A 56,370-nucleotide genomic window follows, 5' to 3' on the forward strand; every position below is an offset into this window, starting at 1 on the left:
CTATAGCTCAGCTGGGAGAGCGCTTGCATGGCATGCAAGAGGTCCGCGGTTCGATCCCGCGTAGCTCCACCACTTATATTGTGGAATCAAAAAAGCCGCTGCAGAAATGCAGCGGCTTTTTTGTGCATTCCGCATACCGACGTTTCGCCTATGGCCTTTTTCGCGTGCTCCACGCACAATTGAACCAAACCCAAACGAGACTTTATTTATGGAGCACTTCGACCATATCTTTCAGCGCGCCTGCGATCGCCACGGCGGAGAGGCGGCGCTGATGCAGCTGATTGCCACCCCCTTGCGCACGCCTGCCGAACTGGCGGCGATTCCCGACGACCGCTGGTTGTCTTCCTTCACCATGAGCCTGTTCCAGTCAGGATTCGTATGGCGCGTAATTCGCAATAAGTGGCCGGAGTTCGAGCGGGCCTTCTTTGGCTTCGATCCGGAAAAAATGCTGCTGCTGGACGAGTATCATCTGGAGCGGCTCAACAACGATGCGGGCATAGTGCGCCACCCCAAAAAGATAGCGACCGTACCGGTCAATGCCCGCATGGTACTGGAGCTGGGTCGGGAGCATGGTGGCTTTGGCGCCTTCGTGGCCCAGTGGCCGACCGATGATCTCACCGGACTCTGGTTGCAAATCAAGCAGCACGGGCAACTGCTGGGGGGCAATATCGCCGCCTATGGTCTGCGACGACTGGGCGTCGATACCTTCGTCTTTACCCATGATGTCAGTGCCTATCTGCGCCATCATCAGGTGATCAGCGCCGGTCTCGGCAGCAAAAAAGGCATGGCCCAGGCCCAGGCGGCCTTCAACGAATGGCGAGAGCAAAGCGGACTCGGTTTCAGTGAAATCAGCAAAACCATCGCCTGCTCCATCGGTTAATGAGCGAGGTGGGGGGTGAGAAACTCATGCACCTGACGGGCGATTAACGGCTGAGCCACCGCCGTGGGGTGTATGCCATCATCCATCATCATGCCGTTTTCACCGATAAGCGGAGACACAAAAAACGGCAACAGCGGGAGTTGATAAGCCTCGGCCAGCTTGCCGAAGATGGACTCGAACTGTTGCAGGTAACGGCGGCCGTAATTGGGCGGCAGTCGAATGTCGGTCAGCACCACCTTGGCCCCGGCCTGGTTTGCCAGTGTGATCAGCGCCTTCAGATTACGTTTAATCAAGGGCGGCGGCAGGCCGCGGAGACCGTCGTTACCGCCCAGCTCCAGCATCACCAGGCTCGGCTTGTGACGCTCAAGCAAGGGGGGCAGTCGTTGCAGCCCGCCCTGGGTGGTGTCGCCGCTGACGCTGGCGTTGATGACCTCAATCTGGCGACCTTCCCGCTGCCATTGTTCGGCCAGCAGGGTTGGCCAGGCCTGCTCGATGCTCATTCGATATCCGGCACTGAGGCTGTCACCCAGAATAAGGACGGTGTTAGCATGGGTAACGGATGACACCAACAGCAGTATCATCAGAAGGAAACGAGGCATGACAACTTCTCCGATTATTCGAGTGGCCGGGCTCAGCCACCAGGTGCGTTTGGGCGACGAATCACTCACCATCCTTGAGGGGATAGAGCTGGAAGTCAAGCCTGGCCAGAGCCTGGCGCTGGTGGGGGCGTCCGGCTCCGGCAAGTCGACCTTGCTCGGTCTGCTGGCGGGGCTGGATCGCGCCACCGAAGGCGACATCGACATCAGCGGTCAGTCGTTGTCGACGCTCGACGAAGAGCAGCGCGCCCGGTTGCGCGGTCGTCATATCGGCTTCGTGTTTCAGTCGTTTTTGCTGTTGCCCACCTTGACCGCACTGGAGAATGTCATGCTGCCCGCCGAGTTGCAGGGCCGTCGCGATGGCGAACAACGGGCCCGGCAGTTGCTGGAGCAGGTCGGACTGCAGGCGCGGATTCGTCATTTTCCCAGTCAGTTGTCCGGTGGCGAGCAGCAGCGGGTGGCCATTGCCCGGGCCTTCATGACCCAGCCGGATATTCTGCTGGCGGACGAGCCGACCGGTAATCTGGATCATCATACCGGCGGCCAGATCATCGAGCTGCTGTTCGAGCTGAATCGAAAACACGGCACCACCCTGGTGATGGTGACGCACGACGAGGCGCTGGCCAGCCGCTGCGAGCGACGTTTGCTGATGACCGCCGGTCGTCTGGAAGAGCAGCATGCGTAGCCTCGGACCGGGATTGATCTGGCGGGAAGCGGGCCGGGGGCCGTTGCGGCTGTTCATGCTGGCGCTGGCGTTGAGTGTGGCCAGCATGCTCAGCGTGACCCTGGTGGCGGATCGGCTGAATCAGGCGATCAAGGTGTCGGGCCGGGATTATATTGCCGCCGATCGCATTCTGTCCGGCAGTCGACCGGCTCCCGAGGCCTGGCTGCTTGAGGCGCAACAACTGGGGCTGGCCATCTCGCGCACCCAGGCGTTCCAGAGCGTGCTCTTTGCCGGCGAGGCGCTGCAGCTGGCCAGCGTGCGGGCGGTGGATGAGGCCTTTCCTTTTTACGGTGATTTGCAGCTGGCGCCGGCGGGGCAAGTTCAACCCGGCACCATCTGGCTGTCGTCCCGGTTGCTGGCGTTGTTGCAGGTGCAGGCGGGAGACCGTATCGAGCTGGGCAATCTCGAACTGCAGGTGGCCGGCGAGCTGGTCAGCGAGCCGGATCAGGGCTTTTCGCCCATGCTGCTGGCGCCGAGGGCGATGATCCATCGGGACGATGTGGCCGCCACCGGCATTCTGATGGCAGGCAGCCGGGTACGTTATCGCTATCTGTTTGCGGGGGCCGAGGCCGATCTGCAGCGCTATGCCGACTGGTTGCAACCCCGCTTGCTGCCGGGCCAGCGCTGGCGCGGGCCGGACAATGCAGACACGCCGGTGGCCCGTTCACTGGTGCGCGCCGAGCAGTTTTTTCGCCTGGCGTCACTCACCGGGGTGCTGCTCGGCATTCTGGCCATGGCCATTGCCATGGGCTATTTTTCGCGCCGCGAGCAGGACCGGATGGCGCTGCTGAAAACTCTGGGGGCGACTCGACGTCAGTTGTTCGGCTGGCTCAGCCGACTGCTGCTGACGCTGCTGGTGCTGGGCGCGGTGATGGGGGCGCTGATCGGTTACGGCCTGCACAAGCTGATTCTGTTGAGCCTGGGCGAGGCGTTGGCCGTGCCCTTGCCGCCGCCCTCGCTGACGCCGTTTGCGGTAGCGGCGGGGCTTGCCCTGCTCACCACCCTGATGTTGTCGGTGGTGCCGATGGCACGCCTGCTCAAGGTACCGCCGCTACGAGTACTGCGCAACGAGGCCGAGGCCCGCATTTCGCCCTGGTGGAGCGCCGGCATTCTGCTGACGGGCACCTTTGTGCTGAGCTGGGTGTTTGCCGGTGATGCCGGCCTGGCCATCGGGCTGCTGCTGGGGCTGGTCACCCTGATGGGGCTGCTGGGCGGATTGTGCTGGCTGTTGCTGGCGCTGGCCCGTCGTCGGCGCGGCAGCGTGGCCTTTCGACTGGCACTGAGCCGGTTGCAACGGGCGCGCATGACCACCCTGGTGCAGTTTGGCGGTGTGGCGCTGGCGCTGTTTCTGGGCACTCTGCTGTGGGTGGTGCGCGGTGAGCTGGTCGACGGTTTTCTGGCCCGGCTGCCACCGGATACGCCGAACCGCTTTCTGATCAACATTGCCACCCACGAGCGGGATCCGCTGCAACAGCGGCTGGATCGGGCCGGACTCGATCGCTCACAGTTCTATCCGATCGTGCGCGGGCGGTTAAGCGCCATCAATGAGCAGCCGGCGGTGGCCGATGTAGACAGTGGTCGCGGTGGTGGCCTGGGCCGGGAGCTGAACCTGACCTATGGCGAGCAATTGCCGGACGGTAACCGCATTCTGCAGGGCGACTGGTCGACCCTGGCCGACAGCGTGTCGGTTGAATCCGGGCTGGCCGAACGGCTGGGGCTGACACTGGGCGACCGTCTTACGCTGGATCTGGCCGGACAGCAGGTTTCGGCCGAGGTGCGTACCATTCGGGAGGTCGACTGGGACAGCATGAAGCCCAATTTCTACCTGATTTTCAGCCCCGATGTACTGGCGGATTACCCGGTGACCTGGCTGGCCAGCTTCTATCTGCCGCCGGCACAGCAGGCATTCGACGTCGAATTGATTCGGGCCTTTCCCACCGTTACCCTGCTGGACGTAGACGCCTTGCTGGAGCAACTGCGCACCGTGCTGGCGCAGGTGGGGCAGGCGTTGCTGGTGATCATGCTGCTGGTTACCGGTGCCAGCCTGCTGGTGCTGTTGGCGCAGATGGAAACCACCCTGGAGAGCCGGCGACGCGAGCTGGTGTTGCTGCGTACCCTGGGGGCCGGAGAGCGGCTGATCTCGGCGTCGTTACGCTGGGAATGGCTGGCGGCCGGTCTGGTTTCGGGGCTGGCGGCCGCGTTGGCGGTAGAGCTGTGTGTGGCTATCTTGCTGCCCTGGTGGCTGGGACTGCCATGGCAGCCGCATCCGCACATCTGGATCGGACTGCCGTTGCTGGGCGCCGGGCTCTTGCTGTTGACCGGACGAGCCGGTGGTGTGACTCGCGGCACCCTGATGGCGCGCCTGCGCCAGTGGGGCTAGGCGAGTTCAGCGGCTCTGGGGTGTATTCAGGGTTTCTTTCAGCGCCTTGTCGAGGGTCGGGTAGCGAAAATGGAATCCGGCCTGTTGCAGGCGAACCGGCATCACCCGCTGGCCGGTCAGCAGCAGATCGGCCATTTCGCCGAACAGCAATTTCATGGCCCAGGCGGGAATACGGGCAAAATGCGGCTTGCTCAGCACTCGAGCCAGAGTGCGGCTGAAATGCTCGTTGGTCATCGGCTCGGGGGCGGTGGCATTGAAGGGGCCGCTGCAGGCGTCGTGCTCCAGTAAAAACAGGATAAGATTGACTACATCCTCGATGTGAATCCACGACATATACTGCTTGCCGGAGCCGATGGGGCCGCCCATGCCAATGCGATAACCGGGCAGCATTTTCTTCAGGGCGCCGCCTTCGGCGCCCAGCACCACTCCCAGACGAATACGACAGACGCGGGTTTGCTCGCTTTCTGCCGCCTGTGCCAGTTGTTCCCACTGGGCGCAGACCTCATGACTGAACTCCTTGTGCGGGCGGGAGTCTTCATCCACCAGCGCATCGCCCTGGCGGCCATAAAAGCCGACCGCCGAGCCGCTGATCAGCACCTTGGGCGGCTGCTGGCCGGCCTTGAGTTTTTCCACCAGCTGTTGGGTAATTTGCCAACGGCTCTGGCAGATGCGCTCTTTCTGGGTCTGGGTCCAGCGCTTATCGGCGATGGGTTCACCGGCGAGGTTAATCACCGCATCAAACCGATCCAGGTTTTCGAGCTGCTCCAGCGAGGGCAGAGCCTCGATATCGTGTCCCAGGCGCTGATAAACCTTGTTCGGGGTACGACTCAGAACGGTCACCTGATGATGTGGCCGCAGGTGGCTCATCAGGCGTTGGCCGATAAAGCCGGTACCACCGGTAAGCAATATATTCATGATTCCTTCCTCCGTCTTGAGCCAGGTGTTCGCCCCATTGGACGATAATACATCATCAGAATAACAGAGACTTACGGATATAACGCGGGAGGATTGGGGGAGCGGGAAGGGAAAAAGACGGAAAAGAAGCCGGGGTTATCCACATAAACTGTGAGTAAGTCTGTAGATTACCCCGGGCAGTATCTCTAGTTTGTTGATATTACATCAAAAAACAGATCGAACAGGGATCCGGCAGGATCAGGACAGCGCCGCGATGGCCGCGTCGTAGGCTGGCTCGTCAGTCAGCTCGGCAACGCGCTCGCCGTAAACCACCTGACCTTGCTCATCAATGCACACCACGGCACGGGCAGACAGACCACGCAGGGCACCATCGCTCAGGGCCACGCCATAGGCATTGAGGAATTCGGTATGACGGAAAGCGGAAGCCACGTCTACATTTTCGATGCCTTCGGCGGCACAGAAACGGCCAAACGCGAACGGCAGATCCATGGAAACACACAGTACCTTGGTGTTGCTCAGGGCGGCGGCTTTTTCATTGAAGGTGCGCACGCTGGTGGCACACACGCCGGTATCTACGCTGGGGAAGATGTTGAGCAGCAATTTCTGGCCCTTGAAATCAGCCAGGCGGATATCGTTGAGGTCGGCACCGGTCAGGGTGAAATCGGGTGCGGCCTGGCCGGCCTTTGGAAACTGACCGGAAACGGCGACGGAATTACCCTGAAAAGTCACTGTAGACATGATTTATCTCCTTGTGTGAAAGGGGCTAAGTTACCAGTTTTCACCATAAGGAAAAGGTTTTTATTTTTGTGCGGCAAGCTTGTTGGTTAAGGTATAGCCAAAAAAACGCCGCACCTCATATGCCGTGAATGCACAACATATGAGGAGCGGACGGAGTTTGAGAAATGTCTGTCGTCATTCCCGCAGATGACCTACCCAGAGCGATGGCGAGCGGTTTCAGCCCTTGGCTTTGCTGGCCAGCTGGGCGGACTGAATGGCGGTGAGGGCGATGGTATAGACGATGTCGTCCACCAGGGCGCCGCGCGACAGATCGTTCACCGGCTTGCGCATGCCCTGCAGCATGGGGCCGATAGACACCAGCTGGGCCGAGCGCTGCACCGCCTTGTAGGTGGTGTTGCCGGTGTTCAGATCCGGAAAGATGAACACCGTCGCCTTGCCCGCCACCGGCGAGTTGGGCGCCTTGGACTTGGCCACGTTTTCCATGATGGCGGCGTCGTATTGCAGCGGGCCGTCAATCACCAGATCCGGGCGTTTCTCCTGGGCGAGGCGGGTGGCTTCACGCACCTTGTCCACATCGGCACCGGTGCCGGAGGTGCCGGTAGAGTAGGAGATCATCGCCACTCGCGGCTCTATGCCGAAGGCCAGCGCCGACTCGGCCGACTGAATGGCGATTTCCGCCAGTTGCTCGGCGCTGGGATCCGGGTTGATGGCGCAGTCGCCATACACCAGCACCTGATCCGGCAGCAGCATGAAGAATACCGACGACACCAGCGACGAGCCGGGCGCGGTCTTGATGATTTGCAGCGGCGGCCGTATGGTATTGGCGGTGGTATTGATGGCGCCGGATACCAGGCCGTCCACCTCGTCGCGTTCCAGCATCATGGTGCCCAGTACCACGTTGTCTTCCAGCTGCTCCCGGGCCACCACCTCGGTAATGCCCTTGGCCTTGCGCAGCTCGACCAGCCGCTCTACATAATGTTCGCGCACCACGGCCGGGTCGATAATGTCTACCCTCTCATCCAGCACCACCCCCTGCTGGGCGGCGACGCGCTGGATCTCTTCCGGATTGCCGAGCAGTACCGGGCGGGCGATACCCCGTTCGGCACAGATCACCGCCGCCTTGATGGTGCGCGGCTCTTCGCCTTCCGGCAGCACGATGCGCTTGGCGGCACGGCGCGCAAGCTCGGTCAGCTGATAGCGAAATGCCGGTGGGCTCAGGCGACGGCTGCGGGTTGACTTGGCACTCAAGGATTCAATCCAATGCTTGTCGATATGGCTGGCCATGTAATCCTGCACCCGTTCGATACGGCCCAGATCGTCCACCGGAATTTCCAGATTGAAATGCTGCAGGCTGACGGCGGTTTGCCAGGTGTTGGTATTGACCATCAGGACCGGCAGGCCGGATTCGATGGCGCGCTGACACAGATCCATGATCTGGGGCTCGGGATGATAGCCGCCATTGAGCAGCAGGGCGCCGATCTTGACCCCGTTCATCGCCGCCAGACATACCGAGACAATCACGTCCGAGCGATCGCCCGAGGCCACCAGCAAGCTGCCGGGCTTGAAGTGCTGCACCATGTTGTGCAGGGCACGGGCACAGAAGGTGACGCTCTGTAACCGGCGGCTGTGGAGTTTGCCTTCGTTGAGAATGGTGGCATTGAGGTGGCGTGCCAGATCCACCGCCCGCGGTGCCACCAGGCTGGTATTCCAGGGAATACAGCCCAGAATGCGCAACGGCGTCTTGCCGAACACCTGCAGTACTTCCAGGTTGGGAATGTACTGGGTATTGCTGTTGTTGGGATTGAACATCTCGGTGAGATCGGGGCGGGTATTGCCCTGCTCATCCATGGGGGCGCCCACCTTGTTGATGATGCAGCCGACGATGCGTTTGTTGAGCATGCCGCCGAAACTGGAGCAGGCCAGTTCGATGCGCTCTTTCAGTTGCTGGCTGGTGTCGTTGCCCGGCTGGGTGATAAACACCATGTCCGCATCCAGCGCCTTGGCCACATCGTAATTGATGCGATTGGCAAAGGGCTGTTTGTCGGTGGGGATCAGGCCTTCCACCACCACCACTTCGGCACCGCTGTCCGCGACGTGCTTTTCAACCCGGGCAACAATTTCTTCCAGCAGTACGTCCAGGTTGCCACGGGAGATCATGCTTTCGGCATAGGTCAGCGCAAAGGGCTCCGGCGGCGTGATGTTGGAGCCGTTGGCGATCACCGCCGTGGAGTGATCCTGAATCTTGCTGCGCTGGCGCGGCTGGGACACCGGCTTGAAAAAAGTGACGTTAACCCCGTTGCGCTCCATGGCGCGGACCATGCCGAGGCTGACCGAGGTGGCACCGACACCGCCGCTGACGGGAATGAGCATTATGGTTCTGGCCATGAGACCCTCTTATTGTTGAGCGGAACGTGAAGGAGCGGAAAGTGCCAGCGCGTCACGGGCAATCACCCATTCCTCGTTGGTCGGTATCACCCAGGCGGGGGTGCTTTGTGCGGTGGTAATGCATCCGGCGTTGCCGAAGCGGGCGGCCAGATTGGCTTCTGGGTCCAGCGTCACGCCCAGCAGGCCGAGCTTGGCCAGGGTCAGCTCCCGCACCATGGCGGAGTTTTCGCCGATGCCGCCGGTAAAGACGATGGCATCCAGACGACCATCCAGCGCGCAGCCATAGCCGGCAATATATTTGGCCAGCCGATAGCAGAAAATATCCAGCGCCCGTTTGGCGGCAGGCAACTGATGATAGTTGTCTTCGGCAAAGCGGCAGTCGCTGCTTTGCTCGGTCAGGCCCAGCAGACCGGACTCCTTGGTCAGCATGGTATTGATGCGGTCGGTGCTGTAGCCCAGGGTGTCGTGCAGGTGAAAGATGATGGCCGGATCGATATCACCGCTGCGGGTACCCATGACCAGGCCTTCGAGCGGGGTCAGCCCCATGGAGGTATCGACCGATTCGCCGTTCTTGATGGCACACACAGAAGCGCCGTTGCCCAGGTGGCAACTGATGATGTTCAGCTCGTTCATCGGCTTGTTGAGCCGGGCGGCGGTCTGCTGGGCAATGAAATAATGGCTGGTACCGTGCATGCCATAGCGTCGAATCGCGTGGTCGCGATACAGATGATAGGGAATGGCATAGAGGTAAGCCGACTCGGGCATCGACTGGTGGTAGGCGGTGTCGAACACCGCCACCTGGGGCAGTTCGGGAAAAGACTGGCGCGCCGAGGCAATGCCGACCAGGTGAGCCGGGTTGTGCAGCGGGGCCAGGCTGGCGCAGTCTTCGATACCCCGGATCACCGACTCGTCGATCAATACCGATTGGGTGAAGTGTTCTCCGCCGTGTACCACTCTGTGCCCGACGGCACACAAATGGGTCATCAGCTCCGGATTGGGCTTCAGCAGTTGCTCGACAATAAAGTCCAGCGCCTGTTGGTGGGCGCCACCGGCCCCCAGCGAGGCACTGCCTTTTTCACCGTTCAGGTTCCATTTGATACGGGTGTCGGGAAGGTAAAAGCATTCGGCCAGGCCGGACAGCTTTTCCTGGCCGTTTTCGGCGTTGAGGATGGCAAACTTGAGCGATGAACTGCCGCAGTTAAGCACGAGTACCAGCTTGCTAGTCATTGATAAACCTTGTCGTCAGGGCTACGAAAATGTGTTGTCCCAAATCGGTGATCGGACAATAAATGTCGGTTGAACTCAATCCTTAAAGCGTTGATTGCCCTTCCTGTCGGAAGCCGCATCTTCGCCATCCCTGACGGACCCGGTCATGCCGGATTAAATGAAGGCGGGATAATACCGCTCTCCTGTCGTAAAATAACAGAATCATAGTTCGATTTTTTGACCTGCGTCCATTAATGACCACTTACCTGTAAAGTGGCGTCCCGTCTGGAGGAACCATGGGCACTTTTACCTCGACCCTGCACCGCGGCAACGATTACCTCGGTGTCTGGCCACAAGAACGACAGCTGGCGGCCCTGTTTCCCGAATACCGGGTGATATCGGCGACTCGGCTGGGGCTTCGCGCCATGCCGGCCCTGATTGTCCTGAGCCTGCTGATCCAGTTTCAGCTTGGTCATCCCCAATACTGGCCCGGCGTGGTTGCTTCGGCGCTGTTTCTGGCCAGCCTGCCGGTACAGGGGCTGTACTGGCTGGGCAAGCGGGCCGACACCCGGCTGCCGCCGACGCTGGTGAACTGGTATCGGCAGCTGTATGCAAAAATTGCCGCCGCCGGTGTGCCCATTCAGGAGCCGGTGGCCCGGCCCCGTTATTTCGAGCTGGGCGAAACCCTCACCCTGGCATTCAAGCAGCTGGACAAGTCGTTTATCCGCGATCTCTGATGCCGCTCGTTACAGGTGCAAGATCAACCACAGGCTCAACAGTGACACCAGGGCGGCAAAGCCGTAACAGGCCACCTTGCCGGCCCGCCCCAAGCGCAGTTTGAGATCCTGGGTGCCGTGATGAAGGCGATGCATGGCATGCCACAGCGGCAATATGATGGAGCCGAGTATCAACAGGGCACCCACCCAGCTGCCGGCAAAGGCATGCACACGCTCGTAGTTCAGGTAGTCTGGGCTGAGCAGGCCCAGCGGCACCAGCACACCGAGCAACAGCACCGTAATCGGGGTCATCATGGCAAACCAGCTGCCACCGGCGCCGAACAGACTCCACCATATCGGCTCTTCCGAACGAGGTGGATGACGATCAATGGTTTTCATATGCCCTCCCAGAACACAAAACCCAGCAAACAGAACAGGCTGATGCCGAGGGTGATGGCCCACTGTGCCGCCGCCACCTGCATGGCCGGCAGCCGTTGGCCCCGCACCTTGACCGGCATGACCCGGGGCATCATCAAAAAGAAGGTAGCGGCATGAAACAGGCTGCCGGCCAGTGCCAGCAGGTTCAGCCCAATCACCAGTGGCTGGGCCATAAAGTCCAGCCAGCCGGCCCAGGCCGCAGGCCCGCGTGTCAGCGCCCACAGTCCGGCCAGCAGGCAGAGCGAGAAAAAGGTCAGCGGCAGCACGGTGGCTTCTCGCAGCATATAGCGTCGGTAGGGCGCTTTTTTCAGCCACCAGCCGGCGGTGACCGGTCGAATATAGGGTTTTCGTGCGCTCATCTGTCCCCCTTGACGTGTCGCAGGGCGGCCAGCAGATAGCTGGCGCCGGAGTCGATCTTGCTCTGGTTGACGGCGGCGGCCGGATCCACCTCTTTCGGGCAGACGTCGGAACAATAACCAACGAAGGTGCAGCCCCAGGCGCCGTCTTTGCCGTTAATCAGCGCCATGCGCTCTTCCTTGCCCTGATCCCGGCTGTCCAGATTGTAGCGCCGGGCCAGGGTAATGGCGGCGGGACCAAGAAACGCGGGGTTGAGCCCCACCTGGGGGCAGGCGGCATAACAGAGGCCGCAGTTGATGCACTGGGAAAAGCCATGATAGGCGTCCATCTGGGCCGGGGTCTGCCGGTTGGGGCCCTGCTCCACGGTTCTGTCATTGCCGATGATATAGGGTTTGACCGCCTCGATACGCTCGACGAAGGGCACCATGTCCACCACCAGATCCTTTTCAATCGGGTAGTTCTCCAGTGGCGCTATGTGCAGTTCGTCGTAGTCCCGCAGAAAGGTCTTGCAGCCAAGTTTGGGCTCGCCGTTGACCATGAAGCCGCAAGAGCCGCAAATGGCCATGCGGCAGGACCAGCGAAAGCTGAGGCTGGGATCGACCTGGTCCTTGATGCCGTTCAGTGCATCCAGCACCGAGGTGGTGTCGTTCCAGGGCACCTCGTAATGTTCGGGATGCGGGGCCTCGTCCTGCTCCGGGTTATAGCGCAGTATGGTGATGCGTTTCTTCTGGCTCATGGGTGTTGTTCTCCCTGTTCGCCGGCGGCGCCGTAGGCACGGTTGGCGGGGGCCGAGCGGGTAATGGTGACCGCGCTGTATCGAATCTCGGGGGCGGCGCCTTCACGGTAACAGGCCAGGCTGTGTTTGAGGTAGTTGGTGTCATCCCGCTGCCGGCAGCCTTCATCCAGCCGCTGGTGGGCCCCGCGAGACTCCCGGCGTTGAATGGCGCTGTGGGCCATGGCCTCGGCCACATCCAGGCTGTAGCCGAGTTCGATGGCACCGAGTACATCGGTATTGAACACCCGCCCGGTGTCGTGAATGCGAATGTGGCGATAGCGCTGTTTCAGCTCGGCAATCTTGTCGATGGTGGCCTGCATTAATTCTTCGCGCCGGTAGATGCCGCAGCCGGCTTCCATGGTCTGCCCCAGCTCGTCGCGCAGTTGGGCCCAGTTTTCCTCTCCGCGGCGGCTGCGGATTTGTTCGAGCCAGCCTTGAATGCGCTGCAGGCCGGGTTCCAGGACGGCGGCGTCCACTTCCGGACGTTCGCGGGCGATACGGGCGGCGCTTTCACCGGCCCGGCGGCCACACACCAGCAGCTCGGCCAGGGAGTTGGAGCCCAGCCGGTTGGCGCCGTGCAGGCCGCTGGAGGCACACTCGCCGATGGCGAACAGCCCGCCGATGCAGGTTTGCCCCTGCTTATCCACTTCTATGCCGCCCATGGTGTAATGAGCGGTAGGGCGAATGGGAATCGGCTCTTTCACCGGATCCACGTTGACGTAGGCCTTGGCCAGTTCGCAGATAAAGGGCAGTCGCTCCTTGATTTTCTGCTCACCCAGGTGGCGCAGGTCCAGATGCACCACTTCGCCCAGCGGGTGGCTGATGGTGTTGCCTTTTTGCAGCTCATGCCAGAACGCCTGCGATACCCGATCGCGCGGGCCCAGCTCCATGTATTTGTTGCGCGGCTCGCCGAGTGGTGTGGCCGGCCCCAGGCCGTAGTCCTGCAGATAACGCTCGCCGTGGCGGTTGAGCAGAATGCCGCCTTCGCCGCGGCATCCTTCGGTCATCAGAATGCCCGATCCGGGCAGGCCGGTGGGATGATACTGCACGAATTCCATGTCCCGCAGCGGCACACCGTGGCGATAGGCCATGGCCATGCCATCACCGGTGACGATGCCGCCGTTGGTGTTGTAGCGAAACACCCGGGCGGCGCCGCCGGTGGCCAGGATCACCGCCCTGGCGTGAATCTGTACCAGTTCGCCGTCGGCGATGTTCAGTGCCACCAGCCCCTGAACGCGACCGTTATCGACCAGCAAATCGAGCACGAAATATTCGTCGAAGCGTTGGATCTGCGGGTAGCGGGTCGAGGTCTGAAACAGGGTATGCAGCAGGTGAAAGCCGGTTTTGTCGGCGGCAAACCAGGTGCGTTCGGTTTTCATGCCGCCGAAGCGGCGCACATTGATGCCGCCGTCTTGCCGACGGCTCCAGGGGCAGCCCCATAGTTCCATCTGGATCATCTCGCGCGGGCACTCGGCGACAAAGCGCTCCACCACATCCTGCTCGCACAGCCAGTCACCGCCGGACACGGTATCGTTGAAATGCTGCTCCAGGCTGTCTTCATCCTTGATCACCGCAGCCGCACCGCCTTCGGCGGCCACCGTGTGGGAGCGCATCGGGTAGACCTTGGACAGCAACGCCACCTGCAGTGTGGGATCTGCCTCGGCGGCGGCAATGGCGGCACGCAGTCCGGCGCCACCGGCACCGATAACGGCGATATCCAGCGATAGGGTGTGCACGGTCATCTCCTGAGGTAAGCACTATGGGGCTTCACCTTAGCTTCTATTGGAGCCGATGGCGTTGATATGCATCATAAAGCGATAAACATTGGCGCTGTTTGAAGCCTTTTTTGTCAGGCGCGTTACGGCCATGCCGCAAGCTTGCAAAAATCGCCGGCATTGGCGAGTCTGAGTCCTCTGTCTGTTATTACTGGTGAGTCACATGAACTTCTTGTCCCAGGCCATTGCGGCGCAACCCGAGCCGGACTGGTCGCAACTGCATGCGTTACCCATTATGGAAAACGATGAACCCCTGGTACCGCTGGGGCTGGTTGCTTCGCCGCTGCGGGTTTATCCGGCCTATTTTCATCTGGGGGTACCGGACGCACTGAGCGACTGTTACGTGCGCCGGTCGGTGCTGTCGCGCCTGCAAAAGGCGGCCCGGTTGCTGCCGGCCGGCATCGAGCTGGTGGTACTGGACGGCTGGCGCCCGTTCACGGTGCAGCAATATCTGTTTGATACCTTGTCTACGGCCATGCGGCTGCATCATGCCGGTGACAGTGCTGCCGAACTGCTGGCGCGTATTCGGCATTTCGTGGCGCCGCCCAGCCGCGAGCCCGAGGCTCCCAGCCCGCACCTGACCGGCGGCTCGGTCGATGTCACCCTGTGTGACGGCGAGGGCAACTGGCTCGATATGGGCACCGAGTTCGACGATATCAGCCCCTGGTCTTACAGCGCCGCCTTCGAAGCCATCGGCAAGCCCTCTCCCCGAGAGGGCGACGTGATCGAAAACCGTCGTCTGCTGCACAGCGTGATGACCCACGCCGGTTTTACCAACCTGGCCAGTGAATGGTGGCATTTCGATTACGGCAATCAGTCCTGGGCCTGGCACAGCCAGGCCGACGCGGCGTTGTTTGGAGCCACATCATGGGAAGCGCTGGGGCAACGCTGGTTGCGGCAGGTGGCGAACTTTGTGCAATGAACACCAGAACCAGAACCAGAACCGAACATTCGTTGGGCCCCACCGGGCTCTTGAGGTGATCCTGTGACGGTCTACCAGCCGTAACCGGCCGTTTACGGCGCGATTTGTCTCGCTCATGTCGATGGCCGACTTCCGCTATTCAGTTTGTAACGGTGTGATAAATATCACGTTTACGAATATTTTATTCGCACGAATTAACGAACTTTTTTACGTATTTTTAAATAAAAATGCGTTTCAGGTGCTAAGGTTCGCGACCTGATTTTCTCGCTTGTCATGTTTTAACAACGGCTTACGTCCTGCCGGGCGCCTCGGCATCACAGGGGCGTGGTAATTCGAATGATATGTTATTCAGATGATCCAATAGTGTTGCCGTAAGGATTAATAATTCTAATGAAATGTGTGGCTTGTGTTAATGACGATAGCGGAGTATTTTTCTCCACACTTAACGGTTGAGCATTGTTTAATCGTTAATCAATAGCCCATAGAGGGAATGTTCTGCTGATGCAGGGTGGTTTAATCAGAACAAAGGACGTTATATGAGTGACCTGGTTAATGGCATAAATAGTTATATATGGAGCTTACCCCTGATTTATCTGTGTCTGGGGGTGGGCTTGTACTTCTCGCTGCGTACCCGCTTTTTGCAGATCCGTCATATCAAGGAAATGGTGCGGCTGATGTTCAAGGGTGAAGCCTCGCCCGCGGGTATCACTTCCTTCCAGGCGCTGACATTGTCACTGTCTGGCCGGGTAGGTACCGGTAATATCGCCGGTGTGGCGACCGCCATCACCTTCGGTGGCCCCGGCGCCGTGTTCTGGATGTGGATGGTGGCCTTTCTGGGTGCCGGTACCGCCTTCGTGGAATCGACCCTGGCACAGATCTACAAGGAAAAAGACGACAACGGCCTCTATCGCGGTGGCCCGGCCTACTACATAGAAAAAGGCCTGGGCATGAAGTGGTATGCCTGGATCTTTGCTATCGCGACCATTATCGGCTGCGGTCTGCTGTTGCCGGGTGTTCAGGCCAACAGCATCGCCTCCGGTATCGAGAATGCCTTCGGTATTTCCACCTCTGTGTCTGCCGCCGTGGTGGTGGTGCTGCTGGGGCTGATCATCTTCGGTGGCGTCAAGCGTATTGCCCACTTCACCCAGATAGTGGTGCCCTTCATGGCGCTGGGTTACATACTGGTGGCCTTCGTGATCATCATCATGCACATCGAGATGCTGCCTGACGTGGTCGGTCTTATCGTCGGCAGTGCCTTCGGTATGGAAGCCGGCTTCGGCGCCATTCTGGGTCTGGCCATCGAGTGGGGTGTGAAGCGCGGCATCTACTCCAACGAGGCCGGTCAGGGTACGGGTCCGCATCCTGCGGCGGCGGCCGAGGTGTCTCATCCGGCCAAGCAGGGTCTGGTGCAGGGCTTCTCCGTGTACGTGGATACGTTGTTCGTCTGTACCGCCACCGCCTTCATGATCATCATTACCGGTGCCTATAACGTCATGGGCAAAGCGGGTGAAGTCATCGTCGAGCAACTGCCCGGCGTGTCGGCCGGCCCGGGTTATACCCAGGCGGCGGTAGAGTCGGTTATGCCCGGCTTTGGTGGTACCTTCGTGGCGGTGGCGCTGTTCTTCTTCGCCTTCACCACCATTCTTGCCTACTACTACATTGCCGAAACCAACGTGGCCTACATCAACCGTCATATACATAGGCCCTGGATGATCTTCGTACTCAAGATCGCCCTGATGGCATCCGTGGTATACGGTGCGGTTAAAACGGCCGAGCTGGCCTGGGGTCTGGGCGATATCGGCGTAGGTATGATGGCCTGGTTGAACATCGTCGCCATTCTGCTGCTGCAAAAGCCGGCGCTGATCGCCCTGAAAGACTATGAGGCACAGAAAGCCCAGGGGCTGGATCCGACTTTCGATCCGATCAAACTGGGTATCAAGAACGCCGATATCTGGGTCAAGGACAAGAACAAGAAAGCCAAAACCGGCACCATTGCCGATGAGGTATTGAACGACGCCGAGGCAGAACGCGGTTAAGCGTACTGAATCGAATTGCTGAAAAGGCCGGGCGTATCGCCCGGCCTTTTTTATTCTGGTCCCGCGGCCCCGATGGGACTGGCTCCATGTTGACAGCCGGGTTGCACCTATACTCGATAATCGATAACGTTTTGATAACGGCAATAAAATTTGCCAATTCACCTGTTAAGGAGACGCCCGATGGACAGTTCAAATTCTCTGTGGCAAACCGGCTGGTACTGCGATGGCCAGTGGCACACCGGCGAGCGCCATTACGAGGTTTATAATCCTGCCAGCGGCGACTTGCTGGCGAAGGTAGCAAGGTGTGGCAGCGAAGAGACACAAACCGCCATTGCCGCCGCCGAACGGGCGTTTGACAGCTGGCGCCATACCCGGCCCAAGGAGCGGGGTGCCATATTGCGCCGCTGGTATGAACTGATGCTGGAACATCAGGATGAACTGGCCACGCTGATGGTGCTGGAGCAGGGCAAACCGCTGGCCGAAGCCAGGGGCGAGGTAGCCTATGCCGCCAGCTTTCTCGAATGGTTTGCCGAAGAGGCCAAGCGCGCCTACGGCGAGACCATTCCCAGCCCCAAGGCGGAAAACCGGCTCTGGGTGGTGAAGCAGCCGGTAGGGGTGGTGGCCGCCATCACCCCCTGGAATTTCCCCATCGCCATGCTGACCCGCAAGGTGGGTCCGGCCATCGCCGCCGGTTGTACCGCCGTGGTCAAGGCCTCGGAAGAAACGCCGCTGTGCGCCAATGCGCTGGCGGTGCTGGCCGAGCGGGCGGGCATGCCGCCGGGCGTGCTCAACCTGGTGTCCGGCGATGCTCCGGCCATCGGTGATGCCATGATGAGCAGTTCCGTGGTGCGCAAGCTGTCCTTTACCGGATCGACCCGGGTCGGCAAGTTGCTGATGAGCAAGGCCGCCGATACCGTGAAGAAGCTGTCGCTGGAGCTGGGCGGCAATGCGCCCTTCATCGTGTTCGATGATGCGGATCTGGATGCCGCCGTGGCCGGTGCCATGGCCTCCAAGTTTCGCAATACCGGACAGACCTGTGTCTGTGTCAACCGCTTCTTCGTGCAGGACGGCATTTACGATACCTTCGTGCAGAAACTGGCCGCCGCCGCCAGTGCCTTGAGCGTGGCCGACGGCCTGACGCCGGGTGCCCAGCAGGGGCCGCTGATCAACCAGGCGGCACTGGAAAAAGTGGAGTGTCATGTGAGTGATGCCATCGACAAGGGGGGACGGCTGATCTGTGGTGGCCAGCCACACGATCTGGGCGGCACCTTCTATCAGCCCACCGTGATTGCCGAGGCCGGTGAGGGAATGCAGCTGGCGCAGGAAGAAACCTTCGGCCCGGTGGCGGCCTGTTTCCGTTTTCACGACGAGGAAGAGGTCATTCGGCGGGCCAATGACACCCCCTTCGGCCTGGCCGCCTATTTCTATACCCGGGATTTGAACCGGGTGTTCCGGGTGTCGGAGGCGCTGGAGTCGGGTATGGTCGGGGTGAACGAAGGCATGATCTCCAACGAGGTTGCGCCCTTCGGCGGGGTCAAGGAGTCGGGGCTGGGTCGTGAAGGTGCCCGCATCGGGCTGGAAGAGTTTCTCGAAACCAAGTACGTCAATCTGGGCAATTTGACCGGCTGATCACCGGTTTTCGGGCAAAAAAAGGGCGCGGAACTCCGCGCCCTTTTTTGTTTTATCGCGACACTATTATACCAATCCCACTAAACAAGTGATCTATTTCATTTTCGTATATAAAGTCGAACAAAGGGCCCGCTCCGCCGACTCGCCGTAGACCCATCCCTGGGGGCTCAGCCGCGCCATCCGTGACGCGGATGGTCGGCTGAGCAAATCCCTTTGTCCTCCTGGATGCAGCAAAGTCGCCTGTTGGTGCTGCCTTCGGGCAACTCGGTGTTCAAAAAGAGGCAACAGAGAACGGCTCCCACGACCGTGAAATGCCATGGACGGCATTTCCGAGCCCCCACGGATGGGTTCATGGCGTGTCGTGGGAGGCGGCTGTGTTGCCTCTGATCTGAGGCCTTAATATGATCAGATCATTACTGGACTTGGTATTACTGGCTCAGCAGGGCTTCCATTGCCGCTTCGGCCTGCTCGCCACTCAGGGTGTCGAGGGCGGTCTTGGCCTTGGCGCTGGCTTGTGGCTCTGTGGTGGCAGCCGTTGGCGGTGTTGCCGCCTGTTTGGCGGTTTCCAGCGCCCTGATTTTGGCCTGAGCCGCTTTCAGTTGTGCCTGAGCGGCCTGCAATTCGTCTTGTGCCGACTTGGCCGCTCCCGATGTGGCATCGGGCGCTATTTTGGTCACGGCCGGCAAGGGAAGGGCGGGGGCTTTGGCGGCGGTAGCCAGCGAGATCGCCGGCGCTGTGCCATCATCCTGGCCCAGCCAGCTCTGCATGGCCTGGGGCCATACCGCGGCCTTGCCGGTATGAGACTCGGTAAACACCTTGGTCTGCTCGCCGTTATTGAGCAATGCCGCCATCTGGTTGGTTTGAGAGTTCCACACCAGGCTGGCGCGCTCCGACCCCTGTTGCGGATCATAGCGAGAAGCCAGATAAAACAGCGGGCCTTCCTGTTGCAGTTCGCTGGCGGTGCGCAGCAGCTTGACCGTGGTGTCGTAGTTGGGACCGAGCAGGCCGGTCATTCGGGTCTTGATCAGCGGTTGTTCCAACAGGTTGTTGCTGTTGGGATCCAGCCCGACCATGGGCTTGAGCAGGGCCCACATTAACTGGCCCTGGCCCATGGCCAGCAGGGGGGCAACACAACCGCTCAGCAGCAGGGTAAGTGCGGCCACTTTCAATAAGGGGTACAGACGCATCTGAGAATCCATTTTAGATAATAAAAACAAGGGTTTACCTAAACGAGTCCAGGCTTGGATCTGGCTGCAAGATAAGGTGCGCGCAAGGTATCACAAATCGGTGAAAAAGCAGCCAAGGACACGAAAATAATTCGGCTCATTTTGGCGCTGTTCTTGATGACAACAGCGGGACTCATCATCGCATCATCCCCCGGTTCACCACAGGGTTGCGCCTTCATGAGCCCCCGGCTTCGGGCTTGAATATGCGCGGACAGCGGGCATGATTTTGACGACACTTTCTGGCACTCTGGCCTTTTTTTAATGGAAACAAGCGATGAGCACAGTAGTAAGAATGGCCCTGTTGATGTTGAGCCTGATGCTGGCCGGCTGTACCGACTCGACGTCGCGAGAGATCCATCTGCTGAGCGGCGCCAGTCCCGCCGAACTGGCCCGCAATCATCTGGCCGGGGCCGTGCTGGAACAGCAGGGGTTTACCGTGACCGTAGAAGAAGCCCGGCTGGGGCAAATCTGGCAGCGGCTGTGGGCCGGAAAGGCCGACGCCAGTCTGTCGGTGTGGCTGCCGGAGGCATCGGCGCCCTTTGTGGAACGCTTTTTCGAGCGGCTGGACGATCTGGGACCCAGAGACGGCGTGCTGGCGAGTGAGGCTGAGCACTGGCCGGCCCAGGACAGGCCCCATATTCTGGTGCGGCGCAGCCTGGAGCAGGATGCCCCAGAAGCCTTTGCTACCCTGATGGTGCTGCGCTGGCAGTCGAAGGATCTGGAACAGATCATTGCCAACTGGCAGCAAGGCGGTGACTGGCAACAGGCGGCCAGCCGCTGGCTGGAAGCCCACCCCGTCGAGCCGAACCCTGCACCCTAGCCTTTATTCGCGCCCCAAGCCGAGCAGATGAGAGAGGACAGTCTTTTCCCCGGCCTTTATAATGGGGTCACATTTCGTAACAGGGACAGACCATAATGACGACGCTTGGAACGCCTCTTTCGGCGACGGCAACCCGCGTATTGATGTGCGGCGGCGGTGAGCTGGGTAAAGAAGTGGTAATTGAACTGCAGCGCCTGGGTGTGGAGGTGATCGTGGTGGATCGCTATGCCAACTCGCCGGCCATGCAGGTGGCGCATCGTTCCCATGTGATCTCCATGCTGGACGGTGCGGCACTGAGGGCGGTGATCGAGCAGGAGCAGCCGCACCTGATCGTGCCCGAGATCGAAGCCATTGCCACCGACACCCTGGCCGAGCTGGAGCAGGAAGGCTTTACCGTCATTCCTACCGCCCGCGCCACCCAGCTGACCATGAACCGCGAAGGCATTCGCCGTCTGGCCGCTGAAGAACTGGGCCTTGAGACCTCGCCCTACCGCTTTGCCGGTACTCTGGACGAGTTCAAGGCGGCGGTGGCCGAGATTGGTCTGCCCTGTGTGGTGAAGCCTGTCATGAGCTCATCCGGCAAGGGCCAGAGCACCCTGCGCCAGGAAAGTGACATTGAAGCCGCCTGGCAGTATGCCCAGGAAGGCGGCCGGGCCGGCGGTGGCCGGGTGATCGTCGAAGGCTTTGTCGACTTCGACTATGAAATCACCCTGCTGACCGTGCGCCATGCCAATGGCACCAGCTTCTGTGACCCCATCGGTCACCACCAGGAAGACGGCGATTACCGTACTTCCTGGCAGCCGCAGGCCATGAGTGCGGCTGCATTGGCCGCGTCACAACGGGTCGCCGAGCAGGTGACCGGTGCCCTCGGCGGTTACGGCGTGTTTGGTGTGGAGCTGTTTATTCGTGGTGATGAGGTGCTGTTCAGTGAAGTGTCGCCCCGGCCGCACGACACCGGCCTGGTGACCCTGATTTCGCAGAACCTGTCCGAGTTTGCCCTGCATGCCCGTGCCATTCTGGGCCTGCCCATTCCGCTGATTCGCCAGTATGGCCCCGCCGCCTCGGCGGTGATCCTGCCCGAAGGCCTGTCCTGCCAGACCCGCTTCGGTGGTTTGAACCAGGCGCTGGCCGAGCCGGATACCGAACTGCGTCTGTTCGGCAAGCCGGAGATTAACGGCCGCCGCCGCATGGGCGTGGCCCTGGCACTGGCAAACAGCATAGAGGCCGCCAAAACCAAGGCCAGCGAGTGTGCCGCCAAGGTCAGCGTCGAGTTTTAAGTCGATTTTTTACTGCCCCCCGGTATTCAGCATCAGGCGCCCGTTACGGGCGCTTTTTTATTGTGGTACAGGGAGTGGCGGCTGGGTGAGCCGATAGGGCCGTGATTTACCAGGTACTTGGTGTCTAGGGTTGGCTTTGCCGTGGGTTGCGAGTAATAAACTGAATCGCCTCAGGGCTGAGCTCCCATACTGGTTCGCCGTGGATGAGCGTTATTTTGAGCGGGATTTCATGCCACTGTTCCCGGTATAGAATATGGGCGGTGCCACTATGGCCACCCAACCAATTTCTAGACACTTCAACCTTATCCACACTCAACTCCTGAGGTTGCAGGTTAAACTCCGAGTCTAATGCCCTTTGCAGCGAGGCTTTCACTGAGTGTGCAATCTCGGTGGTGGGTTTGCCACAGGCCACCAGCAGCGCCATTGCCATGATCCCTGTTATCGCGGTCAGCAGACGTTTCATTATGTTTATGTTCTCCTCAAATATGGCAAAGCGGCGGATAAAAGCGCTCCCCGGGCAGAACGCGTTGGCTTGTTATTCGCCGGTATCTTGTTGCCGGGGCGCTTGCCCGTAGGGCTGGGGGCTCTGCTCAAGGTCATGGTTAGCCGTAGGGAAGGTGGCGTACAAAAATACCGCCAGCCATAAAAATGCCCCTATTCTCAACCAGTTCGAATAGCCTTTACGCAGCGTAAACCAGGCAAAAATAATCGGTAACATTACGATGCCGGCGCCGAGATAATGGCCCACTTTGCGTTGTTGTTGTTGTTGTTTTTGTTTTTGTTTTTGTTTTTGTTTTTGTGGCGTATCCGGTTCGGAAATAGAGGCGGCATAACGTGTTTCTATAAACGCCCGCAAACAGATCACTTGATCAACAATGGCCTGATGCGCCAATGGCTCAGGATTGTCTACTGCTATCCAGTGTTCAATCTCGGCCTTGGTACGCGCAAAATAAGCGACAAAGTCAGGGTAATGCTCATGGTCGGCAAACAGCGTATTAATATCCGTTTTATCTGCTGTCAGCTGCTGAACATCATGGCCATTCACTGCAACAAAGACCGCCACCGCAGCATTCAGATCGGTTTGCACCTGTTCCAGAAAACTCAGGAAGCCCGGCGATTGCAGCTTTTTGTTCTGGCTGTTTGTTTTATCGATATCGAGCCGGGTGTCGATGCCGATGAGGGGGCCGATGGCCGGCTTTTCATCCTGGGGGTTGTGTTCGGTGCTTGGCATATGAATCTCTGTATTAAGTGACCGCGTTGTACAGGGCTTATTTTTCAGCTGCAGCATAATAGCAAACGGATGGCATAACAGAGTCGTTTTGTTGCCGGTAAAGGGCGGAGGAGGGGGTAGTCTCTTGTTGGCTAATGGCACTCATCCTGCCAGCCTTACCCAATACTTGACTCTCGCCGTAGAGCGCTACATGGTGCGCTACATTAATAAAAAAGGCATTAACCCTTTCAGATTAATGCCTTTTAATTCAATGCTTTAACTGATTGTTATCAGTTCATGCCGTATTTCTTGAGCTTCTTGCGCAGGGTACCGCGGTTGATGCCCATCATGTTGGCGGCGCGAGTCTGGTTGCCGCGGGTGTACTGCATGATCACGTCCAGCATCGGGGCTTCGACTTCGGCGAGGACCAACTCATACAACTCGGTTACTTCCTGACCATTAAGCTGGGACAGGTAATTGCGCAGGGCCTGATCGACCGAGTTGCGCAGCGGGCGCTGAGTGGGCTGCTCGGAAGTCGGAGATTTAGTGGTAGTAACCAGTGCATCAGAAGTCGTAGTTTGTTCGAACATATTCAGTCGGCTCTTCTTTTGTTCGTTAAGCTATATTCGCGAAATACTGCTCCAACGAGTCGAGCTGGTGCCCGGCTTCGTCGAGAGCGTTGAAATCACTGCGAAAGTCACGGCCCGCATCACTGCCTTGCAGATACCACCCCACATGTTTTCGGGCAATCCTTACGCCCATTACCTCACCGTAAAACGCATGCAGTGCGGCAACATGTTCCCGAATCATCGCCCGCTCCTGGTCCTTGGGAAGCGGTGCGGGAGTGGTACCCTGTTCAAGGTAGTGGCGGATTTCTCTAAAAATCCACGGCCGCCCCTGTGCAGCCCGGCCAATCATGATGGCGTCGGCGCCGGTATAATCCAGTACAAAACGCGCCTTTTCCGGGCTGTCGATATCCCCGTTGGCGATCACGGGAATAGAGACGGCTTGTTTTACTGCTCTGATGGTGTCGTATTCCGCCTCACCCCTGTACATGCAGGCCCGCGTGCGGCCATGCACGGCCAGTGCCCGGATACCGCTGTCTTCGGCGATACGCGCAATGTGCACGCCGTTGCGGTTGTCCGGATCCCAGCCGGTACGAATTTTCAGGGTGACCGGAACCGTTACTGCACTTACCACGGCGCTGACAATCTCTTGCACCAGCGCCGGGAATTGCAGCAGGGCGGACCCCGCCATCTTCTTGTTTACCTTCTTTGCCGGGCAGCCCATGTTGATGTCGATAATCTGCGCGCCCTGGTCCACATTGAACCGGGCCGCCTCGGCCATCAACGCCGGATCTGCCCCTGCAATCTGGACGGATCGGATACCCGTTTCTCCTTCATGATCCATACGCCGAAGGGACTTTTCGGACTGCCACACCCTGGGGTTGGACGACATCATTTCCGACACCGCCATTCCGGCTCCCATGCGCAGGCACAAGGTACGGAAGGGTCTGTCGGTTACACCGGCCATCGGTGCCACCAGCAGGGGGGTAGACAATTTGTAAGGACCAATTTCCATGAGAATACGGCTATCTCGGCTCAGGGTCGCGTATCTTACGCATTTTTTGAGGGGCTGAAAAGGTCACAAATTGAGCGGCGCATAATTTTTTATAAGTCAAGATGCTGGTGCATTTTTTATGCAGTTTCAGGGCACTTCAAGCGGCGGTAATGGCGTTGTTTGTACCGGCCTGCTCTGGTATGGCGTTCGCTCCATGGGTGATTTTCAGCGGGTTTATCCGGGTATCGGCCAAATGTTCCCATTTGGTTCCACAACGCCGAGGTTTGTACGGCCATGAAAAAGGCTCCCGCAGGAGCCTTTTCGATCTGCATGGGGGCTTATTGCTTTACGCCACCGAGTCGGGCCCAGTCTTCGCGCAGCTCGGGGTTGTCCATGTCGAACCACTGATCGTACACACGGTTCAGACCTTCGGCCTGGCTTTCCAGAATACCGGACAGCGCCAGTTTGCCGCCGGGTTTGACCAGGCTGCTGATAAGCGGCGACAGCTCCTTGAGCGGGCCGGCCAGTATGTTGGCGACCACGATGTCGGCCTTGAGCCCCTCGGGCTGATCCTGGGGCAGATAAACACTCAGCCGATCGGCTACGCCGTTACGCTCGGCGTTGTCGTGGCTGGCCTGCAGCGCCTGGGGATCGATGTCGATGCCGATCACTTCCTTGGCGCCCAGCTTGAGCGCCGCCAGCGCCAGAATGCCGGAGCCGCAGCCAAAGTCGATCACGGTTTTATCGTTCAGATCCTGGCCGTCGAGCCACTCCAGACACAGCGCAGTGGTGGGGTGGGTGCCGGTGCCGAAGGCCAGACCCGGATCCAGCATCACGTTGACCGCGGTGGGGTCCGGCACGTCACGCCAGCTGGGGCAGATCCACAGCCGCTTACCGAAGCGCATGGGGTGAAAACTGTCCATCCACTCGCGCACCCAGTCCTTGTCTTCCAGCTGTTCGACCTTGCAGACCAGATCCTTGCGATAGAATTTCTTGAGAAACTCGATGATGGGCGCCGGATCGGTTTCGGCATCAAACAGGCCTACCACCACGGTGTCGTCCCACAGCAGGGTTTCGCCGGGCAGGGGTTCAAATACCGGCTTGTCTTCGGCATCCATATAGGTCACCGACAAAGCGCCGCGACCCAGCAGCATGTTGCTGACCTTGTCGGCGGTTTTTTCGGTAGCGTTAATGCGAATTTGTATCCAGGGCATGGCGAGGCTTCATCAAACGGTAAAGGGAGGATTCTAACATGAAACCGGCCGGTTTTAGCAGGCAAGCGATGCCTACAGAATAACGTCTTTTGTAGGCACTGTTGTAGGCGATGCTTCAGCTTCGCAATGTTGCGCAGCAACATCCTGCAATGCGGCGCAGCCACATCCCGGCTCCGGTATTACCTATATCACCGCATTATCATCACGATTCATCACACAGGGGGAGCCTGTACATCGGAACCTGCTCTGCAGGTTTTCGCGGCTGAAGCCGCGACTACATTCGTGCAGTATGCAGTATTGGCTGTTCATGTACCTAGCGGCCCGAAGGGCTCTTTCCAAACAAGGCGCGCACCTCGTCGGTGGGCGGCGCGGTCAACAGCGAGCCGAACACATAGGCCAGGCCCGACAGGGTCAGGCTGGGCACAATGGCGTGCAGGCCCATTAGCTTGATGCCAAAGCTGGTCAGCAGGCCGTAGCAGAGGGCGCCGGTCACCATGGAGGCCAGGGCGCCGGTGGCGTTGCCGCGCCACCAGTACAGGCCCAGCACCAGCGGCCAGAAAAAGATGGCCTGCAGGGCGCCAAAGGCCAGCAGGTTGAGCCAGATAATCATGTCCGGCGGGCTCAGCGCCGCCCACAGCACTATCAATCCCAGTACCAGGGTTACCAGCCGGCTGGCGCGCTTGATGGCGGTGGGCGAGGGCGGGGTGCGGCTCAGGTAGTTGAGGTACAGATCCTTCACCAGAGTGGCGGAAGCCTGAATCAACTGGGAGTCGATGGTCGACATGATGGCGGCCATGGGCCCGGCCAGAAACAGCCCGGCGACGATGGGCGGCAGCACCGTCAGCATCAGGGTCGGCATCACCTTGTCGGGCACCGTCAGCTCGGGCACCAGCACCCGGCCCAGGGCACCCGCAAAGTGCATGCCGAACATCAGCAGGGCACCGACCAGGGTACCGATGATAATGCCCTTGTGCATGGCGCCACTGTCCTTGTAGGCCAGGCAGCGGATGGCCGAATGGGGCAGGCCGATCACCCCGAAGCACACCAGTACCCAGAACGACAGCATGAAACTGATGCCGAGAAAGCCGTCCGGGCCGCGCGGCTCTACCAGGCCGGGATCGATCTCGGCCAGGGCGCCGAACATGGCACCGGCACCGCCGCCGGCATGGAGCACGCCGGCCAGCAGCACCAGGGTGCCCAGCAGCATCAGCACGCCCTGCACGGCATCGGTGATCACCACGGCTCTGAAGCCGCCAATCAGGGTGTAAAGCAGTACCGTGGTGGCGAAGATGACAAGGCCGCCCTGATAGGGCAGGCCGGTCACGGTTTCCAGCAGGCGGGCGCCACCGATAAACTGCACCACCATGGTGGCGACAAAGGCGGCCAGCAGGCCCAATGCCGCCAGTATCACCACCAGCGGGCTGCGATAGCGGGCATACAGCATATCGTTGATGGTGAGCGCATTGACCCGGCGGGCAATATGGGCGAACTGCTTGCCCAATACGCCCAAGGTCAGCCAGACGGTGGGCACCTGTATCATCGCCAGCAGCACCCAGCCCAGCCCCATGCGATAGGCGGCACCGGGGCCGCCGATAAAGGAAGAGGCCGAGGCATAGGTGGCCACCATGGTCATGGCCAGCACAAAGCCGCCCATGGAGCGGTTACCGAGAAAATAGTCCTGCACGAAGCTGCCCTGTTGCGGGCGACGGCTCAGCCAGAAACCGAGCCCGAGCATGATGCACAGATAAATCACCAGCGGGATCAACAACTCAAGATTCATGGCTGCTCTCCGGGACCTGCTTGCTACCTTGCTCGGGGCCGTCCAGCGCCACGGTCTTGAAGCTGTAACGCACCATCAGCACGCAAAGCACGACAAACAGCAAGGGATTGAACAGACAGCTCAACACAAACCACAGCGGCCAGCCGGCCAGCATGAACGAGAGAGGTACCGCGTAGGCGCTCAGCCACCAGCCACCCATATAGAACACCGCCAGCGCCACGCTCAAGGCGGCTTCCCGACGGGCGATGGAGACAATATTGGTCATCTTTGATTTCTCAGAAGAAGGGGGCCGGAGAATACCAGCGCGGGCTTGCCGGAATCAATGCGCATAGCCCGGTCTTGGGCGGCGGCAGGGAGGATACGTGATCCCTGCCGCCGAATGGCTGTGTCAGTTGCCGAAGTCGTCACCGGCGGCGGCCACAAAGGCCAGTTCGACCAGGTAGCGGGGGTTGGCCAGCTCGGCCTTGACGCAGGCGCGACTGGGTGCGGTGCCGGGTTCAAACCAGGCGTCCCATACCGCATTGAAAGCTGGCAGGTTGGCGAAGTCGGTGAGATAAATGCTCACCGACAGCAGGCGCGACTTGTCGCTGCCTATTCTGGCCAGGGCCTGCTCGGCCTGAGCGAAGATCTGGGCGGCCTGACCCTGAACGTCGGCATCGAGGTCGGCCTCGGGCACTTCGACGAAGTGGGCGATGCCGTTGAACACGGTAATGTCGGACCAGCGTTGGCAGGGGTTGATGCGATGGATTGTCATGGGGTTTCTCTTCAGGTGGGCTTTGAGCCGTTATTCTAACGGCAAAGGACGGTGAGGGAAAAATATGGATATTTGAAATCTCGAACAAAGGGTCTGCTTCTCCGACCCGCTCAAGCACCTCCTTGTGGCGCTCAGCACATGACATCCCTGTCATGTGATAGACGGTGAAGCAGATCCCTTTGCCCTCCTTGATGCTCCGGCGTTGCCTGTCGGCGCCGTCTGCGGGCAACTCGGACCTTGAGAAGAGGCGGCTGTGTTGCCGCTGAGATAACGGATTGATATCAAAAAAAACGGCGCCCGAAGGCGCCGTTTTCAATCAGCAGTAGCGGTGTCTTACAGACCCAGCTTCTTCTCGAGGTAATGAATATTGGTGCCGCCATTGCGGAAATTTTCATCACTCATGATTTCTTTATGCAGCGGTATGTTGGTCTTGATGCCGTCAATGACCAGCTCGTTCAGGGCGTGCGTCATGCGGGCGATCGCGATATCGCGGTTTTCGCCGTAGCAGATCAGCTTGCCGATCATGGAGTCGTAGTAAGGCGGAACCTTGTAACCGGCATAAATGTGCGAATCCCAGCGAACGCCCAGACCACCCGGAGAATGGAAGCGGGTAATTTCGCCCGGGCTGGGGATAAAGCTCTTCGGATCTTCGGCGTTGATCCGGCACTCGATGGCATGGCCACGTACAATGACCTGCTCCTGAGTGATGGACAACGGCTGACCGGCGGCAACGCGCAGCTGTTCCTTGATCAGATCCACGCCGGTGATCATCTCGGTCACCGGATGCTCAACCTGAATACGGGTGTTCATTTCGATGAAATAGAACTCGCCGTTTTCATACAGAAACTCGAAGGTACCGGCACCGCGGTAGCCGATATCGACACAGGCCTTGCAGCAACGATCGCCGATGAACTTGCGCATTTCGTTAGTAATGCCCGGAGCCGGCGCTTCTTCCACCACCTTCTGGTGGCGACGCTGCATGGAGCAGTCCCGCTCGGCCAGATGAATGGCGTTGCCCTGACCGTCGGCCAGAATCTGGATTTCGATGTGGCGCGGGTTTTCCAGGAATTTCTCCATGTACACCATGTCGTTGCCGAAAACGGAACCGGCTTCGGCCTTGGTCATGACGATGGATTTTTCCAGCTCGCTTTCGTTACGCACCACGCGCATGCCGCGACCACCGCCGCCGCCGGCGGCCTTGATGATCACCGGATAACCGATGCGCTTGGCAATGGCGGCGTTTTTCTTGGCGTCGTCACCAATGGGACCGTCGGAGCCGGGTACGCAGGGCACGCCGGCTTTTTTCATCGCCGAAATGGCGCTGACCTTGTCACCCATCAGGCGAATGGTGTCACCACGGGGGCCGATGAAGACGAAGCCGGACTTCTCGACCTGGTCGGCAAAGTCGGCATTCTCGGCCAGAAAGCCGTAACCCGGGTGAATGGCCACCGCATCGGTCACTTCGGCCGCGGCGATAATGGAGGGAATGTTCAGGTATGACTGATGGGACTGGTTGCCACCAATACAGATGGACTCGTCTGCCAGCAGTACATGCTTGAGCTCACGGTCGGCGGTGGAGTGCACCGCAACCGTTTTGATCCCGAGCTCTTTACAGGCGCGCAGGATCCGCAGGGCAATTTCACCGCGGTTGGCGATGACTACTTTATCCAGCATGGGAATTCCTTATTCGATGATGAACAGCGGCTCGTCGAACTCGACCGGCTGGCCGTTGTCGATCAGAATGGCCTTGATCACGCCGGACTTGTCGGCCTCGATCTGGTTCATCATCTTCATGGCTTCAACGATGCACAGGGTATCGCCGACGTTTACGGTCTGGCCTACTTCGGCAAAGTTCTTGGCGCCGGGGCTGGAGGCACGGTAGAAGGTACCAACCATGGGGGAACGCATCACATGACCACTAACGGCCGGCGCGGCGGCTTCAGCGGCCGGAGCCGGAGCAGCGGGGGCGGCAGCAACCGGTGCCGGAGCGGCCTGGAACTGCTGGAATTGGGGCTGCACGGCCTGGCCGGGGTTACCGTAACGGCTGATGCGAACGGACTCTTCACCTTCGGAAATTTCCAGCTCGGCGATGCCTGATTCTTCTACCAGTTCGATCAGTTTTTTGATTTTACGAATATCCATGAGCGTTCTCTTGTTATGTTAGTACTGTGCTGAGGGGTTAACGACGGGCCAGATGGCGTGCCGCCGCTTCCAGGGCAAATTCGTAACCATCGGCGCCGAAACCACAGATCACGCCGGTCGCCTTGTCGGCCAGATAGGAGTGATGGCGGAAAGGCTCACGGGCGTGCACATTGGACAGATGCACCTCGATAAAGGGGATATTCACCCCCAGCAGGGCATCTCGAATGGCTACGCTGGTGTGCGTGAAGGCGGCAGGATTGATAATGATAAAGTCCTGCTTGCCATAAGCCTGGTGGATGGCGTCGATCAGTTGATGCTCTGCATTTGATTGCAGGTGGCTGAGTTCGATATTGCGCTCGGCTGCCTGTTCGGTCAGGCGGGCGACAATGTCGTTCAGGCTGTTCTGACCATAGATGCCGGGTTCGCGCTGACCCAACAAATTTAGATTGGGGCCATTCAGCAACAGAATTCGGAATTTATCGGTCATTGTGCAGCAATCCTCGGCAATCTTGCGGTGTTCACATCGAGCAACAGGGAGCCTAGCCGTTTTTACCCATTTCTGGCAAATAAAATCGTACGGCTCGACCCAGACCGGTCAATTATAGTGATTTCGTGAAAATTGGCAGCAATTTACTGGTCTAATCACTGATTGCAGGTTAAATCCCGGTAACAGGCGGTGTATTTCAACACCGGAGGCGGTCGGGAACCGGTTGCCAAGGCGTCGGGCAGCCTGTTTCAACCCCGGGTGCGACGGCTTCGGCCCTTAACATGTCATTGCATTACTATGGCCGAACGCGGCCAGTTACCCCGTTTAGTGCCCCTATTGTTATTCCCGCGAAGTGAGAATCCATTACTCGGCCCGGGCGTTGTCCTCAAATAGAAACGCCGCCCGAAGGCGGCGTTTAATCAAGGCAGTCCGGATCAGGCGACGCGGCTGCGCTCTTCGATCAGACGGTCAACCACTGCCGGATCCGCCAGGGTCGAGGTATCGCCCAGGGTGCCGGTGTCGCCGGTGGCAATCTTGCGCAGTATACGGCGCATGATCTTGCCGGAACGGGTCTTGGGCAGGCCTTCGGCCCAGTGGATGATGTCCGGAGTGGCGATGGGACCGATTTCCTTGCGCACCCAGTCCTTCACCTCTTTGTGCAGTTCGGCGGTCGGCACTTCACCGTTGTTGAGGGTGACATAGGCATAGATGCCCTGGCCCTTGATGTCGTGCGGTACACCGACCACCGCCGCCTCGGCGATTTTCGGGTGCGCCACCAGTGCCGACTCGATCTCGGCGGTGCCCATGCGATGGCCGGATACGTTAAGCACATCGTCCACCCGTCCGGTGATCCAGTAATAGCCGTCTTCGTCACGACGGGCGCCGTCACCACTGAAGTAGGTACCGGGGAAGGTGGAGAAATAGGTCTGCTCGAAACGGTCGTGATCACCGAAGATGGTGCGCATCTGGCCGGGCCAGGAGTCGAGGATGACCAGGTTGCCGTCGGTGGCGCCACTCAGCACATTGCCTTCTCCGTCCACCAGCGCCGGCTGTACGCCGAAGAAGGGGCGAGTGGCGGAGCCGGGTTTGAGATCGGTGGCGCCGGGCAGCGGGGTGATCAAAATGCCGCCGGTCTCGGTCTGCCACCAGGTATCGACGATGGGGCAGCGCTCGTCACCAATGACCCGGTAATACCATTCCCAGGCTTCCGGATTGATGGGCTCGCCTACCGAGCCCAGCACGCGCAGGCTGGCGCGGCTGGTGCCTTCCACCGCCTCGTCACCCTTGGCCATGAAGGCACGAATGGCGGTCGGTGCCGTGTACAGAATGTTGACCTGATGCTTGTCCACAATCTGGGCCATGCGGTTGGTCTTGGGATAGTTGGGGATCCCTTCAAACATCAGGGTGGTGGCGCCGTTGGACAGCGGGCCGTAAAGCAGATAGCTGTGACCGGTGATCCAGCCTACGTCGGCGGTACACCAGTAAACATCACCGTCGTGATAGTCGAAGATGTATTTGAAGGTCATGGTCGCATACACCAGGTAACCGCCGGTGGTGTGCAGTACGCCCTTGGGGGTGCCGGTTGAGCCGGAGGTGTAGAGAATGAACAGCGGATCTTCGGCGTTCATTTCGGTGGGCGGGCAGTCGGCGCTGACCGTGGCCGTGGCTTCGTGCCACCAGATATCACGGTTTTCAAACCAGGCCACATCGCCACCGGTGCGACGATAGACGATAACCTTGCAGTCTTCGCTGACACCGGGTTTGGCCAGGGCGGCGTCCACGTTGGCCTTGAGCGCCACCTTGCGGCCGCCACGTAGACCTTCGTCGGCGGTGATGACGACTTTGGCATCGGAGTCGATGATGCGGCTGGCCAGGGCGTCCGGCGAGAAACCACCGAATACCACCGAATGCACGGCGCCAATGCGGGCACAGGCCAGCATGGCCACGGCGGCTTCCACTACCATCGGCATATAGAGGCTGACCACGTCGCCTTTTTTCACGCCCTGGGCTTTCAGTACGTTGGCAAAGCGGCATACCTGCTCGTGCAGCTCACGGTAGGTGACTTTTTTGTCGTCATCCGGGCTGTCGCCTTCCCAGATGATGGCGACCTCGTCCGCCTTGGTAGCCAGATGACGGTCGATACAATTGGCGGACAGGTTAAGAGTACCGTCTTCAAACCACTTGATGCTGATGTGGCCGGGATCGTAAGAGGTGTTCTTGACCCTGGTATAGGGTTTGATCCAGTCGACGCGCTTGCCCTGCTCACCCCAGAATTTATCCGGGGACTCGATGGATTCCTGATACATGCGCTGATAACCCGCATCGTCGATCAAGGCATTCTGGGCAAATTGTGCCGTGACTGGATGAACCTTTACTTCACTCATTATTCCGCTCCTTGGTGTAATCATCTTGGTGTAATACCAATCACCCCTGGTGTGATACTCGGTAACTCACGGGGCATAACCAATAACCATTGTGTAACAAGGTGACGCAGATGGTCGCCATGCTCAATTAGACTTTCGGCTAGCAGTATGACTATTACTAGCATAATTTGCCGGTGATGTTACCGGTTTGTATCGCAATATCATTGCGAATGGCGAGGTTTGTCCCTGTCCTGGTTACAGTAAAAATTCTTCGGCAAAATAGATGACGATCAGGTAACGCACCGACTTGCCGATAAACACCAGCAGGGTGAACGGCAGCAGCCGCACTTTCATGATGCCGGCAATAAAGGTCAGGGCATCGCCGCCCACCGGTGCCCAGGCCAGCAGCAGCGACCAGACGCCGAAACGCTGAAACCAGCGTTGGGCCCGCTCCAGTTGCTTGTCCTTGACGGGAAACCAGCGTTTGTGTCGGTAATGCAGCAGATTGATGCCCAGCCACCAGTTCACCACCGACCCCAGGGTGTTGCCCACGCTTGCCAGAGCCCACAGCAGCACGGCGGCATCGGGCTGGCGGGTCAGCACCGCCGCCAGCACCACCTCGGAATAAAAGGGCGCTATGGTGGCGGCAAGCAGGCTGCTGACAAAGACAATCAGGTAATCAAGCATGGCAATCAGTCGTAGAGTCGCTCGGGACGAGCGACACGGGCCAGCCCGACCAGGGTGCGAAAGATGGCTCGTTGATGACCGAGGTAGGACAGGTATTCCGGATGCCACTGCACCCCCAGCATATAGTGCTCGCCCTGGTGTTCGATGGCCTGCACGAAGCCGTCCAGATCCCGCGCCGCCACCGCCATCCCTTCGCCCAGCCGGTCTACTGCCTGATGATGCAGGCTGTTGATGCGCCAGCGCGGTTGGCGAATGATGTCATGCAGCCGGCCCTGACCACAGCCGATGGCGGTTTTGCGCGGCAAGGGGGTGCGGCGGTTGGAGGTACGGCGGCGCAGCGGTCGAATATCCGAGTGCAGTGAGCCGCCCAGCACCACGTTGATCAGCTGGGCGCCGCGACAGATGCCGAGCAGCGGCAATTGCGTGTCCAGCGCATGTTTGATTAGCTCGATTTCAAAGGCGTCCCGCTTCGGGTCGGCCGGTGCCTTGCCGGTATCTTCGCCATAGAGGGCGGCATCGATATCGTCGCCGCCGCCGATGATCAGCCCCTGCAGCTTGTCCCGCTTGTGGGGCCGAAAGGTGGACGGTGTCAGTCGCAATGCCCGGCCGCCGGCCAGGCGAATGGCCAACCGGGTCGCCCACCAGGCCCAGGGCAGCCGGCTGTCGGGGCCGGTCACGCCAATCAGCGGAGCCATGGTGTCACCTTGTTTGCCCAGGGATCGAGAAAGTCGGGCGTCAGGCTGTCGAGGTGGGCGGCATAATGCCGGCACACCTGTTCCAGCCGACGTTCATCGTTGGCCAGCATTTCCACCTGCAGCCAGCCGGACCAGGCGTGCGTGAGCGACCAGTGCGGATTGTCGATATCGGAGTTGGGCAGGCGGTAGTGCAGGGTCGGCCGCTTGTTGACCTTGTCGTCCTGCACCGCCTGTTGCACCAGGGCCTCGTCGTGCCAGGCCAGTATCGGCAGCAAGTCCAGCGAGCGATTGCGACTGGGGTTGGCGGCGAGATAGTCTTCACTGAATTGTGGTAGGTCGGGCCAGTAGTCGAGGTCGATCACCTTGCGGCTGTAGTCGTTGGCAAAGCCGCGAATATAGGGAGACAGCTTGCGGGCCGCGACGATGTCTTCGCGCTGCGCCAGCCAGTCATGCAGGCAGAGATAAGCCTTGAAGTAACGCAGCAGGGTGTTGGCGTCGGTATCGGGTAATTCGGGATTCAGGTGCAGGCCAAAGGCATAGTGCAGGGCGTGGCGGGTGCCCTTGGCGCCGTTGGTGCGCAGCCGTTCAAACAGCGGCGTTAATTGCTCGAGTCGGGACAGTGGCAGCGGTGGGCTGACCAGCTCCAGCGGCACCAGCTGAAATGCCAGCGTGCCCAGTAGTTCGGTGGCCGCCTGCTCCAGCTCACCCGGCGGCTGCTTGAGCTGAACCCGGGCCAGCCGCTTGAGGTAATCGAAGTCCAGCTCGGCGCGAAAGGTGCCGAGCGGGGTATCTATTTCAATTTCGTATTCAGACTGTTGGCGCAGCTGGCCATTCAATTGTTCGGCCACCAGAGCGGCCAGCCGGGGCAGGGGCAGTCCGTTGAGTTCCAGCTCCACGCCGAGACGCCGTTCCTGGCCTGAGGCCGTGTGTCTGTGTTCGGGCAAGCGGTAGGTCATGGGTAAGCTCCTGTCGGTTAAACTACCTCTTTATGTCAGCTCGGCTGTTGCCGCCACCAGTAAAGCGCAAAACCGGCCCAGCTCAGGGCCAACAGCAACCAGGGCAGCCAGGCCGAGACAGGAGACGCGGGTACCGGTTCCTGCTCTATGGTGTCGTCGTGGTCATGAGACTCTTGCTGGCGAAGCTGCTGCTTTTTGGCCTTGTCGGCGGCGCGAGCGCGGGCCTTGTGTTGCTTCTTGTATTCTTCAATGCCTTTTTGAATGCCCTGGGTGATCAGCCGGGTCTGCTCCTTGGTCTGTCCCGGCCGCTGCGTTGCCCTGGCGATGCGTTCGGCCTCTTCCTGGGTTTGGGGAGAGGGGGCGGTTTTCCGGTTTTTGCTGTAAGCCATTATTGGGCCACCATCACTGGGCCACCATTATTGTGCGACATTGTTGAGATAATGAATATCCATGCTGAACATGGCAAGCAGCAGGCTGGCGGCGGCGGCATAGAAGCCGAAAGAGTCCCGCTGCCGGCAGGAGCCGGCGAAGGGCGGCAGCCAGTCGATCAGCAACTGATTGGCCAGTTCCCGTTGTTGATCCAGCAGGGCGAGGCGGTCTGTTTCGTTGTCGGTGTCGGCACCGGCAATGGCGAGCGTGGCCATCATTTCCAGCTGGTTGCAGGCGTTGAGCGGGTCGTCGTCCTTCAGTCGAGTACCGTGCTGATGCAACAGTATGCTCATCAGCATCATGCCCTCGTCTTCCGGCTGGGCCAACGAGGCGGTATCGAGCAGCGAGTCCTCGGCAAACAGCTTTTGGTAGTGTTCACTCAGTTCGACTTGGGGCTCGGTCAGCTGCAACACCCGACCGGCCTGCCGGCGAAAGGTTTCGGCGGCATCACGCAGCGGGTCCAGCGTGGCCAGACTGTCGAGAAAGGCATGCATGTCATAACCCCCGAACTCGCGGATTTCCTCGTCGACCAGCGGGGCCGCAAACAGGGCGGTAAACCAGTGATAAAGCTCTGCTCTACGGTGCGAGGTCACCATGAAATCTTGCATATTTTCCTCAACGACAGGGTGGGGGCCGGTCGGCCTGTGCGCCTTGGTTCCGGCTAAAAACCTCTATTCTATCGGGTTTAACAGCCAGATCTACCCTGGTTGGCGGTGAATCGATGGGGATTAAAGTGTTGCTTAATCTTAAACTTTTTGTAAAATTTTCAACTTAAAGATAAATAAATGTTGTTAACTGAGGTATCGGGACTAGGCCGGACCCGGCCTAAAGGGTAAACTCGGGACTTCAGTGAACACCCCCATGTGAGTCAGGAGAGACGGATGTTAAAGCGTGACATGAATATCGCCGATTATGATCCTCAGCTGTGGCAGGCCATCTGTGATGAAACCCAGCGTCAGGAAGAGCATATCGAGCTGATTGCTTCCGAGAACTACACCAGCCCGCGCGTCATGCAGGCTCAGGGTTCCCAGCTGACCAACAAGTATGCCGAAGGCTATCCGGGCAAGCGTTTCTACGGCGGCTGTGAATATGTCGACATCGCCGAAGAACTGGCCATCGAGCGTGCCAAGCAGCTGTTTGGCGCCACCTATGCCAACGTGCAGCCGCACTCCGGCTCTCAGGCCAACAACGCCGTGTTCATGGCGCTGGTCAAGCCCGGCGATACCGTTATGGGCATGAACCTGGCGCACGGTGGTCACCTGACTCACGGCTCTCCGGCCAACTTCTCCGGCAAGATGTACAACATAGTCCCTTACGGCATCAACGAAGCCGGCACGATCGATTACGAAGAAATGGAGCGTCTGGCGGTCGAGCACAAGCCGAAGATGATCATCGGTGGTTTCTCTGCCTTCTCCGGCATCGTCGATTGGGCGCGCATGCGTGAAATCGCCGACAAGGTCGGTGCCTGGTTCCTGGTGGACATGGCCCACGTCGCCGGTCTGATTGCCGCCGGTCACTACCCGAGCCCCATCGCTCACGCCCACGTGGTAACCACCACGACCCACAAGACCCTGGCCGGTCCTCGTGGTGGTCTGGTGCTGTCTGCCGCCAACAACGAAGAGCTGGAGAAGAAACTGAACTCCGCTGTCTTCCCCGGTGGCCAGGGTGGCCCCTTGATGCACGTTATCGCCGCCAAGGCCGTGGCCTTCAAGGAAGCGATGGAGCCCGAGTTCCAGGAATATCAGGGGCGTGTGCTGAAGAACGCCCAGGCCATGGCCGATGCGTTTCAGCAGCGTGGCTACAAGGTGGTTTCCGGCGGTACCTACAACCATCTGTTCCTGCTCGACCTGATCGACAAGGGCATCACCGGTAAGGAAGCCGACGCCGCCCTGGGCCGCGCCTTCATCACCGTGAACAAGAACGCCGTGCCGAACGACCCGCGCTCTCCGTTCGTGACCTCCGGTATTCGTATCGGTACCCCGGCGGTAACCCGTCGTGGTTTCAACGAAGCCGATGTACGCGAACTGGCCGGCTGGATCTGTGATGTGCTGGACAACATCAACGACGAAGCGACTATCGCCCGCGTAAAAGAGCTGGTGCTGGACATCTGCCGTCGTCACCCGGTTTATGCGTAACACGCATCGGGATTAGGGACTAGGGATCGGGGACTGGTGTTCCCGGTCCCTTTTTTCATCCCCAATCCCCAATCCCCAATCCCCAATCCCCAATCCCCAATCCCTACATTAACGCTTACAACTGTGTTTCATTCTGGCAATCTGTAGCCTGCTTATTTACACTAACCGCCGAATTTAGCCCACGGAGGCGCCATGCACTGTCCCTTCTGTCATGCAACCGAAACCAAGGTCATCGATTCCCGTCTGGTCGGGGAAGGATTGCAGGTGCGCCGCCGGCGGGAATGCAACGCCTGCAAAGAGCGTTTCACCACCTTCGAGAGTGCCGAGCTGGTGATGCCGCGGGTGATCAAGACCACCGGCATTCGCGAACCCTTCAACGAAGACAAGCTGGAAGCGGGTATGCAACGGGCACTGGAAAAACGCCCGGTCAGCACCGAAGCCATCGAGCAGGCGGTCAGCCGCATCATGTCTCAGCTGCGCGCCACCGGTGAGCGGGAAATCAAATCCGAACACATCGGTAACCTGGTGATGGAAGAGCTGAAGCAGCTCGACAAGGTTGCCTATATCCGTTTCGCCTCCGTTTATCGTTGTTTTGAAGACTTGCGCCAATTCGGCGAAGAAATAGCCCGACTGGAGCAATGAGTGTTTAATTCCGACGATGCGCGCTGGATGGCCAGGGCGCTTGAGCTGGCCCGGCGAGGGCGCTTCACCACCAGTCCCAATCCCTCGGTAGGCTGCGTCATCGTACATAACGGCACCCTGGTGGGCGAAGGCTATCACCAGCAGGCCGGCGGCCCGCACGCCGAAGTCTTTGCCCTGCGTCAGGCCGGTAGCCAGGCCCGGGGCGCCACCGCCTATGTCACCCTCGAGCCCTGTTCTCATCACGGTCGTACGCCGCCCTGTGCCCAGGGCTTGATCGATGCCGGTGTGGCCAGAGTGGTGGCGGCCTCGGTGGACCCCAATCCGCAGGTGGCGGGGCGCGGTCTGGCCATGCTGCAGACGGCGGGCATTGACGCCACCGCCGGGCTGATGAGCGAGGCGGCCGAGGCGGTCAATACCGGTTTCATGCACCGCATGCGCACCGGGCTGCCGTTTGTGACCGTCAAGCTGGCGGCGAGTCTGGACGGGCGCACCGCCCTGGCCAATGGCGAGAGCAAGTGGATTACCGGTCCTGCTGCCCGGCGCGACGTACAGCGCCATCGCGCCCTGAGCTGCGCCATTCTGTCCGGTGCCGATACGGTGCTGACCGACGACGCCAGCCTCAATGTGCGCTGGAGCGAACTGCCCGCGTCGCTACAAACCGAATATGAACAAAATCAACTGCGCCAGCCGCTGCGGGTTATCATCGATACCCGTAACCGCTTGACCCCGGAACTAAAACTGTTTGCCCAGCCCGGCCCGATCCTGTTGCTGCGCGGCAAGGTCGGCGGCGGTTTCGGCGAGCAGGTAGAAGAATGCGTACTGCCGTTGGCAGACAATGAGCAACTCGATCTGCCGCTGTTGCTGGCCGAGCTGGGCCGCCGCCAGATTAATCACCTGTGGGTGGAGGCGGGGGCGCGTCTTTGCGGCGCCCTGCTCGCTGCCGCATTGGTGGATGAACTGGTGTTGTATCAGGCGCCCAAACTGATGGGCTCGACCAGCCGCGGGCTCTTCGATCTGCCAGAGCTGACTGCCATGAGCCAGGTGCCCCAGCTGGAGTGGCACGACTGCCGCCGAGTGGGTAACAATATTAAACTGACCGCAAGGGTAAAAAGCTGATGTTTACCGGAATTGTTGAAGCCACCGGCATACTGGCCGATATTCGCCGCCAGGGTAACGAGTCGGTGATCCGCATTCATTGCCCAAGGCTGGACTTGTCGGATGTGAAACTGGGTGACTCCATCGCCACCAATGGCGTGTGTCTGACCGTGACCGAGCTGGGCGCGGATTACTATTGTGCCGATGTGTCCGGTGAAACCATCGATCGCACCGGCTTTGCCGGCTATCGTACCGGGCAGGCGGTGAACCTGGAAAAAGCCCTGCTGGCCAGCAGCCGGCTGGGCGGCCATATCGTGTCCGGTCATGTGGACGGTGTCGGCCATATCCGCCGCCGCACCCAGCTTGGCAACAGCATCGAGTTGTGGGTCGAGGCCCCTGCCGGGCTGGCGCGCTATATCGCCGAAAAAGGCTCCATTACCGTGGATGGCATCAGCCTCACGGTCAACGATGTGGAAGGGGCGGCATTCAAGCTGACCCTGGTTCCGCATACCTTACAGGAAACCACCCTCGACGACTGGCGGCCCGGCCGGCAGGTAAATCTTGAGGTGGATATTATTGCCCGCTATCTTGAACGTCTGCTGACCGCTGCGTCTGAGCCGCAACAGGGCGGACTGACGCTGGCGACCCTGGCCGCCAGCGGTTTTATGAAATAAGAAGGGAGAACACCATGGCTTTAAGCAGTACCCAGGAAATCATCGACGATATCCGTCAGGGTAAAATGGTCATCCTGATGGATGATGAAGACCGGGAAAACGAAGGTGACTTGATCATGGCCTCCGAGCATGTACGCCCGGAAGACATCAACTTCATGGCCAAATACGGCCGGGGGCTGATTTGCCTGACCCTGACCGAAGCCCGTTGCCGCCAGCTGGACATTCCCCAGATGGTCAGCCGCAACACCGAGCAGTTCTCCACCGCCTTCACCGTGTCCATTGAAGCCGCCGAGGGCGTGACCACCGGTATTTCTGCCGCCGATCGGGCTCATACGGTACAAACCGCCGTGGCCAAGGACGCCAAGCCGGCCGATCTGGTACAGCCGGGGCATATATTTCCGCTCAAGGCTCAGAACGGTGGCGTGCTGACCCGTGCCGGTCATACCGAAGCGGGCTGTGATCTGGCCCGTCTGGCCGGTCTGGAAGCCTCGTCGGTTATCGTCGAGATCCTCAACGAAGACGGCACCATGGCCCGACGTCCGGATCTGGAAGTCTTCGCCCAGGAGCACGACATCAAGCTCGGCACCATTGCTGATCTCATCGAATACCGTAACCAGAACGAAACCACCATAGAGCAGGTGGCGCGCTGTAACCTGCCCACCGAATACGGCGACTTCGAGCTGGTGACCTTTCGTGACACCATCGACAATCAGGTGCATTTCGCACTGAAAAAAGGTGAGATCAAGGCCGACGAGCCGGCGCTGGTGCGGGTACATATTCACGATATGTTCACCGATGTGCTGATGACCGACCGTCACTCTGCCCGCACCTGGCCGCTGGGCAAGTCGATGGCCCGCATCGCCGACGAAGGCGGCGTGCTGGTGATCCTGGGGCGGGAAGAAACGCCGGATCATCTGCTGTCGCTGGTGCGCCAGTTCGAGGCGGTGGATCGCGGTGAACGGCTCGAAGGCGCCAAGCGCCAGGGTACCTCTCGCCGGGTCGGCGTGGGCTCGCAGATCCTGCAGGCCATGGGCGTGGGCAAGATGAAGCTGCTCAGCTCACCCAAACGTTACCACGCGCTGTCCGGCTTCGGCCTGGAAGTGGTCGACTACATCATCGACTGATCCATAGGTATCGACTGCCGCCTCCGGGCGGCAGTTTTTTTCTTGCGACCCCTTCTGGTGTCCTTCTGCTTTTTCCGCTGTTCCCGCCCGCAATGTCTTCCTGTAAATCCGCCCTGCCGGAATGAATAATACCAATCACAGTAATGATCTGATCATATTAAGGCCTCAGATCAGAGGCAACACAGCCGCCTCCCACGACACGCCACTGATAAAAGACACTCACCGTTGCAGCCTGCTGCGAACATTCACTGGATGTTCGGTCAGGCTGCAACCGTTCATCACGGCGAGGCAAGCTCGCCCCCTGAGGGCTCAGGAAATGCCTTCTGACCGCCAGGGAGGGCGGGAATGCCGGAACGGCAGGAGCATTTTCCGGCCCTGGCATTTCACGGTCGTGGCAGTCGATCTCTGTTGCCTCTTCTCGAGTACCGAGTTACCTGTAAACGACGCCAACAGGCAGCTCCTTGGCATCTGGGAGGATAAAGGGATCTGCTCCGCCGACCCTCCGCGCCAAGGATGGCGCGGCGGAGCCTACACGGATGTATTCACGGCGTGTCGGAGGAGCGGGCCATTTGTCCGACCTTTGCAGAGCACCGAATAGATCAGTTAGTTAATCAGTTTGGTATAAGCCCATGCTGCTTGCAGGTTTTTACCGGCAAATTTCCATTCGCCGATTGAGTTTTTATGCGGTTGCGTCACAATGACGGCTTCGTATGAGTTATTCCGACACAGCACAAGGATGCCAATGGCGATTTGGGGTAAGGGGCTGCGAGCGAAATCCATATGGGCACTGCTGCTGGCCTGTCTTCTGGCATTTGTTCCTGCCGGTGGCATTGGCTGGCAGGTGTTGAGCGGCGTACAGGACTATTTCGGCAAGGCCTATGCCCGCAATTTTACCCAGCTTAACCGGCAGAATATTCTGGTGCCCCTGTCCCGGGATCTGGCGCTGGCCCGGCGGTTCGCCGATTCGGTGCTGATGCATCAGTGGCTTGAGGACGAGGCCGACGAGCAGCACAAGGCCTTGCTGTTTCGTGAAGCAAAAGGCTTCATCGACGACTTCAGCAGCCATTCCTTTTTTATCATCGGCGCCGACTCGCGCGCCTATTATTATGGCCAGCGTGATCAGCCGCTCGGCGGCGAACCGCAATATCACCTTTCTTCCGATAATCCCGACGACCGCTGGTTCTTCAACGTGCTGGAACAGGGCGAAAAACTCAATATAAACGTCAATCGCGACACGCGACTGGGTACTACTCGCGTGTGGTTGAATGTGTTGATTGAAAACCAGGGCCGGCCGCTCGGGCTGGCCGGCACCGGTATCGATTTGACCAGCTTCATCGATCGCTTTATCAATACCGATGATGTCGGCGTAACGCCGATGATCATCGACGAGCAGGGCGCCTTTCAGGCCCACCCGGACAGTGAGCTGATAGCCCTGGGCTCGGCCGCCGGTGCCGATGCCGAGCGTCGTACCCTGCAGGCTCAACTGAACGAGGATAGCCAGCGGCAACGGCTGCAGCAGTTGATGGTCGAGGCGCGGGCAGATTCTTCCGATGTCAGCATCGACTGGTTTGAGCTGTCGGGGCGCCGCCAGTTGCTGGCGTTCAGTTTTATTCCCGAACTTGGCTGGTATGTGGTGACCGCCATAGACCCGGGCGCGGCGCAGGTGCTGGAGGGTGCCTGGATCAATACCGCCCTGCTGGTCTTTGTGGTGATGCTGGTGGTGTTACTGCTGGCGCTGGCCTATGCGGTGGAAAAACTGATGCTGTCGCCGCTGCGTCAGTTGCAGGGCTCGGCAACCGCCATGGCCGAGGGGCGCTATGATGTGTCGTTGCCGCCGTCTTCGGGCGATGAAATCGGCGATCTCAGTGCCGCCTTCGGGGTGATGGCGAAAAAGGTGCAGTCCCATACCGAAGAGCTGGAACAAAAGGTGCAAAGCCGCACCCGTGAGCTGGAAGAAATCAATCACAGGATGCGCCAGGCGCACCAGCAGATCAACGATTCCATCGATTATGCCAGCCTCATTCAGCGCGCTATTTTACCGGATCAGCAACTGACCGAGGTGCTGGGCGAACATCACTTTGTGTTGTGGCATCCTCGGGATGTGGTGGGGGGTGACTTCTATATTTTTCATCCCGGTGAGCGGGGCCGTTTTCTGGTCGGGGTGGTCGACTGTGCCGGCCACGGGGTGGCCGGCGCCCTGATGACCATGCTGGCGCGGGCGGCGCTGGATCATGCCATTCGCGAGCAGGGGATAGCGTCGCCGGCGGCGATACTGCAGCTGGCGGATCGCACGCTGCGGGGTATGCTGCAGGACTGCGACTTGCCACGCGGCCTGGCCACCAATATGGACGTGGGCCTGGCGTCGGTGGTGCCAGACCGCCGGCAGCTGGTGTTTGCCGGTGCCAAGATGTCGCTGTATCACAGCGACGGTGACCGCATCGACGAAATCAAGGGCAGCCGGCGCACGCTGCTCGACCGGCGTGATGCTCACTTTGAAGACATCACCCTGGCCCTGCAGCCGGACGCGATTTACTATCTGGCCACCGACGGTTATCCCGATCAGGCCGGGGGAAGCAAGGGCTTTGGCCTGGGCAGCAGCCGGTTTCGCGAGTTGCTGCGCACCCATGCCCGTTTGCCCCTCAACGAGCAGGCGCTGGCGCTCAGACAGGCGCTGGATGATTATCGAGGTCATCATCCTCAACGGGATGATATTACCCTGCTCGCATTCAAAGTAGATTCATCATCAGAGGCCGTTTAAATGTCATCCATTGACCTGCTGTCGATAAGAGAACAGTTTAACCAGAACCAGATTCTGCTGTGTTTCAACGGGCCCATTTCACGCAGCCTGATTGAAGAAATAGGCAAGGCGCTGAAAAATCACCTGCAGGCGGAACAAGCGCTGCCCACCGCCGCCATGGATGTGTTCGGGGTCTACATCGAACTGACCCAGAATATTCGTCATTACGCCGCTCACATGGCCTACAGTGAGGCCGAAGGCTCGGCCACCGTGGTGGTGGCGCGCAGCGACGACGGGCATTATCAGGTGCTGGCCGGCAATCTGGTCGAGCTGGACGATGGTCGGGCGCTGTGTCGGCGTATCGACGAGTTGTCCGGCATGAATAAGGCGGAGCTGAAATCGGCGTATAAAACCCAGTTACGCCGGCCCCGAGACGGTAATGAGCGTTCCGGCGCCGGGCTGGGCCTGCTGGATGTGGCTCGCAAGTCATCCCGGCCGATGACCGCCAAACTGGTGGAAACGGGCGCGGGCCGAGGGTTTTTAAGTTTGTTGGCGGTAATATGAGCATGCAATCGGAAGTGGCGATGAAATCATTAAACGTGACCGGTAGTCAGTCTACCCCCACTATTCTCTGCAACCCGGATAATGGGGTGATGAGCATGCAGGGCGACTCTTATCCTGAAAACTCGTTCGAGTTTTTTGGCGAGGTGATCGAATGGGTCGAGCAATTTCTGCAGCGATCATCGCAGCCGTTGCAGCTGGAATTACACCTGATTTACATGAACACCAGCAGCGTCAAGGCGATGATGGATATCTTCGACCTGATGGAGGCGGCGTTTGCCGCGAGCCGTGAGGTGAGCGTGCGCTGGTACTACGATCCCGACAACGAGCGGGTGGTGGAGCTGGCCGAAGAGTTCAAGGAAGACTGCTCCTTCCCCTTCGATATATTGCCCCATGACGAGTAAACTGACCCATGACGAGTAGACTGAGCGACCGGGAGCTGGAACAACTGCTGTCCGATCCGGCACAGCAAAACAATCCGCTGCTGCCGGTGCTGCAACAGTTGCTGGAGCGAGACCGGGAGCAGCGGGAGCGACTGGAACGGCTGCTGCGTATCTCCGACTGCAGCTACGACATGGCCCGCTCCCAGACCCATGATCTGCTGCACCAGTACGACCGGCAACTGCGCCGGCTGGAAAAAATCACCCGTATTTCGGATCGTTATCAGCGCAGCTTGCTGGAGCTGAACGAAGAGCTGAAAAAAGCCGCCCTGCGTGACCCGCTGACCGGGCTGGCCAACCGACGGCTGTTGATGGAACGAGTGCGCGAAGAGCTGGACCGCTGCCGGCGGGGCCGTGCGCCCTTCAGTCTGGTGATGCTGGATGCGGATCACTTCAAGCGCATCAACGACGTTTTCGGCCATGATACCGGGGATCGGGTGCTGTGCATGCTGGCCGACACCATATCCCGGCAACTGCGTGGCTACGACCTCTGTGCCCGCTGGGGCGGTGAAGAGTTTATGTTATTGTTGCCGGAGACCGGACTGGAGCAGGCCTCGGCACTGGTAGAGCGGGTCATGCAGGCGGTACGGTCGCTGACGCTGGAAGGCGATAGCGCAAGCCTGCTCAGCGTCAGTGCCGGACTGACCTGCTACCGGCCCGATGAAGACGTGGATCTCACCATCAACCGGGCCGACGGGGCGCTGATCCAGGCTAAAAACAACGGACGGGATCGATTGATGGTGGTGCCGCACTAGTCTCCACCTCTTCTTGATAAGCATAAGATTCGAGGTTACCAACTGATGGCAAAACGACTGGGAACGACCGATTTTATCGACATGCCCTGGAAAAATGGCGGCGGCGTGACCCGGGAGCTGTACCGGCTGCCGAGCGATCAGGGGGCCGACTTCGGTCTGCGGGTGTCGATGGCCCGGGTGGGACAAAGCGGCCCCTTCTCTTTTTTCCCCGGTATTGACCGCATCCTGATGCTGATGGAGGGGGCAGGCTTCGAACTGACCATGAACGACAAGCAGCATACGCTGGATACGCCCTTTTCACCGTTGGCTTTTCCCGGTGAAGCGGAGGTGAATTGCCGGCTGCTGGCCGGTGAATGTCTGGACTTCAATGTCATGACCGACCGGCGCTGGGGCGAGGCCGAGGTTCAGATATATCATCTGGCGCCGGGGCAGGTGTATCGTTGTCACAGCGTCACGCCACGGTTGCTGTATCGTCACCTTTCCGGCCATGACGCCGAACCCGAATTGTGGGTACTGGAGCCCGGAGAAAGTCTGGATCTGGCCGCCGACGAGCAGGGCGCTACCCTGGTCGATATTACCCTTTATCCTGTTGACGGAGTCTGAGATGACCACCTTGAATGCGATTGTGCGGGACACGGCGCCCAACCCGACTGCCTGTGTTGTCTGGCTGCATGGTCTGGGCGCCGATGGCCATGACTTCGAGCCCATAGTACCGGAGCTGAAGCTGCCCGCAGGCAGCGCCATCCGCTTTATCTTCCCCCATGCGCCGCAGATACCGGTCACCGTCAATGGTGGCCTGCCGATGCCGGCCTGGTATGACATTCTGGCCATGAGCCTGGAGCGGGAAGTGGATGAACCCCAGCTGCGGGCTTCGGCCCTGGCGGTGCAGGCCCTGGTTGAGCAGCAGATCGAACAGGGCATCGACAGCCGACGTATCCTGCTGGCCGGTTTTTCCCAGGGCGGTGCCGTGGCCTATGAGGCAGCCTTGAGTTTTGATAAACCGCTGGCCGGACTGATTGCCATGTCGACCTATCTGGCCACCGCCGACAGCCTGCAACGCCATGCAGCCAATCAGTACCTGCCGGTGCAGATACTGCACGGCAGCCGCGATGGCGTGGTGCCCGAGCTGCTGGGCGAGCGCGCCTGTCAGCAATTGCAGCAATGGGGTTTTGTGCCCGAATATCACCACTACCCGATGGAGCACAGCGTGTGCGCCGCCGAAATTGCCGATATCTCCCGTTTCATGCGCCAGTGCCTGCAGCTATAACGGTATGAGCTGACTGAATGTAGAGCAAGCAGGATATTCCGGCGCCCGGAAGAGGGCAAAGGGAGTGAACACTTTGTCCGATAAATGAACCGTTAGTGAGTTTTCAAAAGACCATCAAGGAAACAAGATGACCCTGAACGAGCTGCAGCAAAAACTGCAAAACAACCCCGAAACCATCGAATTTGCCGATACCATGGCGGTCATCGAGCAGTTGTACGACTTTACTCCCGCCGCCTTTACCAATGGCGACGTTCGCAACGACGCCGGACAGAACAGCGGCTCCTGCAAGCTGTTTGCCTTTGCCCGACTGCAGGGACTGAACGAGCAGCAGACCCTGGACTGCTTTGGCAGCTTCTATCGCAACGATGTGCTGGGTAACCCCGACGGTGAAGACCATCAGAATATTCGCAACTTCATCAACACCGGCTGGTCGGGTGTCGAGTTTGCCACTCAACCGCTTACCCCCAAAGCCCGATAAAGGACCCCCGCCATGGCCGGTGCCAGCCTGTTAACCCTGATAGATGATATCGCCACCATTCTGGATGACGTGTCGCTGATGACCAAGGTCGCGGCCAAGAAAACCGCGGGGGTGCTGGGGGACGATCTGGCACTGAATGCCCAGCAGGTGTCCGGCGTGCGGGCCGAACGCGAGCTGCCGGTGGTGTGGGCGGTGGCCAGGGGCTCGTTGCGCAACAAGCTGATTCTGGTGCCGGCGGCGCTGTTGATCAGCGCCCTGGCACCCTGGGCCATAGTGCCGTTGCTGATGCTGGGCGGCGCCTTTCTGTGCTTCGAGGGCGTGGAAAAACTGGTGCATTCCTTTTTGCATCGGGATGAAGGCGAACAGCTTCACCTGACGGAAATAGACGAGTCGGTGGATCTGGTGGCGCTGGAGCAGGACAAGATAAAGGGGGCGATTCGCACCGACTTTATTCTGTCGGCCGAAATCATCGTCATCACCCTGGGCACGGTGGCCGGCGTCGGTTTCGGTCAGCAGGTCATGGTGCTGGCCGGCATCGCCCTGCTGATGACCGTCGGGGTTTACGGCCTGGTGGCGGGTATCGTCAAACTGGACGATCTGGGGCTTTATCTGAGTCAGAAGCGCGGGCTACTGCGGGGATTCGGTCAAGCCTTGCTGTCGGCCTGTCCCTATCTGATGAAAGGGTTGTCGGTGGTGGGCACCGCCGCTATGTTTCTGGTGGGCGGTGGCATTCTGGTGCATGGCATTCCCGGCGCCGAGACGCTGATCCACGACTGGGTTCAAAAGCTGCCGCTTCTGGGCGGGTCGCTGTCCTGGCTGGTGCCAACCCTGCTGAACGGCCTGGTCGGTATGCTGGCCGGCACCCTGGTGCTGCTGCTGGTGAAAGGAGCCGGCCGATTGAAGAGCGCCTGAGTCCGGGCACCCCTCAGCTTACCTCTTACCACCCACATTTAACGCCTGACGGCTGCGATACCAGGCCAGCAGGTTGCGGCTGCGATAGCTGAGCAGCGCCAGCAGGATCAGCACACAACCGAACACTTTCTCTATCGGCATCGGCTCCTGATACCAGAACACGCTGATCAGCACAGTCCATATCGGCTCCAGCATCATGATCAGCGCGGCATTGGCCACGTTGCTGTATTTTTGCCCGGTACTCTGGCAGACGAAACGCAGCGAGGTGGCCAGCAGCACGCTGGCGGCAAACCAGCCCCAGATCTCGGGCTCGATAACCTCGGGCCAGTGCTCGAACAGACCGGAGTAAATCAGGTGCATCACACCGGTAACGGCCAGCTGCACGCAGGTGAGCGCCATGGGGTCGATACGCCGGGCAAAGCGGCTGTTCAGATTGAAATACATCGCCAGCGACAGCGAGGCCAGCAAAAACAACAGCTGGCTGAGTGACAGGCTGAGGCCCGAGCCCATGGTCAGCAGAAACAGGCCGGCGATGGCGATGGGCAGGGCCAGCCAGAATTGTCGGCTCGGTCGCTCCCGGAAGATAAGCCAGGCCAGCGGCGGCACCATCAGCATGGCCAGACTCATGATAAAGGCCCCTTCACCGATGCCCTCGCTATGGGAAATGGCCTGAATCCAGAAGATCAGGTTCAGGGTCATCACCAGGCCGATGGCGGCCGCCTTGAGCAGCAGCCCGGTCGGGGTTTGGCGCAACGTGCGATAACAGAACGGCAGCAGCAGCAGCGCCGCCAGCAGAAAGCGCCAGCCGACAAAACCGGCGGGGGGCAGGCCGGAAATGGCCTCTTTTGAAAACAGCCAGCCGGCGGACGCCAGCAGGGTGGCGCTTAAAATAAACAGATCGCCGCGCCGTTCTGGCAACATAAATCACCCTCGTTGTCTTTTGATGCAAAATGGATAAGGTCGGCCGGTATACAACTGAAGTGAGCGTTTCCATGGCAGGAAGAGTGGGCACAGCCGGCAGCGGCCCTACTGTATGTTATTTCACTTTATTTGCACACCGAGCCATCTAATCCTGTGAGGCTGCCGACACTATTCGCCCCGCCAGGCGCAACGCGTGAGGGCTTCTCGAGCCGGCGCCTTTGTCAACTTCCTCCCGGTGTTGTGCTTTTGTCACCCTCAGGTTGTGTTAGAATATGCGCACTTTTGTCCAAACAGGGATTCCCATGAAGGTAATCGAAGGGCTGATGGCCACTCCCGAGGCCAAGGTGGCGATCGTCGTCGCCCGTTTCAACAGCTTTATCAACGACAGCCTGGTGGCCGGAGCGCTGGATGTGCTCAAGCGTCAGGGTCAGGTAAAAGATGACAACATCACGCTGGTACGTGTACCGGGTGCCATCGAAATGCCGCTGGTGTGCAAAAAGCTCGCCAAGAGCGGTAACTACGATGCCATTGTTGCCCTTGGCTGCGTGATCCGCGGTGGAACCTACCACTTCGACCTGGTCGCCAATGAAAACAGCAAGGGCATGGCCAGCGTGATGATGGACTTTGAAGTGCCGATTGCCTTTGGAGTTCTGACCACCGAAAACATAGAACAAGCCATCGAGCGTGCTGGCACCAAGGCGGGTAACAAGGGCGCGGAAGCTGCCCTCAGCGCACTTGAAATGATTAACGTCCTGCAAGCGCTGGACTAAGAGGAGTACTGCATTGAAACCGTCTGAACGCCGTAAGGCCCGCCGTCTCGCCACCCAGGCCGTCTACCAGTGGCAAATGACCAAGGATAACGTGGCCGATATTGCCCAGCAGTTTGCGCTGGAACAGGACACCAAAGGGGTGGATCTGGATTATTTCCGTGATTTGCTGTTTGGCGTCTCGGTGCATGTAAAAGAGTTGGATGCGGTGTTTTCGCCTTATCTGTCGCGCCCGCTGGCCGAGCTGGATATGGTGGACAAGGCGGTGCTGCGGTTGGCCACCTATGAGCTGACCCGGCGTGAAGATGTACCTTATCGGGTGGTGATCAACGAGGCCATTGAACTGGCCAAGGCGTTTGCCGCCGATGAAAGCCACCGGTTCGTCAACGGCGTACTCGACAAGGTCATCAAGCAGTTAAAAAAATAAACAATAAGCACGGGAAAAAGCCAGCAGTCGCTGGCTTTTCATTTATATGAATGAATTTGACATAATAAAACACTATTTTACCGTCGCCAGCCACCGCAAGGATGTGCTGATGGGGCCGGGCGATGACTGTGCCCTGTTACAGTTGCCGGCCAACTCGGTGCTGGCAGTCAGCACCGATACCCTGGTCAGCGGTGTGCATTTTTTTGCCGACATGGATCCGATGGCGCTGGGGCACAAGGCCCTGGCGGTGAATCTCTCGGATCTGGCGGCCATGGGCGCCGATCCCTGCTGGGTGTCGCTGGCGCTGACCCTGCCCGAGGTCGATGAAAACTGGATCAAGGGCTTTTGTGCCGGCTTCTTCGAACTGGCGGAATATTATAACGTGGCGCTGGTGGGCGGTGACATGACCCGCGGCCCGCTGTCCATTACCGTGACCGTGCATGGCACCCTGCCGGAAGGCAAGGGCCTGCGGCGCAACGGCGCCCGGGTAGGCGACGGCATTTATGTTACCGGTACCCTGGGCGATGCGGCATTGGGTCTGCAACAGGTGCTGGGTAATATCACTGTGCCCGAGGCGCACCGGGACTTTGTTCGCACCAAGTTCGAGCATCCGCATCCGCGCATTCTGGCGGGACAGGCGCTGCGCGATATCGCTTCCAGCGCACTGGACCTGTCCGACGGCCTGGCCGGCGATCTGGCCCATGTGGCCCGCGCCTCCGGCATGCGCGCACAGCTGGAGCTGGAGCAACTGCCGCTGAGTGCGGCCATGCTGGCATCGGTGTCGCGAGAGCAGGGCTGGGAGCTGGCATTGACCGGCGGTGACGATTACGAGTTGTGCTTTACCGTGCCCGAACTGCACCGAGGCTTGCTCGAAACCGCGCTGGCGCACTGTGGCGTCAAGTTCACCCGGGTCGGGCGCATGCTGGCCGGTGAGGTGGGCGTCGAGCTCACTTCCGAGGGGCGTCCTTATCAGCTGGCATCGAAAAGCTGGGATCATTTTCGCAGTGGTACCGAATGAGAAAACCCGAGCTGGCGGCGCTGAAGCTGTCCAACCCGCTGCACCTGCTGGCCCTGGGCTTTGGCACCGGCCTGAGCCCGGTAATGCCGGGCACCATGGGCACCCTGGCGGCCATTCCGCTCTACTTGCTGATCCAGGGGCTGTCGCCGCTGTGGTATCTGCTGATCCTGGTACTGGGCTTCGTGGCCGGTATCTGGATTTGCAATGCGGCCACCAGGGCCATTGGTCGTCACGATCATGGTGCCATCGTCTGGGACGAGATCATCGGCTTTGGCATCACCATGTTTGCGGCGCCAGCTGGAGCCGTGTGGATACTGGCGGGGTTCGTGCTGTTCCGGTTTTTCGATATCGTCAAACCCTGGCCCATTCGCTGGTTCGATCGGCGGATACACGGCGGTTTCGGCATCATGTTCGATGACGTGATCGCCGGGCTGTTCGCTCTGGCCTGCTTGCAGGGGCTGGCGGCACTGCTCTAATTACCGGCCGCGCAGCTGTTCTGGCTGCGCGGCACTCTTCCTTTCTGTCAAACTTTCAAATCTCGTCCAGCCTCATCACACTCGCTTATCCTCCATCGTCTGCCGCTTTGCGTTCGTTATTTCCTTTTTAGAGTCAAAAGCCTACTTTTTATCGTCAGTCTTTCGGCTTCCATGATACCTCTAGTCATAAACACCATTGATAATTTTATACTCGAAACATCTTGCTGATTTTGTGAGTTACATCCCTATATCTGCGGTTTGTTTTGGCGTAAAGACAGGCTTACAATGGCGGTCTAATGTTGCTTTTTTGTTGCCGGCTGTCCATGCTCGGCAACGACGCACCGGCTGCCATTGAGGCCTGGTCGGTTGAAGGATGCGCAAGCGAGGGCCCGGGCCCGATTAAGGATGAGCATGTCCCTGTTAGCAATAAAACATCTGCGAATCGAATATCCGTCCCGTCATGGCGTGATGGCCGCGGTGGATGACCTTTCCTTCAGTATCGAAAAAGGCGAAATTCTCGGCGTGGTCGGGGAGTCCGGCGCCGGCAAGTCGACCATCGGCAATGCGGTCATCGACCTGTTGAGCCCGCCCGGCAGCATTGCCAGCGGCGAGGTTTATCTGGACGGCGAGAAAATATCCGATCTGAATCCGACCGAGATGCGGGCCATTCGCGGCAGTCGTATCGGCTTTATCTTTCAGGATCCCATGACCTCGCTCAATCCGCTGCTGACGGTGGAATATCAGATGGTCGAGACCCTGCTGGCCAATACCGACATCAGCCGGGAGCAGGCGCGCCAGAAGGCCATTTCTTTACTCGACGCCGTGGGCATTCCTCAGCCGGAGCTGCGCATCAAACAGTATCCGCATCAGTTTTCCGGCGGCATGCGCCAGCGAGTGGTGATTGCCATCGCTCTGTCCTGCGACCCGGAACTGATCATTGCCGACGAGCCGACCACGGCGCTGGATGTGTCGATTCAGGATCAGATCCTGACCCTGATCCGCAACCTGTGCAAAGAGCGCAACGTGGGCTGCATGCTGGTGACCCACGACATGGGGGTGGTGTCCAACGTTACCGACCGGGTGGCGGTGATGTATCGCGGCCGGCTGATGGAAATCGGCCCCACCGGACAGGTGCTGGGCGCGCCCAGCCACGATTACACCCGCAGCCTGATCTCCGCCGTGCCCCGTTCCGACGTCAAGCTGCAGCGCTTTCCGCTGGTGTCCTACATCGAAGATGCCAAGGAAAAGGTCAGTCTGGATCTCAAACATCACTGGCTGGGCCAGAATCAGGAGCAGCGTGACTATACTGGGCCGTTGTTGCGGGTAGAGCACTGCAACCTGCGCTTCGTCACCAAGGATTCGCTGTTTGCTTCCCGCCGCCAGTATCTGCAGGCCACCAAGGATGTGAGCTTCGAGATTAACGAAGGTGAAACCTTCGGTCTGGTGGGGGAGTCGGGCTCCGGCAAGTCCACCATAGCGCGGGCCATTACCGGCCTGTATCCGCCCGATACCGGCAAGATCTGGTTCGAGGGCATCGAGCTCACCGCCATCAAACGCGAGCAGCAACGCCGCCCCTTGCGCCGGCAGATGCAGATGGTGTTTCAGAATCCCTATTCTTCGCTCAATCCGCGTATGCGGGTGGCGGACATCATTGCCGAGCCGATCCGTTTTCACCATCTGGCCGAGAATGAGGCGCAGATCCGCGGCATCGTCGACGATTTGCTCGATTATGTCGGCCTGGGGCGGGCGGCGGGACTTAAGTTTCCCCACGAGTTTTCCGGTGGTCAGCGCCAGCGCATTTCCATCGCCCGCGCCCTGGCCACCCGGCCCCGGCTGCTGATTTGCGATGAACCTACCTCGGCGCTGGATGTGTCGGTACAGGCGCAAATATTGAATCTGCTCAAGGATTTGCAGGATGAGCTGAAGCTGACCATGCTGTTTATCAGTCACGATCTGCCGGTGATCCGCCAGATGTGCGATCGCATCGGGGTGATGAAAAAAGGCACCCTGGTGGAGGTGGCGCCCACCGAGCAGTTGTTTACCGATGCGGCGGATCCCTACAGCCGCTCGCTGATTGCGTTAATGCCCGAATTCAGGGGCATGTCACGGGAAGGCCTGGACATTTCCACTACCCAAGCGGGCCAACATTAATCATGTCAACGGAGTGTTTCATGAAATCAGGACTCAACAAAGTAACGGCGGCGCTGCTGGCGGCCGGTCTGGCATTCAGTGTGCAGGCGGCGGATATCACCATCGCCTACGACGCGGATCCGGTGTCGATGGACCCCCACGAGCAGTTGTCCGGTGCCACCATGGAAATGTCTCACCTGCTGTTCGATCCCCTGGTGCGCTGGACCAAGGACTTCCAGTTTGAAGCGCGACTGGCAGAAAAATGGGAGCGCATCGATGAAAACACCCTGCGTTTTCACCTGCGCCAGGGCGTCAAGTTTCACAGCGGCAACGAGCTGACCGCCGACGACGTGGTCTGGACCTTTCAGCGTCTGAAACAGTCGCCCGACTTCAAGGCCATTTTCGAACCCTTCAGCGCGGCCAGCAAGGTAGACGACCATACGGTGGACCTGGTCACCAAGGGACCCTTTCCGCTGGTGCTGAATACCGCGACCTATCTGTTTCCGATGGACTCGACGTTCTACAGCGGCACCACCGACGACGGCAAGAACAAGGGCGAGGTGGTCAAACACGGCAGCTCTTTTGCCTCTACTCATCCCTCGGGCACCGGTCCCTTCAAGCTCAAGTTTCGCCAGCAGGGCGTCAAGGTGGAATACGAGCGTAACGCCGATTACTGGGATGCGAACTCGCCCGGTAACGTACAGAACATGACTCTGGTGCCGATCAAGGAAGACGCCACCCGGGTGGCGGCGCTGCTGGCCGGTGACGTGGACTTCATCAAGCCGGTGTCGCCCAACGATCACGCCCGGGTTGAAGCTGCCAGTGACGTCAAGCTGGTGACCGAGGCGGGTACCCGCATCATTACCTTTCAGCTGAATCAGGAACGCTTCGAGCCGTTCAAGGATGTACGGGTACGGCAGGCGGTCAACTACGCCATCAATCAGGACGGTATCGTCAAGCGCATCATGCGCGGCTTCGGCACCACCGCCGGTCAGCAGGCGCCGGCCGGGTATGTGGGCCACAACCCCGAGCTGACGCCGCGTTACGATCTGGACAAGGCGAAGCAACTGATGGAGGAGGCCGGCTATCAGGATGGCTTCAAGATCAGCATGATTGCGCCCAATAACCGCTACGTGAATGACTATCGTATTGCCGAGGCGGTCAAGGCGATGCTGGCACGCATCAACATAGAGGTGGATCTCAAGACCCTGCCGGTGGCCCAGTACTGGCCGGAGTTCGACAAGTGCGCCGCCGACATGCTGATGATTGGCTGGCATTCTGACACCGAAGACACCGCCAACTTTTCCGAGTTCCTGACCATGACCCGTAATGAGGAAACCGGTCGCGGCCAGTACAACTGCGGTCATTATTCCAACCCCGAGCTGGACGCGCTTATCGAGTCCGCCAACCTGGAAACCGACGGTGACAAGCGTGACCTGATGTTGCAGCGGGCCGAGAAAATCCTCTATGACGATGCCGCCTTCGTGCCGCTGCACTGGCAAAATCTGGCCTGGGGCGCCCGCAACAACGTGGCGGCCGAGCCTGTCGTCAACGCCATGGACTTCCCGTATCTGGGTGACCTGGTGGTCGAATAAGATCCGGGACTTGGGATTAGGGACTTGGGACTAGAACTTCACACCTAAGGTCCTGAGTCGGTGGGCTGGCAGGGCAATCCCTTCCAGTCCCCAATCCCTATTCCCAAATCCCTGTTTTTCGATTCCCATTCCCGCAGTTGGAAC

The 56,370-nt window shown here is 59.5% G+C and carries 56 protein-coding genes; 28 read left to right on the top strand and 28 right to left on the bottom strand.

Annotated features, from left to right (window positions below; translation table 11 throughout):
• The first annotated feature begins 208 nt into the window (after positions 1–208).
• On the top strand, positions 209–880 hold the full coding sequence (locus Q0753_RS06925; RefSeq protein WP_298718863.1) for a DNA-3-methyladenine glycosylase I: 672 nt from the start codon (positions 209–211) through the stop codon (positions 878–880).
• Here the strand turns inward: Q0753_RS06925 and Q0753_RS06930 are convergent.
• Complete coding sequence (locus Q0753_RS06930) at positions 877–1,479, bottom strand: arylesterase (protein WP_298718865.1); 603 nt, start codon at positions 1,477–1,479, stop codon at positions 877–879. The genes Q0753_RS06925 and Q0753_RS06930 overlap by 4 nt on opposite strands.
• On the opposite strand from Q0753_RS06930, the gene Q0753_RS06935 reads away from it, so the two are divergent.
• Positions 1,478–2,161, top strand: a complete 684-nt coding sequence (locus Q0753_RS06935) for an ABC transporter ATP-binding protein (protein WP_298718869.1) — start codon at positions 1,478–1,480, stop codon at positions 2,159–2,161. The two genes, Q0753_RS06930 and Q0753_RS06935, sit on opposite strands and share 2 nt — an antisense overlap.
• Positions 2,154–4,580 carry an FtsX-like permease family protein gene (locus Q0753_RS06940; protein ID WP_298718870.1) on the top strand — a complete coding sequence of 809 codons (2,427 nt, stop codon included), beginning with the start codon at positions 2,154–2,156 and terminating at the stop codon, positions 4,578–4,580. Before Q0753_RS06935 ends, Q0753_RS06940 begins: the two co-directional genes overlap by 8 nt.
• A gap of 6 nt (positions 4,581–4,586) precedes the next feature.
• Here the strand turns inward: Q0753_RS06940 and Q0753_RS06945 are convergent, their stop codons facing one another.
• The 4 genes from Q0753_RS06945 to Q0753_RS06960 form a co-directional block, all read right to left on the bottom strand.
• Positions 4,587–5,495 carry a TIGR01777 family oxidoreductase gene (locus Q0753_RS06945; protein WP_298718872.1) on the bottom strand — a complete coding sequence of 303 codons (909 nt, stop codon included), beginning with the start codon at positions 5,493–5,495 and terminating at the stop codon, positions 4,587–4,589.
• A 237-nt stretch (positions 5,496–5,732) separates the two neighbouring features.
• Positions 5,733–6,233 carry a thiol peroxidase gene (tpx, locus tag Q0753_RS06950; RefSeq protein WP_367179496.1) on the bottom strand — a complete coding sequence of 167 codons (501 nt, stop codon included), beginning with the start codon at positions 6,231–6,233 and terminating at the stop codon, positions 5,733–5,735.
• A 216-nt stretch (positions 6,234–6,449) separates the two neighbouring features.
• Positions 6,450–8,618, bottom strand: a complete 2,169-nt coding sequence (pta, locus tag Q0753_RS06955) for a phosphate acetyltransferase (RefSeq protein ID WP_298718874.1) — start codon at positions 8,616–8,618, stop codon at positions 6,450–6,452.
• 9 nt (positions 8,619–8,627) lie between these two features.
• Positions 8,628–9,845 (bottom strand): acetate kinase, encoded by a 1,218-nt coding sequence (locus Q0753_RS06960; RefSeq protein ID WP_298718876.1) that lies wholly within the window; start codon positions 9,843–9,845, stop codon positions 8,628–8,630.
• 275 nt (positions 9,846–10,120) lie between these two features.
• Between Q0753_RS06960 and yfbV the strand changes: the two genes are divergently transcribed.
• Positions 10,121–10,561 carry a terminus macrodomain insulation protein YfbV gene (gene yfbV, locus Q0753_RS06965; RefSeq protein WP_298718878.1) on the top strand — a complete coding sequence of 147 codons (441 nt, stop codon included), beginning with the start codon at positions 10,121–10,123 and terminating at the stop codon, positions 10,559–10,561.
• Between the two features lie 9 nt (positions 10,562–10,570).
• On the opposite strand, the gene frdD is transcribed toward yfbV, so the two are convergent.
• The 4 genes from frdD to frdA are packed head-to-tail and all read right to left on the bottom strand — an operon-like array spanning position 10,571 to position 13,846.
• Positions 10,571–10,939 carry a fumarate reductase subunit FrdD gene (gene frdD / locus Q0753_RS06970; protein WP_298718879.1) on the bottom strand — a complete coding sequence of 123 codons (369 nt, stop codon included), beginning with the start codon at positions 10,937–10,939 and terminating at the stop codon, positions 10,571–10,573.
• On the bottom strand, positions 10,936–11,337 hold the full coding sequence (locus tag Q0753_RS06975) for a fumarate reductase subunit C (protein ID WP_298718881.1): 402 nt from the start codon (positions 11,335–11,337) through the stop codon (positions 10,936–10,938). The genes frdD and Q0753_RS06975 overlap by 4 nt, the downstream gene beginning before the upstream one ends.
• Positions 11,334–12,071: a succinate dehydrogenase/fumarate reductase iron-sulfur subunit gene (locus Q0753_RS06980; protein ID WP_298718883.1), complete on the bottom strand. Its 738-nt coding sequence runs from the start codon at positions 12,069–12,071 to the stop codon at positions 11,334–11,336. Before Q0753_RS06980 ends, Q0753_RS06975 begins: the two co-directional genes overlap by 4 nt.
• Complete coding sequence (frdA, locus tag Q0753_RS06985; RefSeq protein WP_298718885.1) at positions 12,068–13,846, bottom strand: fumarate reductase (quinol) flavoprotein subunit; 1,779 nt, start codon at positions 13,844–13,846, stop codon at positions 12,068–12,070. Before frdA ends, Q0753_RS06980 begins: the two co-directional genes overlap by 4 nt.
• A gap of 202 nt (positions 13,847–14,048) precedes the next feature.
• Between frdA and Q0753_RS06990 the strand changes: the two genes are divergently transcribed.
• The 3 genes from Q0753_RS06990 to Q0753_RS07000 all read left to right on the top strand — a co-directional run bounded on the left by Q0753_RS06990 (position 14,049) and on the right by Q0753_RS07000 (position 18,472).
• Positions 14,049–14,807: a M15 family metallopeptidase gene (locus Q0753_RS06990; protein WP_298718887.1), complete on the top strand. Its 759-nt coding sequence runs from the start codon at positions 14,049–14,051 to the stop codon at positions 14,805–14,807.
• 536 nt (positions 14,808–15,343) lie between these two features.
• Entirely contained in the window at positions 15,344–16,843 is a 1,500-nt protein-coding gene (locus Q0753_RS06995; RefSeq protein WP_298718889.1) for a sodium:alanine symporter family protein, read from the top strand.
• 180 nt (positions 16,844–17,023) lie between these two features.
• Positions 17,024–18,472, top strand: a complete 1,449-nt coding sequence (locus tag Q0753_RS07000; RefSeq protein ID WP_298718892.1) for an NAD-dependent succinate-semialdehyde dehydrogenase — start codon at positions 17,024–17,026, stop codon at positions 18,470–18,472.
• Between the two features lie 428 nt (positions 18,473–18,900).
• On the opposite strand, the gene Q0753_RS07005 is transcribed toward Q0753_RS07000, so the two are convergent.
• Positions 18,901–19,659 (bottom strand): hypothetical protein, encoded by a 759-nt coding sequence (locus tag Q0753_RS07005; RefSeq protein WP_298718894.1) that lies wholly within the window; start codon positions 19,657–19,659, stop codon positions 18,901–18,903.
• A 313-nt stretch (positions 19,660–19,972) separates the two neighbouring features.
• On the opposite strand from Q0753_RS07005, the gene Q0753_RS07010 reads away from it, so the two are divergent.
• Complete coding sequence (locus Q0753_RS07010) at positions 19,973–20,518, top strand: glycine betaine ABC transporter substrate-binding protein (protein WP_298718896.1); 546 nt, start codon at positions 19,973–19,975, stop codon at positions 20,516–20,518.
• 95 nt (positions 20,519–20,613) lie between these two features.
• Positions 20,614–21,795: a formate-dependent phosphoribosylglycinamide formyltransferase gene (purT, locus tag Q0753_RS07015; RefSeq protein WP_298718898.1), complete on the top strand. Its 1,182-nt coding sequence runs from the start codon at positions 20,614–20,616 to the stop codon at positions 21,793–21,795.
• A gap of 124 nt (positions 21,796–21,919) precedes the next feature.
• On the opposite strand, the gene Q0753_RS07020 is transcribed toward purT, so the two are convergent.
• The 17 genes from Q0753_RS07020 to Q0753_RS07100 all read right to left on the bottom strand — a co-directional run bounded on the left by Q0753_RS07020 (position 21,920) and on the right by Q0753_RS07100 (position 36,680).
• Positions 21,920–22,258, bottom strand: coding sequence for a hypothetical protein (locus tag Q0753_RS07020; RefSeq protein ID WP_298718899.1), 339 nt, complete (start codon positions 22,256–22,258; stop codon positions 21,920–21,922).
• A 72-nt stretch (positions 22,259–22,330) separates the two neighbouring features.
• Complete coding sequence (locus tag Q0753_RS07025) at positions 22,331–23,026, bottom strand: hypothetical protein (protein WP_298718902.1); 696 nt, start codon at positions 23,024–23,026, stop codon at positions 22,331–22,333.
• A gap of 269 nt (positions 23,027–23,295) precedes the next feature.
• Entirely contained in the window at positions 23,296–23,595 is a 300-nt protein-coding gene (gene fis, locus Q0753_RS07030; RefSeq protein WP_104486259.1) for a DNA-binding transcriptional regulator Fis, read from the bottom strand.
• Between the two features lie 25 nt (positions 23,596–23,620).
• Entirely contained in the window at positions 23,621–24,586 is a 966-nt protein-coding gene (gene dusB, locus Q0753_RS07035) for a tRNA dihydrouridine synthase DusB (RefSeq protein WP_298718915.1), read from the bottom strand.
• Between the two features lie 317 nt (positions 24,587–24,903).
• Entirely contained in the window at positions 24,904–25,779 is an 876-nt protein-coding gene (gene prmA / locus Q0753_RS07040; RefSeq protein WP_298718917.1) for a 50S ribosomal protein L11 methyltransferase, read from the bottom strand.
• Between the two features lie 313 nt (positions 25,780–26,092).
• Positions 26,093–27,559, bottom strand: a complete 1,467-nt coding sequence (gene panF / locus Q0753_RS07045) for a sodium/pantothenate symporter (RefSeq protein WP_298718919.1) — start codon at positions 27,557–27,559, stop codon at positions 26,093–26,095.
• The gene (locus tag Q0753_RS07050) at positions 27,549–27,824 is read right to left on the bottom strand and encodes a YhdT family protein (protein ID WP_298718921.1); all 276 of its coding nucleotides are present in this window, start codon (positions 27,822–27,824) and stop codon (positions 27,549–27,551) included. The genes panF and Q0753_RS07050 overlap by 11 nt, the downstream gene beginning before the upstream one ends.
• Positions 27,825–27,947: 123 nt before the next feature.
• A complete protein-coding gene (locus Q0753_RS07055) occupies positions 27,948–28,313 on the bottom strand; it encodes a RidA family protein (RefSeq protein WP_298718922.1) in 366 nt (121 codons plus the stop codon).
• 333 nt (positions 28,314–28,646) lie between these two features.
• A complete protein-coding gene (gene accC, locus Q0753_RS07060) occupies positions 28,647–29,987 on the bottom strand; it encodes an acetyl-CoA carboxylase biotin carboxylase subunit (protein WP_298718923.1) in 1,341 nt (446 codons plus the stop codon).
• Positions 29,988–29,996: 9 nt separating this feature from the next.
• Positions 29,997–30,455 carry an acetyl-CoA carboxylase biotin carboxyl carrier protein gene (gene accB, locus Q0753_RS07065; RefSeq protein ID WP_298718924.1) on the bottom strand — a complete coding sequence of 153 codons (459 nt, stop codon included), beginning with the start codon at positions 30,453–30,455 and terminating at the stop codon, positions 29,997–29,999.
• Between the two features lie 37 nt (positions 30,456–30,492).
• Positions 30,493–30,942: a type II 3-dehydroquinate dehydratase gene (gene aroQ / locus Q0753_RS07070; RefSeq protein WP_298718926.1), complete on the bottom strand. Its 450-nt coding sequence runs from the start codon at positions 30,940–30,942 to the stop codon at positions 30,493–30,495.
• A gap of 434 nt (positions 30,943–31,376) precedes the next feature.
• Positions 31,377–33,326 carry an acetate--CoA ligase gene (gene acs / locus Q0753_RS07075; protein WP_298718928.1) on the bottom strand — a complete coding sequence of 650 codons (1,950 nt, stop codon included), beginning with the start codon at positions 33,324–33,326 and terminating at the stop codon, positions 31,377–31,379.
• A gap of 234 nt (positions 33,327–33,560) precedes the next feature.
• A complete protein-coding gene (locus tag Q0753_RS07080) occupies positions 33,561–33,992 on the bottom strand; it encodes a YqaA family protein (protein ID WP_298718930.1) in 432 nt (143 codons plus the stop codon).
• 5 nt (positions 33,993–33,997) lie between these two features.
• Positions 33,998–34,687 carry a gamma-glutamyl-gamma-aminobutyrate hydrolase family protein gene (locus Q0753_RS07085; protein WP_298718932.1) on the bottom strand — a complete coding sequence of 230 codons (690 nt, stop codon included), beginning with the start codon at positions 34,685–34,687 and terminating at the stop codon, positions 33,998–34,000.
• Entirely contained in the window at positions 34,675–35,643 is a 969-nt protein-coding gene (locus Q0753_RS07090; RefSeq protein WP_298718934.1) for an amidoligase family protein, read from the bottom strand. The genes Q0753_RS07085 and Q0753_RS07090 overlap by 13 nt, the downstream gene beginning before the upstream one ends.
• Before the next feature lie 35 nt (positions 35,644–35,678).
• Positions 35,679–36,032 carry a DUF2956 family protein gene (locus tag Q0753_RS07095; protein ID WP_298718936.1) on the bottom strand — a complete coding sequence of 118 codons (354 nt, stop codon included), beginning with the start codon at positions 36,030–36,032 and terminating at the stop codon, positions 35,679–35,681.
• A gap of 27 nt (positions 36,033–36,059) precedes the next feature.
• Positions 36,060–36,680: a molecular chaperone TorD family protein gene (locus Q0753_RS07100; RefSeq protein WP_298718938.1), complete on the bottom strand. Its 621-nt coding sequence runs from the start codon at positions 36,678–36,680 to the stop codon at positions 36,060–36,062.
• A gap of 273 nt (positions 36,681–36,953) precedes the next feature.
• Here Q0753_RS07100 and glyA point away from each other — a divergent pair, with 273 nt between their 5' ends.
• The 13 genes from glyA (at position 36,954) to Q0753_RS07165 (ending at position 48,892) form a co-directional block, all read left to right on the top strand.
• Positions 36,954–38,207, top strand: a complete 1,254-nt coding sequence (gene glyA, locus Q0753_RS07105) for a serine hydroxymethyltransferase (protein WP_298718940.1) — start codon at positions 36,954–36,956, stop codon at positions 38,205–38,207.
• A gap of 192 nt (positions 38,208–38,399) precedes the next feature.
• Entirely contained in the window at positions 38,400–38,849 is a 450-nt protein-coding gene (nrdR, locus tag Q0753_RS07110; protein WP_298718942.1) for a transcriptional regulator NrdR, read from the top strand.
• On the top strand, positions 38,850–39,965 hold the full coding sequence (ribD, locus tag Q0753_RS07115; protein ID WP_298718944.1) for a bifunctional diaminohydroxyphosphoribosylaminopyrimidine deaminase/5-amino-6-(5-phosphoribosylamino)uracil reductase RibD: 1,116 nt from the start codon (positions 38,850–38,852) through the stop codon (positions 39,963–39,965). It abuts the gene before it with no gap.
• Complete coding sequence (locus tag Q0753_RS07120) at positions 39,965–40,618, top strand: riboflavin synthase (RefSeq protein ID WP_298718946.1); 654 nt, start codon at positions 39,965–39,967, stop codon at positions 40,616–40,618. The genes ribD and Q0753_RS07120 overlap by 1 nt, the downstream gene beginning before the upstream one ends.
• Before the next feature lie 14 nt (positions 40,619–40,632).
• Positions 40,633–41,742, top strand: coding sequence for a bifunctional 3,4-dihydroxy-2-butanone-4-phosphate synthase/GTP cyclohydrolase II (ribBA, locus tag Q0753_RS07125; protein WP_298718948.1), 1,110 nt, complete (start codon positions 40,633–40,635; stop codon positions 41,740–41,742).
• Positions 41,743–42,484: 742 nt separating this feature from the next.
• Positions 42,485–44,500 carry a biofilm regulation protein phosphatase SiaA gene (siaA, locus tag Q0753_RS07130; protein ID WP_298718950.1) on the top strand — a complete coding sequence of 672 codons (2,016 nt, stop codon included), beginning with the start codon at positions 42,485–42,487 and terminating at the stop codon, positions 44,498–44,500.
• Entirely contained in the window at positions 44,501–45,043 is a 543-nt protein-coding gene (gene siaB, locus Q0753_RS07135) for a biofilm regulation protein kinase SiaB (protein ID WP_298718952.1), read from the top strand. It begins immediately after the preceding gene.
• Positions 45,044–45,063: 20 nt separating this feature from the next.
• On the top strand, positions 45,064–45,444 hold the full coding sequence (gene siaC / locus Q0753_RS07140; RefSeq protein WP_298718954.1) for a biofilm regulation phosphoprotein SiaC: 381 nt from the start codon (positions 45,064–45,066) through the stop codon (positions 45,442–45,444).
• 8 nt (positions 45,445–45,452) lie between these two features.
• Complete coding sequence (gene siaD / locus Q0753_RS07145; protein ID WP_298718956.1) at positions 45,453–46,235, top strand: biofilm regulation diguanylate cyclase SiaD; 783 nt, start codon at positions 45,453–45,455, stop codon at positions 46,233–46,235.
• 45 nt (positions 46,236–46,280) lie between these two features.
• Positions 46,281–46,838 (top strand): HutD family protein, encoded by a 558-nt coding sequence (locus Q0753_RS07150; protein WP_298718958.1) that lies wholly within the window; start codon positions 46,281–46,283, stop codon positions 46,836–46,838.
• Between the two features lies 1 nt (position 46,839).
• Positions 46,840–47,502, top strand: coding sequence for an alpha/beta fold hydrolase (locus Q0753_RS07155; RefSeq protein ID WP_298718959.1), 663 nt, complete (start codon positions 46,840–46,842; stop codon positions 47,500–47,502).
• A gap of 127 nt (positions 47,503–47,629) precedes the next feature.
• On the top strand, positions 47,630–47,980 hold the full coding sequence (locus Q0753_RS07160; protein WP_298718960.1) for a HopJ type III effector protein: 351 nt from the start codon (positions 47,630–47,632) through the stop codon (positions 47,978–47,980).
• 12 nt (positions 47,981–47,992) lie between these two features.
• Positions 47,993–48,892, top strand: a complete 900-nt coding sequence (locus Q0753_RS07165; protein ID WP_298718962.1) for a DUF808 domain-containing protein — start codon at positions 47,993–47,995, stop codon at positions 48,890–48,892.
• Positions 48,893–48,910: 18 nt separating this feature from the next.
• Here the strand turns inward: Q0753_RS07165 and Q0753_RS07170 are convergent, their stop codons facing one another.
• Entirely contained in the window at positions 48,911–49,813 is a 903-nt protein-coding gene (locus Q0753_RS07170; protein WP_298718964.1) for a DMT family transporter, read from the bottom strand.
• Positions 49,814–50,115: 302 nt separating this feature from the next.
• On the opposite strand from Q0753_RS07170, the gene ribE reads away from it, so the two are divergent.
• The 6 genes from ribE (at position 50,116) to Q0753_RS07200 (ending at position 56,226) form a co-directional block, all read left to right on the top strand.
• On the top strand, positions 50,116–50,583 hold the full coding sequence (gene ribE, locus Q0753_RS07175; RefSeq protein WP_071471517.1) for a 6,7-dimethyl-8-ribityllumazine synthase: 468 nt from the start codon (positions 50,116–50,118) through the stop codon (positions 50,581–50,583).
• Positions 50,584–50,596: 13 nt separating this feature from the next.
• Positions 50,597–51,007 (top strand): transcription antitermination factor NusB, encoded by a 411-nt coding sequence (nusB, locus tag Q0753_RS07180; RefSeq protein ID WP_298718967.1) that lies wholly within the window; start codon positions 50,597–50,599, stop codon positions 51,005–51,007.
• A gap of 46 nt (positions 51,008–51,053) precedes the next feature.
• Positions 51,054–52,025: a thiamine-phosphate kinase gene (gene thiL, locus Q0753_RS07185; protein ID WP_298718968.1), complete on the top strand. Its 972-nt coding sequence runs from the start codon at positions 51,054–51,056 to the stop codon at positions 52,023–52,025.
• Positions 52,022–52,501, top strand: a complete 480-nt coding sequence (locus tag Q0753_RS07190) for a phosphatidylglycerophosphatase A (protein WP_298718969.1) — start codon at positions 52,022–52,024, stop codon at positions 52,499–52,501. Before thiL ends, Q0753_RS07190 begins: the two co-directional genes overlap by 4 nt.
• Before the next feature lie 411 nt (positions 52,502–52,912).
• A complete protein-coding gene (locus Q0753_RS07195) occupies positions 52,913–54,652 on the top strand; it encodes an ABC transporter ATP-binding protein (RefSeq protein WP_298718970.1) in 1,740 nt (579 codons plus the stop codon).
• A 20-nt stretch (positions 54,653–54,672) separates the two neighbouring features.
• Complete coding sequence (locus Q0753_RS07200) at positions 54,673–56,226, top strand: ABC transporter substrate-binding protein (RefSeq protein WP_298718971.1); 1,554 nt, start codon at positions 54,673–54,675, stop codon at positions 56,224–56,226.
• Positions 56,227–56,370: the final 144 nt, after the last annotated feature.

Source organism: uncultured Oceanisphaera sp. (genome assembly GCF_947495715.1).
Taxonomy (GTDB): Bacteria; Pseudomonadota; Gammaproteobacteria; order Enterobacterales; family Aeromonadaceae; genus Oceanimonas; species Oceanimonas sediminis.

Coding starts and splice junctions, on each gene's coding strand:
- Q0753_RS06925 (WP_298718863.1), top strand. CDS start 209: ATGGAGCACTTCGACCATATCTTTCAGCGCGCCTGCGATCGCCACGGC.
- Q0753_RS06935 (WP_298718869.1), top strand. CDS start 1,478: ATGACAACTTCTCCGATTATTCGAGTGGCCGGGCTCAGCCACCAGGTG.
- Q0753_RS06930 (WP_298718865.1), bottom strand. CDS start 1,479: ATGCCTCGTTTCCTTCTGATGATACTGCTGTTGGTGTCATCCGTTACC.
- Q0753_RS06940 (WP_298718870.1), top strand. CDS start 2,154: ATGCGTAGCCTCGGACCGGGATTGATCTGGCGGGAAGCGGGCCGGGGG.
- Q0753_RS06945 (WP_298718872.1), bottom strand. CDS start 5,495: ATGAATATATTGCTTACCGGTGGTACCGGCTTTATCGGCCAACGCCTG.
- tpx (WP_367179496.1), bottom strand. CDS start 6,233: ATGTCTACAGTGACTTTTCAGGGTAATTCCGTCGCCGTTTCCGGTCAG.
- pta (WP_298718874.1), bottom strand. CDS start 8,618: ATGGCCAGAACCATAATGCTCATTCCCGTCAGCGGCGGTGTCGGTGCC.
- Q0753_RS06960 (WP_298718876.1), bottom strand. CDS start 9,845: ATGACTAGCAAGCTGGTACTCGTGCTTAACTGCGGCAGTTCATCGCTC.
- yfbV (WP_298718878.1), top strand. CDS start 10,121: ATGGGCACTTTTACCTCGACCCTGCACCGCGGCAACGATTACCTCGGT.
- frdD (WP_298718879.1), bottom strand. CDS start 10,939: ATGAAAACCATTGATCGTCATCCACCTCGTTCGGAAGAGCCGATATGG.
- Q0753_RS06975 (WP_298718881.1), bottom strand. CDS start 11,337: ATGAGCGCACGAAAACCCTATATTCGACCGGTCACCGCCGGCTGGTGG.
- Q0753_RS06980 (WP_298718883.1), bottom strand. CDS start 12,071: ATGAGCCAGAAGAAACGCATCACCATACTGCGCTATAACCCGGAGCAG.
- Q0753_RS06990 (WP_298718887.1), top strand. CDS start 14,049: ATGAACTTCTTGTCCCAGGCCATTGCGGCGCAACCCGAGCCGGACTGG.
- Q0753_RS06995 (WP_298718889.1), top strand. CDS start 15,344: ATGAGTGACCTGGTTAATGGCATAAATAGTTATATATGGAGCTTACCC.
- Q0753_RS07000 (WP_298718892.1), top strand. CDS start 17,024: ATGGACAGTTCAAATTCTCTGTGGCAAACCGGCTGGTACTGCGATGGC.
- Q0753_RS07005 (WP_298718894.1), bottom strand. CDS start 19,659: ATGCGTCTGTACCCCTTATTGAAAGTGGCCGCACTTACCCTGCTGCTG.
- Q0753_RS07010 (WP_298718896.1), top strand. CDS start 19,973: ATGAGCACAGTAGTAAGAATGGCCCTGTTGATGTTGAGCCTGATGCTG.
- purT (WP_298718898.1), top strand. CDS start 20,614: ATGACGACGCTTGGAACGCCTCTTTCGGCGACGGCAACCCGCGTATTG.
- Q0753_RS07020 (WP_298718899.1), bottom strand. CDS start 22,258: ATGAAACGTCTGCTGACCGCGATAACAGGGATCATGGCAATGGCGCTG.
- Q0753_RS07025 (WP_298718902.1), bottom strand. CDS start 23,026: ATGCCAAGCACCGAACACAACCCCCAGGATGAAAAGCCGGCCATCGGC.
- fis (WP_104486259.1), bottom strand. CDS start 23,595: ATGTTCGAACAAACTACGACTTCTGATGCACTGGTTACTACCACTAAA.
- dusB (WP_298718915.1), bottom strand. CDS start 24,586: ATGGAAATTGGTCCTTACAAATTGTCTACCCCCCTGCTGGTGGCACCG.
- prmA (WP_298718917.1), bottom strand. CDS start 25,779: ATGCCCTGGATACAAATTCGCATTAACGCTACCGAAAAAACCGCCGAC.
- panF (WP_298718919.1), bottom strand. CDS start 27,559: ATGAATCTTGAGTTGTTGATCCCGCTGGTGATTTATCTGTGCATCATG.
- Q0753_RS07050 (WP_298718921.1), bottom strand. CDS start 27,824: ATGACCAATATTGTCTCCATCGCCCGTCGGGAAGCCGCCTTGAGCGTG.
- Q0753_RS07055 (WP_298718922.1), bottom strand. CDS start 28,313: ATGACAATCCATCGCATCAACCCCTGCCAACGCTGGTCCGACATTACC.
- accC (WP_298718923.1), bottom strand. CDS start 29,987: ATGCTGGATAAAGTAGTCATCGCCAACCGCGGTGAAATTGCCCTGCGG.
- accB (WP_298718924.1), bottom strand. CDS start 30,455: ATGGATATTCGTAAAATCAAAAAACTGATCGAACTGGTAGAAGAATCA.
- aroQ (WP_298718926.1), bottom strand. CDS start 30,942: ATGACCGATAAATTCCGAATTCTGTTGCTGAATGGCCCCAATCTAAAT.
- acs (WP_298718928.1), bottom strand. CDS start 33,326: ATGAGTGAAGTAAAGGTTCATCCAGTCACGGCACAATTTGCCCAGAAT.
- Q0753_RS07080 (WP_298718930.1), bottom strand. CDS start 33,992: ATGCTTGATTACCTGATTGTCTTTGTCAGCAGCCTGCTTGCCGCCACC.
- Q0753_RS07085 (WP_298718932.1), bottom strand. CDS start 34,687: ATGGCTCCGCTGATTGGCGTGACCGGCCCCGACAGCCGGCTGCCCTGG.
- Q0753_RS07090 (WP_298718934.1), bottom strand. CDS start 35,643: ATGACCTACCGCTTGCCCGAACACAGACACACGGCCTCAGGCCAGGAA.
- Q0753_RS07095 (WP_298718936.1), bottom strand. CDS start 36,032: ATGGCTTACAGCAAAAACCGGAAAACCGCCCCCTCTCCCCAAACCCAG.
- Q0753_RS07100 (WP_298718938.1), bottom strand. CDS start 36,680: ATGCAAGATTTCATGGTGACCTCGCACCGTAGAGCAGAGCTTTATCAC.
- glyA (WP_298718940.1), top strand. CDS start 36,954: ATGTTAAAGCGTGACATGAATATCGCCGATTATGATCCTCAGCTGTGG.
- nrdR (WP_298718942.1), top strand. CDS start 38,400: ATGCACTGTCCCTTCTGTCATGCAACCGAAACCAAGGTCATCGATTCC.
- Q0753_RS07120 (WP_298718946.1), top strand. CDS start 39,965: ATGTTTACCGGAATTGTTGAAGCCACCGGCATACTGGCCGATATTCGC.
- ribBA (WP_298718948.1), top strand. CDS start 40,633: ATGGCTTTAAGCAGTACCCAGGAAATCATCGACGATATCCGTCAGGGT.
- siaA (WP_298718950.1), top strand. CDS start 42,485: ATGGCGATTTGGGGTAAGGGGCTGCGAGCGAAATCCATATGGGCACTG.
- siaB (WP_298718952.1), top strand. CDS start 44,501: ATGTCATCCATTGACCTGCTGTCGATAAGAGAACAGTTTAACCAGAAC.
- siaC (WP_298718954.1), top strand. CDS start 45,064: ATGAAATCATTAAACGTGACCGGTAGTCAGTCTACCCCCACTATTCTC.
- siaD (WP_298718956.1), top strand. CDS start 45,453: ATGACGAGTAGACTGAGCGACCGGGAGCTGGAACAACTGCTGTCCGAT.
- Q0753_RS07150 (WP_298718958.1), top strand. CDS start 46,281: ATGGCAAAACGACTGGGAACGACCGATTTTATCGACATGCCCTGGAAA.
- Q0753_RS07155 (WP_298718959.1), top strand. CDS start 46,840: ATGACCACCTTGAATGCGATTGTGCGGGACACGGCGCCCAACCCGACT.
- Q0753_RS07160 (WP_298718960.1), top strand. CDS start 47,630: ATGACCCTGAACGAGCTGCAGCAAAAACTGCAAAACAACCCCGAAACC.
- Q0753_RS07165 (WP_298718962.1), top strand. CDS start 47,993: ATGGCCGGTGCCAGCCTGTTAACCCTGATAGATGATATCGCCACCATT.
- Q0753_RS07170 (WP_298718964.1), bottom strand. CDS start 49,813: ATGTTGCCAGAACGGCGCGGCGATCTGTTTATTTTAAGCGCCACCCTG.
- ribE (WP_071471517.1), top strand. CDS start 50,116: ATGAAGGTAATCGAAGGGCTGATGGCCACTCCCGAGGCCAAGGTGGCG.
- thiL (WP_298718968.1), top strand. CDS start 51,054: ATGAATGAATTTGACATAATAAAACACTATTTTACCGTCGCCAGCCAC.
- Q0753_RS07190 (WP_298718969.1), top strand. CDS start 52,022: ATGAGAAAACCCGAGCTGGCGGCGCTGAAGCTGTCCAACCCGCTGCAC.
- Q0753_RS07195 (WP_298718970.1), top strand. CDS start 52,913: ATGTCCCTGTTAGCAATAAAACATCTGCGAATCGAATATCCGTCCCGT.
- Q0753_RS07200 (WP_298718971.1), top strand. CDS start 54,673: ATGAAATCAGGACTCAACAAAGTAACGGCGGCGCTGCTGGCGGCCGGT.